At 71.3% G+C, this 45,655-nt stretch carries 49 protein-coding genes; 24 read left to right on the top strand and 25 right to left on the bottom strand.

From position 1 onward, the window contains the following. The first annotated feature begins 87 nt into the window (after nucleotides 1–87). Together AB0C36_RS25615 and AB0C36_RS25610 are read left to right on the top strand one after the other, a co-directional pair. Nucleotides 88–1,947 (top strand): FtsX-like permease family protein, encoded by a 1,860-nt coding sequence (locus AB0C36_RS25615; RefSeq protein WP_358357929.1) that lies wholly within the window; start codon nucleotides 88–90, stop codon nucleotides 1,945–1,947. Between the two features lie 10 nt (nucleotides 1,948–1,957). Then, the gene (locus AB0C36_RS25610; protein ID WP_358357928.1) at nucleotides 1,958–2,191 is read left to right on the top strand and encodes a hypothetical protein; all 234 of its coding nucleotides are present in this window, start codon (nucleotides 1,958–1,960) and stop codon (nucleotides 2,189–2,191) included. 15 nt (nucleotides 2,192–2,206) lie between these two features. Here the strand turns inward: AB0C36_RS25610 and AB0C36_RS25605 are convergent, their stop codons facing one another. Beyond that, nucleotides 2,207–2,611: a hypothetical protein gene (locus AB0C36_RS25605; RefSeq protein ID WP_358357926.1), complete on the bottom strand. Its 405-nt coding sequence runs from the start codon at nucleotides 2,609–2,611 to the stop codon at nucleotides 2,207–2,209. A 191-nt stretch (nucleotides 2,612–2,802) separates the two neighbouring features. Here AB0C36_RS25605 and AB0C36_RS25600 point away from each other — a divergent pair, with 191 nt between their 5' ends. Then, nucleotides 2,803–3,240, top strand: a complete 438-nt coding sequence (locus tag AB0C36_RS25600) for a nuclear transport factor 2 family protein (RefSeq protein WP_358357924.1) — start codon at nucleotides 2,803–2,805, stop codon at nucleotides 3,238–3,240. 32 nt (nucleotides 3,241–3,272) lie between these two features. On the opposite strand, the gene AB0C36_RS25595 is transcribed toward AB0C36_RS25600, so the two are convergent. From AB0C36_RS25595 to AB0C36_RS25585, 3 genes are all read right to left on the bottom strand, one after another. Further along, nucleotides 3,273–4,451: an FAS1-like dehydratase domain-containing protein gene (locus AB0C36_RS25595; RefSeq protein WP_358357922.1), complete on the bottom strand. Its 1,179-nt coding sequence runs from the start codon at nucleotides 4,449–4,451 to the stop codon at nucleotides 3,273–3,275. Nucleotides 4,452–4,929: 478 nt separating this feature from the next. After that, nucleotides 4,930–5,976, bottom strand: a complete 1,047-nt coding sequence (locus AB0C36_RS25590; RefSeq protein ID WP_358357919.1) for an acyl-CoA dehydrogenase family protein — start codon at nucleotides 5,974–5,976, stop codon at nucleotides 4,930–4,932. Between the two features lie 35 nt (nucleotides 5,977–6,011). Next, on the bottom strand, nucleotides 6,012–7,178 hold the full coding sequence (locus AB0C36_RS25585; RefSeq protein WP_358357916.1) for an acyl-CoA dehydrogenase family protein: 1,167 nt from the start codon (nucleotides 7,176–7,178) through the stop codon (nucleotides 6,012–6,014). Nucleotides 7,179–7,321: 143 nt separating this feature from the next. Here AB0C36_RS25585 and AB0C36_RS25580 point away from each other — a divergent pair, with 143 nt between their 5' ends. Both AB0C36_RS25580 and AB0C36_RS25575 read left to right on the top strand, forming a co-directional pair. After that, entirely contained in the window at nucleotides 7,322–8,488 is a 1,167-nt protein-coding gene (locus tag AB0C36_RS25580) for an acetyl-CoA C-acetyltransferase (protein WP_358357913.1), read from the top strand. A gap of 453 nt (nucleotides 8,489–8,941) precedes the next feature. After that, the gene (locus AB0C36_RS25575; RefSeq protein ID WP_358357910.1) at nucleotides 8,942–9,133 is read left to right on the top strand and encodes a hypothetical protein; all 192 of its coding nucleotides are present in this window, start codon (nucleotides 8,942–8,944) and stop codon (nucleotides 9,131–9,133) included. Nucleotides 9,134–9,192: 59 nt separating this feature from the next. Here AB0C36_RS25575 and AB0C36_RS25570 read toward each other — a convergent pair whose 3' ends face one another. After that, nucleotides 9,193–10,107 (bottom strand): hypothetical protein, encoded by a 915-nt coding sequence (locus AB0C36_RS25570; RefSeq protein WP_358357908.1) that lies wholly within the window; start codon nucleotides 10,105–10,107, stop codon nucleotides 9,193–9,195. 383 nt (nucleotides 10,108–10,490) lie between these two features. On the opposite strand from AB0C36_RS25570, the gene AB0C36_RS25565 reads away from it, so the two are divergent. From AB0C36_RS25565 to AB0C36_RS25550, 4 genes are all read left to right on the top strand, one after another. Then, a complete protein-coding gene (locus tag AB0C36_RS25565) occupies nucleotides 10,491–10,886 on the top strand; it encodes a hypothetical protein (RefSeq protein WP_358357905.1) in 396 nt (131 codons plus the stop codon). Continuing rightward, nucleotides 10,883–11,701, top strand: coding sequence for a transcriptional regulator (locus tag AB0C36_RS25560; protein ID WP_358357902.1), 819 nt, complete (start codon nucleotides 10,883–10,885; stop codon nucleotides 11,699–11,701). The genes AB0C36_RS25565 and AB0C36_RS25560 overlap by 4 nt, the downstream gene beginning before the upstream one ends. Nucleotides 11,702–11,768: 67 nt before the next feature. Beyond that, complete coding sequence (locus AB0C36_RS25555; RefSeq protein ID WP_435839115.1) at nucleotides 11,769–12,167, top strand: roadblock/LC7 domain-containing protein; 399 nt, start codon at nucleotides 11,769–11,771, stop codon at nucleotides 12,165–12,167. A 107-nt stretch (nucleotides 12,168–12,274) separates the two neighbouring features. Further along, nucleotides 12,275–12,658, top strand: coding sequence for a hypothetical protein (locus tag AB0C36_RS25550; protein WP_358357897.1), 384 nt, complete (start codon nucleotides 12,275–12,277; stop codon nucleotides 12,656–12,658). A 191-nt stretch (nucleotides 12,659–12,849) separates the two neighbouring features. On the opposite strand, the gene AB0C36_RS25545 is transcribed toward AB0C36_RS25550, so the two are convergent. The 3 genes from AB0C36_RS25545 to AB0C36_RS25535 form a co-directional block, all read right to left on the bottom strand. Beyond that, nucleotides 12,850–13,605 (bottom strand): hypothetical protein, encoded by a 756-nt coding sequence (locus AB0C36_RS25545; protein ID WP_358357894.1) that lies wholly within the window; start codon nucleotides 13,603–13,605, stop codon nucleotides 12,850–12,852. Then, the gene (locus AB0C36_RS25540; RefSeq protein WP_358357892.1) at nucleotides 13,602–14,123 is read right to left on the bottom strand and encodes a SigE family RNA polymerase sigma factor; all 522 of its coding nucleotides are present in this window, start codon (nucleotides 14,121–14,123) and stop codon (nucleotides 13,602–13,604) included. The genes AB0C36_RS25545 and AB0C36_RS25540 overlap by 4 nt, the downstream gene beginning before the upstream one ends. Nucleotides 14,124–14,205: 82 nt before the next feature. After that, on the bottom strand, nucleotides 14,206–15,207 hold the full coding sequence (locus tag AB0C36_RS25535) for an oxidoreductase (protein WP_358357889.1): 1,002 nt from the start codon (nucleotides 15,205–15,207) through the stop codon (nucleotides 14,206–14,208). Nucleotides 15,208–15,263: 56 nt separating this feature from the next. On the opposite strand from AB0C36_RS25535, the gene AB0C36_RS25530 reads away from it, so the two are divergent. The 3 genes from AB0C36_RS25530 (at nucleotide 15,264) to AB0C36_RS25520 (ending at nucleotide 18,001) form a co-directional block, all read left to right on the top strand. After that, nucleotides 15,264–15,893 (top strand): TetR family transcriptional regulator, encoded by a 630-nt coding sequence (locus AB0C36_RS25530; protein ID WP_358357886.1) that lies wholly within the window; start codon nucleotides 15,264–15,266, stop codon nucleotides 15,891–15,893. Between the two features lie 154 nt (nucleotides 15,894–16,047). After that, entirely contained in the window at nucleotides 16,048–16,899 is an 852-nt protein-coding gene (locus tag AB0C36_RS25525; RefSeq protein WP_358357884.1) for a restriction endonuclease, read from the top strand. A 43-nt stretch (nucleotides 16,900–16,942) separates the two neighbouring features. Continuing rightward, on the top strand, nucleotides 16,943–18,001 hold the full coding sequence (locus AB0C36_RS25520; protein ID WP_358357881.1) for a Gfo/Idh/MocA family protein: 1,059 nt from the start codon (nucleotides 16,943–16,945) through the stop codon (nucleotides 17,999–18,001). A gap of 81 nt (nucleotides 18,002–18,082) precedes the next feature. Here the strand turns inward: AB0C36_RS25520 and AB0C36_RS25515 are convergent, their stop codons facing one another. The 5 genes from AB0C36_RS25515 to AB0C36_RS25495 all read right to left on the bottom strand — a co-directional run bounded on the left by AB0C36_RS25515 (nucleotide 18,083) and on the right by AB0C36_RS25495 (nucleotide 21,511). Then, entirely contained in the window at nucleotides 18,083–18,832 is a 750-nt protein-coding gene (locus tag AB0C36_RS25515; RefSeq protein ID WP_358357879.1) for a hypothetical protein, read from the bottom strand. Between the two features lie 71 nt (nucleotides 18,833–18,903). Next, nucleotides 18,904–19,587: a hypothetical protein gene (locus AB0C36_RS25510; protein ID WP_358357878.1), complete on the bottom strand. Its 684-nt coding sequence runs from the start codon at nucleotides 19,585–19,587 to the stop codon at nucleotides 18,904–18,906. 147 nt (nucleotides 19,588–19,734) lie between these two features. Then, on the bottom strand, nucleotides 19,735–20,499 hold the full coding sequence (locus AB0C36_RS25505) for an SDR family oxidoreductase (RefSeq protein WP_358357876.1): 765 nt from the start codon (nucleotides 20,497–20,499) through the stop codon (nucleotides 19,735–19,737). Then, nucleotides 20,496–20,696, bottom strand: a complete 201-nt coding sequence (locus AB0C36_RS25500) for a DUF397 domain-containing protein (protein ID WP_358357873.1) — start codon at nucleotides 20,694–20,696, stop codon at nucleotides 20,496–20,498. Before AB0C36_RS25500 ends, AB0C36_RS25505 begins: the two co-directional genes overlap by 4 nt. Beyond that, nucleotides 20,693–21,511, bottom strand: coding sequence for a helix-turn-helix domain-containing protein (locus tag AB0C36_RS25495; protein ID WP_358357872.1), 819 nt, complete (start codon nucleotides 21,509–21,511; stop codon nucleotides 20,693–20,695). Before AB0C36_RS25495 ends, AB0C36_RS25500 begins: the two co-directional genes overlap by 4 nt. A gap of 121 nt (nucleotides 21,512–21,632) precedes the next feature. Here AB0C36_RS25495 and AB0C36_RS25490 point away from each other — a divergent pair, with 121 nt between their 5' ends. From AB0C36_RS25490 to AB0C36_RS25475, 4 genes are all read left to right on the top strand, one after another. Beyond that, complete coding sequence (locus AB0C36_RS25490; protein WP_358357869.1) at nucleotides 21,633–22,046, top strand: ATP-binding protein; 414 nt, start codon at nucleotides 21,633–21,635, stop codon at nucleotides 22,044–22,046. A gap of 74 nt (nucleotides 22,047–22,120) precedes the next feature. Then, complete coding sequence (locus tag AB0C36_RS25485) at nucleotides 22,121–22,747, top strand: hypothetical protein (RefSeq protein WP_358357866.1); 627 nt, start codon at nucleotides 22,121–22,123, stop codon at nucleotides 22,745–22,747. A gap of 79 nt (nucleotides 22,748–22,826) precedes the next feature. Then, the gene (locus AB0C36_RS25480) at nucleotides 22,827–23,717 is read left to right on the top strand and encodes a hypothetical protein (RefSeq protein WP_358357863.1); all 891 of its coding nucleotides are present in this window, start codon (nucleotides 22,827–22,829) and stop codon (nucleotides 23,715–23,717) included. A 149-nt stretch (nucleotides 23,718–23,866) separates the two neighbouring features. Next, the gene (locus tag AB0C36_RS25475; RefSeq protein ID WP_358357860.1) at nucleotides 23,867–24,265 is read left to right on the top strand and encodes a RidA family protein; all 399 of its coding nucleotides are present in this window, start codon (nucleotides 23,867–23,869) and stop codon (nucleotides 24,263–24,265) included. 25 nt (nucleotides 24,266–24,290) lie between these two features. Here the strand turns inward: AB0C36_RS25475 and AB0C36_RS25470 are convergent, their stop codons facing one another. Then, nucleotides 24,291–24,698, bottom strand: a complete 408-nt coding sequence (locus tag AB0C36_RS25470) for a RidA family protein (RefSeq protein ID WP_358357858.1) — start codon at nucleotides 24,696–24,698, stop codon at nucleotides 24,291–24,293. A 336-nt stretch (nucleotides 24,699–25,034) separates the two neighbouring features. Between AB0C36_RS25470 and AB0C36_RS25465 the strand changes: the two genes are divergently transcribed. Next, nucleotides 25,035–25,763 carry an HhH-GPD-type base excision DNA repair protein gene (locus tag AB0C36_RS25465; protein WP_435839114.1) on the top strand — a complete coding sequence of 243 codons (729 nt, stop codon included), beginning with the start codon at nucleotides 25,035–25,037 and terminating at the stop codon, nucleotides 25,761–25,763. A 73-nt stretch (nucleotides 25,764–25,836) separates the two neighbouring features. On the opposite strand, the gene AB0C36_RS25460 is transcribed toward AB0C36_RS25465, so the two are convergent. The 4 genes from AB0C36_RS25460 to AB0C36_RS25445 are packed head-to-tail and all read right to left on the bottom strand — an operon-like array spanning nucleotide 25,837 to nucleotide 29,349. Then, entirely contained in the window at nucleotides 25,837–26,910 is a 1,074-nt protein-coding gene (locus tag AB0C36_RS25460) for an NAD(P)H-dependent flavin oxidoreductase (protein WP_358357856.1), read from the bottom strand. Next, nucleotides 26,907–27,686 (bottom strand): CoA-transferase subunit beta, encoded by a 780-nt coding sequence (locus AB0C36_RS25455; protein ID WP_358357853.1) that lies wholly within the window; start codon nucleotides 27,684–27,686, stop codon nucleotides 26,907–26,909. Before AB0C36_RS25455 ends, AB0C36_RS25460 begins: the two co-directional genes overlap by 4 nt. Further along, entirely contained in the window at nucleotides 27,683–28,573 is an 891-nt protein-coding gene (locus AB0C36_RS25450) for a CoA transferase subunit A (protein WP_358357851.1), read from the bottom strand. Before AB0C36_RS25450 ends, AB0C36_RS25455 begins: the two co-directional genes overlap by 4 nt. A 17-nt stretch (nucleotides 28,574–28,590) precedes the next feature. After that, entirely contained in the window at nucleotides 28,591–29,349 is a 759-nt protein-coding gene (locus AB0C36_RS25445) for an enoyl-CoA hydratase family protein (protein ID WP_358357848.1), read from the bottom strand. Nucleotides 29,350–29,616: 267 nt separating this feature from the next. Here AB0C36_RS25445 and AB0C36_RS25440 point away from each other — a divergent pair, with 267 nt between their 5' ends. Together AB0C36_RS25440 and AB0C36_RS25435 are read left to right on the top strand one after the other, a co-directional pair. Next, the gene (locus AB0C36_RS25440; RefSeq protein WP_358357845.1) at nucleotides 29,617–30,438 is read left to right on the top strand and encodes an SDR family oxidoreductase; all 822 of its coding nucleotides are present in this window, start codon (nucleotides 29,617–29,619) and stop codon (nucleotides 30,436–30,438) included. A 4-nt stretch (nucleotides 30,439–30,442) separates the two neighbouring features. After that, nucleotides 30,443–31,090, top strand: a complete 648-nt coding sequence (locus AB0C36_RS25435) for a TetR/AcrR family transcriptional regulator (RefSeq protein ID WP_358357842.1) — start codon at nucleotides 30,443–30,445, stop codon at nucleotides 31,088–31,090. 207 nt (nucleotides 31,091–31,297) lie between these two features. Here the strand turns inward: AB0C36_RS25435 and AB0C36_RS25430 are convergent, their stop codons facing one another. The 4 genes from AB0C36_RS25430 to AB0C36_RS25415 form a co-directional block, all read right to left on the bottom strand. After that, nucleotides 31,298–32,515, bottom strand: coding sequence for a hypothetical protein (locus tag AB0C36_RS25430; protein ID WP_358357841.1), 1,218 nt, complete (start codon nucleotides 32,513–32,515; stop codon nucleotides 31,298–31,300). Nucleotides 32,516–32,596: 81 nt separating this feature from the next. Continuing rightward, complete coding sequence (locus tag AB0C36_RS25425) at nucleotides 32,597–32,779, bottom strand: hypothetical protein (protein ID WP_358357839.1); 183 nt, start codon at nucleotides 32,777–32,779, stop codon at nucleotides 32,597–32,599. 16 nt (nucleotides 32,780–32,795) lie between these two features. Beyond that, nucleotides 32,796–34,433, bottom strand: a complete 1,638-nt coding sequence (locus tag AB0C36_RS25420) for a sigma-70 family RNA polymerase sigma factor (protein WP_358357837.1) — start codon at nucleotides 34,431–34,433, stop codon at nucleotides 32,796–32,798. A 141-nt stretch (nucleotides 34,434–34,574) separates the two neighbouring features. Then, entirely contained in the window at nucleotides 34,575–35,501 is a 927-nt protein-coding gene (locus tag AB0C36_RS25415; protein ID WP_358357836.1) for a CAP domain-containing protein, read from the bottom strand. Between the two features lie 415 nt (nucleotides 35,502–35,916). Between AB0C36_RS25415 and AB0C36_RS25410 the strand changes: the two genes are divergently transcribed. Beyond that, nucleotides 35,917–36,465, top strand: a complete 549-nt coding sequence (locus tag AB0C36_RS25410) for a Uma2 family endonuclease (protein WP_358357833.1) — start codon at nucleotides 35,917–35,919, stop codon at nucleotides 36,463–36,465. On the opposite strand, the gene AB0C36_RS25405 is transcribed toward AB0C36_RS25410, so the two are convergent. After that, entirely contained in the window at nucleotides 36,378–37,535 is a 1,158-nt protein-coding gene (locus AB0C36_RS25405) for an acyl-CoA dehydrogenase family protein (RefSeq protein ID WP_358357830.1), read from the bottom strand. The two genes, AB0C36_RS25410 and AB0C36_RS25405, sit on opposite strands and share 88 nt — an antisense overlap. A gap of 189 nt (nucleotides 37,536–37,724) precedes the next feature. On the opposite strand from AB0C36_RS25405, the gene AB0C36_RS25400 reads away from it, so the two are divergent. From AB0C36_RS25400 to AB0C36_RS25385, 4 genes are all read left to right on the top strand, one after another. After that, nucleotides 37,725–39,266, top strand: coding sequence for a class I adenylate-forming enzyme family protein (locus AB0C36_RS25400; RefSeq protein ID WP_358357828.1), 1,542 nt, complete (start codon nucleotides 37,725–37,727; stop codon nucleotides 39,264–39,266). A 266-nt stretch (nucleotides 39,267–39,532) separates the two neighbouring features. Beyond that, a complete protein-coding gene (locus tag AB0C36_RS25395) occupies nucleotides 39,533–41,734 on the top strand; it encodes an acetate--CoA ligase family protein (protein ID WP_435839113.1) in 2,202 nt (733 codons plus the stop codon). Nucleotides 41,735–41,916: 182 nt separating this feature from the next. Next, a complete protein-coding gene (locus AB0C36_RS25390; protein ID WP_358357824.1) occupies nucleotides 41,917–42,777 on the top strand; it encodes an enoyl-CoA hydratase/isomerase family protein in 861 nt (286 codons plus the stop codon). Nucleotides 42,778–43,012: 235 nt separating this feature from the next. Further along, the gene (locus AB0C36_RS25385; protein WP_358357822.1) at nucleotides 43,013–43,519 is read left to right on the top strand and encodes a flavin reductase family protein; all 507 of its coding nucleotides are present in this window, start codon (nucleotides 43,013–43,015) and stop codon (nucleotides 43,517–43,519) included. A 317-nt stretch (nucleotides 43,520–43,836) separates the two neighbouring features. Here the strand turns inward: AB0C36_RS25385 and AB0C36_RS25380 are convergent, their stop codons facing one another. Both AB0C36_RS25380 and AB0C36_RS25375 read right to left on the bottom strand, forming a co-directional pair. Next, nucleotides 43,837–44,904 carry a Zn-dependent alcohol dehydrogenase gene (locus AB0C36_RS25380; RefSeq protein ID WP_358357820.1) on the bottom strand — a complete coding sequence of 356 codons (1,068 nt, stop codon included), beginning with the start codon at nucleotides 44,902–44,904 and terminating at the stop codon, nucleotides 43,837–43,839. Between the two features lie 162 nt (nucleotides 44,905–45,066). Next, nucleotides 45,067–45,655: hypothetical protein (locus AB0C36_RS25375; protein ID WP_358357819.1), on the bottom strand; the 589-nt coding region annotated here is incomplete at its 5' end.

The raw sequence follows: 45,655 nt of genomic DNA, 5'->3' as shown, positions 1-45,655 counted from the left end.
CGGATGCCTGCGGGTGGGGCTAGCCCCACCCGCATTCGGGCGTCGGCACCATCCCGCCCAAGGGCCCTCCGCCGGTTGACTCGTAGCATGCCAAGCCGCCGGTACGCCGACCTCGCAGGCAGCTTCGCGACCCTGGCCCTGGGGGTCGGGATCGTCACGTCGATGCTGCTCACCCTCGCGTCGTCGGCGACCGCCGACGGGGTCGGTGACGACAACGACGCGCTCGTCACCACGAACGCGCTGACCGGGACGGCGGTCGGAACGGCCGTTTTCGCCACGGCCTTCGTCGTGTCCTCGACCTTCGCCTTCGCGGTCGCCCGGCGCCGCCGCGAACTGGCGCTGCTGCGCAGCGTCGGGGCCACGCCCGGCCAGGTGCGGGGCATGGTCCTGCGCGAGGCCCTGGTGCTGTCGATCCCGGCGGGCCTGCTCGGCTGCCTTCTCGGCCGCCTGGCCACACCGGGGTTGATCCGGTGGCTCGGCGAACACGAGCTTGCCCCGGCGTGGCTGACGATGCGTCACGTCACCTGGCCGTACTACACCGCTTTCGCCACCGGTGTCGTGGTCGCGTTGGCCGGTGCGACGGTCGCGGCCCGGCAGGCGGCGCGCGTACGCCCGGTCGAGGCACTGCGGACGGCGGCGGTCGACGACGCGCGGTCGTCCCGCACCCGGATCGTGGTGGGGGCGGTGATGCTCGTGAGCGCCGTCGCCTACCTCGGCTTCACCGCGGTGGTCACCCCCGACGAGGCGATCCACCGCAAGCACCGCACACTCGCCCCGATGCTGGTCATCCCCGGCATCGCCCTGCTGGCTCCCGTCCTGGTCGGGCCGCCGTTGCGCGCGCTGGGACGGGTCACGCGCGGCCGCGAGCCCGTCGCCCTCGAACTCGCGCGCTCGGGTGTGCTCGCGTCGCCGCGCCGTACCGCCGCCACCGTCGCGCCGGTGCTCATGACCGTCGCGCTGTCGGTGTCGCTGTTGGGCGCCACGGACACCGTCGACGCGGCAAAAGTACGCGACGCCGAGCAGCGCATCACCGCCGAACTCGTGGTCGAGGGACCGGTGTCCGCCGACGAGCTGCGCGCCGCGGCCCCGGGGTCGACCGTGGTGGCCCCCGTCGCCACGCACGTCTCGCTCAACGCGGCCGCCTCGGTGTGGGTGGAACTCGACGCACTCGCGGTCGATCCCGTCGCGGTCGGAGACGTCATGGACCTGAAGGTCACCGCCGGTTCGCTCGCCGATCTGACGGACGACGCGATCGTGGTGCCCGACGACTGGGCGCAGACGACCGTCGGGGCCGTGGTCCCGGTGCGAATGGCCGACGGCACGCAGCGGTCGTTGCGCATCGCCGCGGTGGTCGAGGCGGGCACCGGCGGAACGCCCGTCCTGCTGACGCCACGTCATGCGCCCTCCGCCGCCGCGCCGTTGACGTTCGTGGACGTGCCGGACGGGGAGGCGGGCGCCACGGCGGCCGCGGCCGTACGCGCGGTCGCCGCACGTACCGGCGCCGTGGTGCGTACCGACGCCGAGTGGGCGCGCGCGGACGTACACGGCGATTCGGAGGACCGCAGGCGCCTGGCGGTCTACTTCGTGCTCGGCGTCGCGGTGCTGTACGCGGGCGTCGCGATCGCCAACACCACGGCCATGTCGACGGCCGACCAGGCCCCGGTGTGGCGGGCGTTGCGGATGGCGGGCGCAACGCGTGCGCAAGTGGCGCGCATCGCGGCGCTCGAAGCGGCGCTGATGGTCGGACTCGGCGTGCTGCTGGGCGTGGTGGCCGCGGCGGCGACGCTCGTACCGCTGTGGACCGCCGTCACCTTGTTGATCGGCCCGGGCACGGTGGCACTCCCCTGGGGCCCGGCAAGCCTGGTCGTTGCCGCATGCGCGGCGATCGCGGTCCCGGCGGCGCTGCTGTCGGTGTCCGCGGGTCGCGGCGTACGCGCGGAAATGTGAGCGGAGGGACGTGGAACTCATGGACGAGCTCGGCAACCTGATCGGCCAGGCCGGCGTGTGGCACGTCGTCGTGGTGCTGGTCGCGCTGTGGGCGCTGGAAATGCGGGCCTCGGTACGCGCCGCACGCAAGCGGTCGCGTCGTCCGAAGCCGGGCCCGATGCCGATTCCGCGACACCTGTCGGCCCCGACGTCCGCCCGACTGACCGCCGCCGGCGCACGCAAGAGCGCGGCACGCGGTCACTGACCGCCGACCCGGACGCTACGCGCCCGCGCCGCGCAGGAACGCGTCGGCGTCCGGCCAGATGCGGCCGGGGTCCGCGTGGTCGACGGCCCAGGTGCCGGTACGCGTCGTACCCCGCGTCCGGTAGTGCCGCATGATCGCCACGTGCTCGGGCAGGCCGACGAAGCCGCGCATGGCGTCGGCGTCGCGCCACACCGCGACGGATCCCGCGCGGCGCCGTGTCGGGATCGTCCAAAGCCAGACCCCCACGGCCCCGTCCAGCGTGGGCCACGCACGCCGCAGCCGGAACCCCGCCCGGGCGATGCCCGGCAGGTCCGTCGCCCGGTCGGCGGTGAAATCGGTGACGCTCACCAGCAGCCCGCCGACGGGCACGGCCTCTCCCGCGGCGGCCCCGGCACACCACCCCGACTTCACGATCTTCATGCGTACGACCCTACGGGCCGGTGCCGCGGGGTGTGCCGACCGGCACCGGCCGGCACCGCCCGGGAGCCCGTCGCCGGAACCGGCGACGACTTATGGGTGACTGATTCGCCCCTGCTGCCCCGGCCCGTACGTTCCCGCACAACCGCGTTCGGCCGACAGGCGGTCGCGCACATCACGGAGAGTACGTGGACATGGACCGGAACGACCCCACAGCCGCAACCACCCGCATCGTCGTCGACGACCTCCTGCGGCGCATCGCCGCCGGAGACCCCGACCACATCGCCGGGCTGTACGCTGACGGTGCCGACTGGAAACTCGACTGGCCCGAGAGCGAGCACGGTCGGCCCGCCACCCCATGGATCCGGCACCGTTCGTCGCGTGCGGACGCCGCCGAACACTTCCGCCGGCTCGGCGAGTACCACGTACCCGAGGAAGCGGCCACCGTCGTCGAGCGCGTCCTCGTCGACGGTGCGCACGCCGTCGTGTTCGGCGAGATCCGGCAGACGGCGCGGCCGACACGTCGGGCGTACCGCTCCCGCTTCGCGCTGCACCTCACGGTCGAGGACGGGCTGATCACCCGTCACCACGTCTACGAGGACAGCCTCGCGGTTGCGCAGGCCTTCGAGTAGCCGGCGACGCGGGACGAAGGCCGCGCAACCTGCTACGCAGGGATCTGGGCCCGTACGGTGGCCAGTACGTGCGGGCCCAGGGAGTTCCATCCGGCCACCCGCAGCAGCACCTCGCCGCCGCTGTCGCCGTCCTCCCCGCCAACTTCGGTGACCTCGCCGTCGAGCTTCAGCGTGTCGCCGGTGTGGTTCGGGGCGAGGAGCTTGAGGTCCACCTCCAGGAGCCGGGTGGCGGGTCCGCCCCAGTCGGTCACGACTCCGCCGACGAGGCCCGTGGTGGCGAGGATGTTGGTGAAGATGCCCGGCCTGCGCAGCGATTCGCGCGTCCAGTCCGTGTCGTGGTGCGCGGCGTAGAAGTCCTGCGTGGCGAACGCGGTCGCGATCACGAAGGTGGGGGTGATCGGGATGACGGTGGTGGGAAGGGTGTCCCCGACACTCGGAACGGCCTTGAGCGGCAGGCAGCTACGGCCGGTCGCCACGGCGGGTGCGACGGGCTCCGCAGCGGCTTCGGCGGTAGCTTCGGCGGCGGCCTCGGCGGGTGCGGCGGTCTCGGCGGCGGGCTCCGCGGCAGGTCCAGCCGATGATGTGTCAGGGGCGTCCGGCGTACGGAAGCACAGCACCGTCCAGTCGACCGTCGCGACGTCCGCGTCGTCCTGGTCGCGGAAGCTCATCCGCGTGGTGACGAAGTACCCCGCGCCGATGGCGGTGTTCTTGCGCTCGGAGACCGTGGTGAGCACCGACTCGCACGAGAGGTGGTCGCCGACCTGCGCCTCCCGGTGGTACACCTGCCGGCAGCGCGTCGCCGCACGTGCGGTGTACCCGTGCGCGGTGAGGAGCCGGTGCACGGCCGCGGCCGGGTTGTCCCCCGCGTCGGAGGCCGCCTTGTCGGCCGCGACGTCGGCCGCCGAACGGCCGCCCAGGTACGGCGCGTACCCGGGAACCTGAGGCAACGTGCCTGCCAGCGCCGACAGTTGCGGCATCGTCCAGGCCTGGATCATGGTCGGCGGGGCGATGATCCCGGTCCGTCCGGTCGCGGCGGCCGCCGCCACGTCGCGGTAGACGGGATTGGGGTCGCCGAGGGCGTCGGCCCAGATGTCGAGCATGGGCGCGTTGACCGCGTGCCGCGCGCGTACGACGGACTTCGTGCCCCGCGCGACGCACTCCTGGAGCTGTGCTTCCAGCGCTGTGGTGTCGGTGTCGGTGTCGATCGTCATGCCCGCCCCCTCGCCCTCCTGGCGATCACCGGTAGTCGGCTGCCGCCCGCACACCCTACCGATTTGCTTGACGAAGACAAGCTAAATCGACCATCGAGCCGTCGGGGTGGAGTGTCGAGGTACGCGACAGGCGCGTCGCACCGGAGTACCGGTACGACGCGCCTCCCGACACGAATCGGCCTCGTGACCTCGTACGGCCCTCGGCCGACCTCCCAAGTTGGGGCCGCGTCACCTCGGACGCTGCCAACCCGGCACGGCACGGCAAAGAGCGGCTCACGGACCCGGGTGCGTGTCCGGGTCGGTGAGCCGCTCTTCGGGCCGTGGCGGGGCGCTGCCCTGCGGTTCCCCGCTACGGAGCCGGGTGGTGACGGTGCGTCAGTTGCCGGCGTGCGGCGGCCGCGTGACGGTGTCAGCACGTGATTGCGGACCGACGGTGACCGTCAGTCAGAAATGACCGTCAGTCAGAAGTGATTGCCCCTCAGAAACCGGGCGTGAGCGGGGCCGGAGCCTCCGAGAGCAGGTCGGCCGCCACGCGCGCGCGGTGGTGGCCCGAGTCGCCCCAGGCCGCCCCCAGCGCCCACGCGCGCTTCATGAAGAGCTGGAGGTCGTGCTCCTCTGTGTACCCGATCGCCCCGTGCACCTGGAGCGAGTTGCGGGCCGCGAGGTCGGCCGCCTCCGCCGCGTAGATCTTGGCCATCGACACATCGCGGGCGGCCGACGGCAGGTCGCGGGCCAGCGAGTACGCGGCGCGCATCACCACGGGACGGGCGAACTCGATCTTGATGAGGACGTTCGCCAGGTGGTGCTGCACCGACTGGTGCGTGCCGATCAGGACGCCGCGCTGCACGCGCTGCTTGGCGTACTCGACACCCATGTCCAGCATGCGCTTCGCGAGCCCGAGCAGCAGCGCCGAGGCACCCAGCGCGCCCCGGTCCGCCGCGCGGGCGAGCGCCGCGGCGGCGGCCGAGCCGGACGCCACGAGGCTTTCCGGCTCCGGCGCGAAGCCGACGCGGAAGAGCTTGCGGCTGCGGTCGACCGAGCGCTGCGCGACCAGGTCGTAGTCGGCCGGGTTGGCGACGTGCACCTCGGCCTCGCCTGACGCGTTGACCAAACCCACCACCAGCACGTCCGCGGTCGCGGCCTCGATCGCGAACGGCTGCCCGGGCAGCAGCACCGACGCCGTCGCCTCACCCGCCGAGATCTTCTCCAGCCACCCGGCGTCGGGGGCGAACTCGGCCAGCAGCCCGGCGGCGACCGCGGATTCGAGCAGGGGTTCGGGCAGCGCCGCGTACCCCGCCTGCTCCAGGACCGCCGACAGTTCCTCGTCGGTCAGGCCCAGGCCGTCCTGCTCCTCGGGGACGACCAGCCCGGTCACGCCGATCTTGGCCAGCTCGGCCCAACGCGACGACACGGCGGTGTCCGCCGCCCACGCGGCGCGCAGGTGCTCGGTGGTGCAGCTCGCGGCCAGGAAGTCCCGCACGGTCTCCCGGAACAGCTGCTGGTCCTCAGTGAATGCCAGACGCATCGTCAGATTCCTTTGCTCGCTTGGCCCGGGACTGCCTACTTGGCCCGAGGGAGGCCGAGGATGCGTTCCGCGATCGTGTTGCGCTGGATCTCGTTGGTGCCCGCGTAGATCGGGCCGCCGAGGGCGAAGAGGAAGCCGTCCAGCCAGCGCGAGCCGTCGACGGCGTCGGGCGAGCCCTCGTCGAGTTCGCCGTACCCGCCGAGCAGCCGCAGGGCGGTGGCGTGCAGTTCGACGTCCATCTGGGACCAGAAGACCTTGTTGATCGACGAGTCGGCGCCGATCTGGCCGCCGTCCAGCAGCTTGGTGACGGTGCCGAAGGTGAACAGGCGGTACGCCTCCGCGTCCATCCACGCCTGCACCGCCGCGTCGCGCAGCACCTGGTCGCCGCCGCCGCGCTCCTTGTAGAGGTCCAGGAGGCGGTTCGCGGGGGCCAGGAAGCGGCCCGGGCTGCGCAGGTTGAGGCCGCGCTCGCTGCCGGTCGTGGCGATCATGATCTTCCAGCCTTCGCCCGCGCCGCCGAGCACGTCGGCGTCCGGGACGAAGACGTCGTCGAGGAAGACCTCGGCGAAGCCGGGCTCGCCGTCGAGCTGCGGGATCGGGCGTACCGTCACACCGGGCGAGGCGAGGTCGACCATGAAGTAGGTCAGGCCGTGGTGCCGCCGGGACTCCGGGTCGGTGCGGAAGAGCCCGAAGAGGCGGTGCCCGTACGTACCGCGCGAGCTCCAGATCTTCTGCCCGTTCAGCACCCACCCGCCGCGCTCCTCGTCGCGGTCGGCGCGCGAGCGTACGTTGGCGAGGTCGGACCCGGCCTCGGGCTCGGACCAGCCCTGCACCCAGATCTCCTCGCCGGAGGCCATCTTGGGCAGGTAGCGGTCCTGCTGCTCCTTGGACCCGAACTCGAACACCGTCGGGGCGAAGAGGAAGATGCCGTTCTGGCTCACCCGGCCGGGCGCGCCCGCGCGGTAGTACTCCTCCTCGAAGATCAGCCACTCGGTGAGGCCGGCCTCGCGGCCGCCGTACTCCTGGGGCCACGAGACGACCGCCCAGCGGGCGTCGAAGAGCTTCTTCTCCCACTCCTGGTGGAGCCGGAAGCCCTCCTCCGTGTCCATCGAAGGCAGGGGGGTGGCCGGAACGTTGGCCTCCAGCCAGGAGCGGACCTCCTGCCGGAACTCCTGCTCCTTCGGTGAGAACTCGAGATCCACCGGGACACTCCTCACACTGCTCGCGTCTTCGGCGTTTCGCCGGGCGCGGGTAGCATATAACTGACGGACCGTCAGGTCAGTCGTTCAGGCGGTGTCCGTTACGTCACTCCGGTACATCACTCCGGGAGAGCTTGGGAGAGCCGATGCCCGAGGCATACATCGTCGAGGCGGTCCGTACGCCGGTCGGCCGCAAGAAGGGCTCCCTCGCGGGCGTCCACCCGGCGGACCTGGGGGCGCACACCCTCAAGGCCGTCGTGGAGCGCAGCGGCATCGACCCGGACACGGTCGAGGACGTCATGCTCGGCTGCGTCGACGCCATCGGCCCGCAGGCGGGCAACATAGCCCGTACCGCGTGGCTCGCGGCCGGCTACTCCGAGGACGTGCCGGGCGTCACGATCGACCGCCAGTGCGGCTCGTCGCAGCAGGCCATCCACTTCGCCGCGCAGGCGGTCATGTCGGGCACGAACGACGTGGTCATCGCCGGCGGCGTGCAGAACATGAACCAGATCCCGATCTCGGCGGCCATGACCTCGGCGGCGCAGTTCGGCTTCACCGACCCGTTCTCGGGCTCGAAGGGCTGGGTCGACCGCTACGGCGACGAGCCGGTCGACCAGTTCTACGGCGCGGAGCTGATCGCCAAGCGCTGGGGCATCACGCGCCGCGAGATGGAGGAATTCGCCCTCGCCTCGCACGAGCGCGCACTGCACGCGATCGACAACGGCCACTTCACCAAGGAGATCGCCCCGATCGACGTCGACGGCACCCTCGTCGACACCGACGAGCCGCCGCGCCGGGGCACCACCCTGGAGAAGATGGCCGAGCTCAAGGTGCTCATGGAAGACGGCAGCATGACCGCCGCCGTCGCCTCGCAGATCTCGGACGGCTCGGCCGCCCTCCTGATCGTCTCCGAGCGCGCGCTCGAGCGGTACGGCCTGACCCCGCGCGCCCGCATCCACCACATCAGCGTCCGCGGCGGCTCCCCGATCGAGATGCTCTCCGCACCGATCCCGGCCACCCAATACGCCTTCGCCAAGACCGGCCTGACCATCGACGACATCGACAGCGTCGAGATCAACGAGGCGTTCGCCCCGGTCGTCCTGTCCTGGATGAAGGACATCAAGGCCGATCACGCCAAGGTCAACCCCGACGGCGGCGCGATCGCCCTCGGCCACCCCCTCGGCGCCACCGGCGCGCGCCTGATGACCACGCTCCTGCACCGCCTGGAGCGCACCGGCGGCCGCTACGGCCTCCAGACCATGTGCGAAGGCGGCGGCCTCGCCAACGTCACCATCATCGAACGCCTCGGCTGACCGAGGCCCCAAGAGAGGGCGGCCCTCCCCACCGGGGGACGGCCGCCCCTCAGGCGAGGTCACGTCGTGGACAAGCCCCGGTCGAGCCCCATCTCGGCAGACCCTCGACGTCGAAGGAACTCAATCGGTCGGGCGCAATCTGCGCCAGTACCGCCCTCAAAGCCTCGGGTCTGGCCGGCGACTGCGGAGGCGCTCCGGCATCAGTCATGGCAGGTCTCCCTCACGCGGTCTTTTCAGACCGACGCCCCGGTGCGTGTCACCACCTCTGCGACGACTCCCGATTACCCGGCGGTCTCTGCGGAAGTCCCGACGAGGACGAGCGTCGCGGCGACCCGGTCCAGGGACGAACGGGCCGTCGAACGCGCGGTGTTCGCGGCGCTCAGCCGGTTTCTCACGGGGCAGATGCACATCGCAGTACGTGCCCTTCCCTGGCCGGTCACACCGCCCGCTCCCGTGGATACGGCCCTGATCGCCTTGCAGGGCCTGATCCTCGGCAGAGCGCGGGTGATCCGGCACGGCTTCGCCCAGGGACTGGACGTCACCGCCGACCTGGATCTCCTGGTCCACCTGGCGCGCAACTGGTCGGCCCACCCGGACTACCCCGCCGACGCGGTGGCCGCCTACCTGGCGCGACTCGGCGATTGACGCGGCTTCGGACGACGGGGACTTGCAGTTCGGCGCCGTCGTCGAACTGCCGCGCGGTGCTAGAAGAGTTCTGAGGACTTTTCCAGGGACATCGACGGCTGCGGGGCCGGCGGGAGTTCGGGAGGGTGCTGGGAGGCCGAGGCGCCCGCGGGGAGTTGGTGCGGCTGCCCGGACTGCCGGTCGGCGGACGCGGATCGGCCCGCTTCGACCCAGGGGTTCGTGCTCTGTTCGGCGGCGGCCTTCACGCCGTGCCAGGAGGGGCCCTTGTCGAGTCCCTTTCCCGCCACCGCCAACACGGCCTCGACCTCGGAGTCCTGTGCGGGTGCTGGGGCCGGGTTGGTGACGCCCCCGGCTTCGGCCGTGAGCTTGGCGGCCGCGGTCGGTGAGGACCGGTCGGGGCCCTTGTCGACGGGGCCGGCCGCCGGGACGACCACGTCGACGGGACGCGCCCTGGTGAAGAAGCGCCGAACGCCCGTGGCCCGGGCACGCACCGTGGCCATGACCGTGCCGGTCTCGCGCAGGGCCGGGGTACGCGCCTCGTTCTGCGCGCGGGCGTCCAGCATCCCCCGCTTGAACTCCCATCGCCGGGCCCAGTCCTGGGCCAGGTTGTGGCGCCTGTCCTCCGCGGTCTGGCGCTGCGACTCCGCGAGCCCGTGCCACAGCTCGCGGGCCTGGTCGTCCCGTTCCGCCTGCACCGTCTCGGTACGTCGGTCCTGCCAGCGCTCGGCCATGGTCCGGCGGCGGGGGGCCGGCGGCGCAGCCTCGGTGGGCTTGGCCATGTCACGCGACGCGGCCGGAATGACGACCTGCTCGGGCTTGGGTGCCCCGCCGAAAGCCTCGCGGGCGAGCGTCTCGCCCTGGGAGAGCGCCTGTGCATTGCGGCGGAACACCCGCCCCGCGAGGCGGGCACCCGAGAGCAGGGTGTCGACGGCCCAGTCCTTGACGGACCTGCGCGACCCCTCACTCTCGGCCATCGGCCCTCCCAGACATCCTTTTGCGCCACATTACGGGCGCGGATGATCAAGGTCATTGATCATCCGTTTCGCGTGGGCATGGAACCTGGCCGCGTCGGCAAGTGGGCGCACGTTAGGGCCCGTCAACGGCGGGCGAGCCTGCTCGCGGTCGCCGCGTTCGGGGGATAGGGCGTCGGCCGAAGGAGGCGTGGCCGGGCTGCCGCGACGGGCGGCGTCGTCGGCCTCGCGGTCGTCGCGTCGCCGCGCTGCCGTACTCCGACGAACCGGGAACTGTACCTCGCCGGGGGTGGGGGGCCGCTGGGTTATGGAGGAATTCACTCGTTCGCGCGGGGACTCTGCGTAGCGTCACGGCCACTGTTGTCACGCAGGAAGGGGAGCCCGGCGTGCCAGGGATCGACGAATGCCTGCATGAGGCGATGGAGTTGCCCGGTGCCCTCGGCGCCTCGGTGGTGGAGTGGGTGAGCGGGCTCGCGCTGGGCACGGTGGGCCAGTCGCCCAATGGGGACCACGAGGCGACGGCCGCGGAGACCGCCGAGCTGGCGCGGCTGGCCGCGGAGTACGCGGCGTTCTCGACGCCGGAGGCGCGGTACATCACGGCGGAAACGCCGGTGGAGGACATCATCGTCACCACGCGTACCGGGTTCCACCTGCTGCGGTTCGTCGAGACGCAGTTCGACAGCAGCGTGTTCGTGCACCTGTGGCTCGACCGGTCGACGGCGAACCTCGCGTTGTCCCGGCTGCGCCTCCAGGACCTCGCGGAACGGCTGGCCCTGTCATGACAGTTGCGGTCGGATCGGCGGTTGGATCGACGCTCGGTGGCGGCGGTTCGGCGACGCTGCCCCGCGAGGGCGCTCTCGCGCACCTGGCGGAGCAGCACGCGACCGGGGTGCTCTTCGGCGGCTCCGGGGCGGTCTATCTGCTGGACGGCGACGTGGTGCACGCGGAGAGCCCCGAGGCGCCGACGCTCGACGTACTGCTCGCCGCCACCGGGCGCCTGTCGGAGGGCGCCTGGCGGGACGCGATGGACCATGCCGGGAGCCACCACCGGGTCGGCCGCTACCTGGTCGACCAAGGGCGGCTCGCGGAGGGCGAGTTGGAGATCTGCCACCTCGGCGCGCTGTTCGACGCGGCGTACTTCGCGCTCGCGCCGGACTCGGGGCCGGTGCGGTTCCGGCCCGGCGCGTCGCACTGGCTGGGCCCGATACGGCCGGTGCCCGCGCGCGTGGTGGAACGGGAGTCGCGGCGGCGGCGCCAACTGCTCGACGACGTGTGCCCCGACCCGCGGCTCGACACCGCGCCGGTGACGCCGCACCGGGCCACCCGGCATGTGACGCGCCGTCAACAGGCCCTGCTGGACCTGGCCGACGGCGTACGCACCCCGTGCGCCATCGCCCGCCTGCTGGGCCGTCCCGCGTTCCACGTGCTGGTCGACGTACGGCGGCTGGCGGCCGCCGGACTGGTGGATCCGCCGCGTCCCGAGCCGTCGGTCGAGGCCTGCGTCCCGCCGTCCTGGCTCGACCACGCCGCCGCGGCCCGGGAACCGGACGTCGAGCTGCTGCGCAGGCTCCGCGACGCGCTGGAGGCCCGACTGTGAACTCGGCCCCCACCACACCGTCATGAGGCGCGCGCTGTGGCAGCGCGCCGGGAGGAGGAAGACGAAAGTGCCGGCGGCGGAAGCCGAAGTCCTCGAAGAGATCCGGCGGTTGCGCGCCCGACTGCCCCAGGTGACCGGGGCGGTGGCAGCCAGCACGGACGGGTTCGTCATCGCCCAGGACGCGGCGGGCCCCGAGGCGGAGGGGGTCGCCGCGCTCACCGCGGCGTCGCTGGCGGTGGCGATCCGTCTGGCCGACGCCACCGGGCGCGGCGGTTTCCGCGAACTGCTGGTGCGCGGCGAGGACGGCTACGTCGCGACGTACGCGGCGGGTCCGTCCGCGGTGCTGACCGTGCTGGCGGAGCCGCGTACCAACGTGGGCCGCCTGCACCTCGAATCCCGGATCTCCGGAGCCCGGATCGCCGAACTCGTCGCGGAGGCGTGGGCCGCCCGGGAACCCGGCGGATGACTCCCCCGCCGCGGCCCCGCCCGAGACGGCGGTACCGGCAAAACCAGGAGCCACCACACATGACGACACCACGATCGACACCGTCCAGGAGAGGGAAGCCGAACACGATGGCTGCGAACGCGAACACCGAAAGCGCACTCAAGGAAGCGATGACCACGATCGAGGGCACCATCGGCGTCGCCCTCGTCGACTACAACAGCGGCATGGCACTGGGCACGCTGGGCGGCGGCAAGGACCTCGACCTGTCGGTCGCCGCGGCCGGCAACACCGACGTCGTACGGGCCAAGGCCAGGACCATGGAAATGCTGGGCCTGAAGGACGAGATCGAGGACATCCTGATCACCCTCGGCACCCAGTACCACCTGATCCGCCTTCTCAAGGGCCGCGGCAAGGTCGGGCTGTTCCTCTACCTCGCGCTCGACAAGAACCGCGCGAACCTCGCGATGGCACGCCACCAACTGCGCTCCATCGAGAACGACTTGGAGGTCTGAGCCGCAGCTCGCGGGGGCGGGGGAACGGGGGACGAGACCGGGGGAAACGAGACCGGGGGGAAGGGGAAGCGCCGGGGCGGACAGGGCCACACGCCCACCGCCCCGGCACGCCTCCCCACGCGGCCGCGACCACCCGCGCGTACGGGCCCGGACTCGAGATTCGGGCCTGTGCCGGTTGCCGTCGCGCTCGTTCAGTAGGGCTGCACCGGCGCGCCCTGCACTGCGGTGAAGGTCACGCCTTCCCGGCGGATCCCGTTGGCGGGGTCGTCGAAGTACGCCTGCGCGGCCCGCACGTCGCTGACCCCCACCTCGACGGTCGAGCACTCGATCGTGGCGGACGCGCTGTACACCTGGAACGGCAGGCCGCCACGGGCCATCAGGTCGTTCGACATCGCGGTGACCAAGTCACGACACTCCTGTCGGAGCATGACGCCCTGCTTGAACAGCACATGGGACGCGTCGATCCGCGGTTCGCGCGCCGTCATGGCGGCGAGGAAGGCGTCCTTCTGCCCCAGGTCGGTAAGGAACACGGTCACCGAGCAACGGCAGTCGTCGGTACGCAGGTTGGTGAAGACGCCGGCAAACGGCCCGAGCCCGACGTCTCCCGCGGTGCTCGACATGAGCGACAGGTCACCCTCGCCGAGGCGCCCAAGCGCAGGGGCGGGCGCCGACGCAAACGCCGGAGCGGTGCTCGAAGCCAACCCGGGAACGGTGGTTGACGCGGCCGTGTCCGGCACCCGGTCGCCCGTCCTGCCGCCCAGAAGTCCGGCGAGGACGACCGCCGCCGCCACAACAGCTGCCGACAGGCCGACCGTGAACGCGGAGCGTCGCCTCCGGCGGCGGTCGGCGGCACCCAGGAGCCGGTCAGGGTCCAAGAACAGTTCCGGCGCGTCCTCCGCCGCCGTGTCCAGTTCCGCGGCCAGCCGCCGGTCGTCGACGTCCCTCATGCCGGATCTCCTGTTGCCTCGACGGACTTTGGCCGCGCGTCTCCCCATGTCTCGGCCAAGGCCCGGCGGGCGTCGTGCAGTTGGCTCTTGACCGTCCCGATCCCGCATCCGAGGCGCTCGGCGATCTCGACGAGCGGCAGATCCTCGTAGTAGTGCATGACGACGCAGGCCCGCTGCCGAGGTGGCAGCAGCGCAAGTGACGCGGCGAGGGTCACGCGCTCACACACCTCACCCGAGGCGTCGCGTACGTCGGACGCCGTCACCAGCCGCGGCAACGCCCGGTGCCAGCGCGCCGCCCGGCGGGAGCGGTCGATGACCAGGTTGACCATGATCCGCCGCACGTACACCTCCAGCTTCCGCGGATCCTCGGGTACCTGTCTTCGTCGGGCCAGCGCCCGCACCAGCGCCTCTTGGACCAGGTCCTCGGCCGCGTCACCGCTCAGCAGGTACGCGTACCGCATCAGCGCCCGCCCACGAACAGCGACGAACTCGGCCACCGACTCCCGCCGATCCCCCATCCAGAACCGCCCCGTCTGTCACGTACGCCGATGTCGCCTCTTAACGACGAACAACCCCGCCCACAGGTTGGGTCGCGCGGCGCTAAGAGGCGCCGGGCTGTCCCATGAGGCGACGGGCGGTGCCGAGACCCGGCGGGCAAGCGCTACGGGGCGACGGGAGTGGGAGGGCGAAGCGTACGCCGGTGGCCTGCTCGGACAGCTCCCACAGGCGCCGCGCGGTGTCGGGGTCGGCCGCGTCGCGGGACAGTTCCACCCGCTTCGGCGCGCCGCGCAGTTCGGCCGGGCCGTCGGGTCCGATGAAGTCACCGCTCGCCACGTCCGGTTCGGTGGCCGCGTAGAGCTGCGGCAGGGCACCTCGGGCAGGGCTCTGGGCCAGCAGCGGATTGCCGATGCGGCCGAGGAGCACGCGCCACAGACCGACCGTGCCGTTCATCTGGAGGTTCGTGGCGGTGTAGCCCGGGTGGGCGAGGACGCTCCGCACCGGGCTCCCGGCCGCGGCCAGCCGTAGATGAAGCGCCCGTCCGAATACGGCGTTGGCCAGCTTCGACTGGTTGTAGAACCCCATGGGCGAGTAGCTCCGCTCGCCGGCTATGTCGTCGAAGTACATGCGGGCCTTGCGGTGGTTGACCGAACTCACCGTCACCACGCGCGGATCCGCCGCACCGGCCATGAGTCCGAGCAGCAGACCGGTCAGCGCGAAGTGCCCGAGGTGGTTTGCGGCGAACTGGAGTTCGTGGCCCTGGGCGCTGAGCGTACGCGGCGGCGCCATGACACCCGCGTTGTTGAGGAGCACGTCTACCGCCCGGCGCTCGGCGCGGAGCCGGTCGGCGAAGGCGCGGACCGAGTCGAGGTCGGCGAGGTCGAGGGGGCGGACCTCGACGGAGGCGTGCGGGTGTTCCGCGGTGATGTCGGCTGCCGCGGCACGGCCCCTGGCCTCGTCCCGGACGGCAAGGACGACGTGCCCGCCCTTGCGGGCCAACGCCCTGGCACTCGCGAGCCCCAGGCCGCTGTTGGCCCCGGTGACGACGAACACCCGGCCGGTCTGGTCCGGGATGTGATCGGAGGTCCAGCGTTCATTCGGCATGCGACACAAGATGCCTCGCATGTCACTCGGTGTCAATCTGCATCTGAGTGCCACCCATGGCATTGCGGTACCATGCCGGAGTGAGTTCCCGTCCCGAAGTGACCATGGCCGAACGCAAGCGCCGACTCGTCTCCGACGAACTGACCGAGGCCGCACTGCAACTACTGGCGGGCAAGGGGTTCGACGCGGTCACGGTCGACGAGATCGTGGCAGCGGCGGGCGTGTCGAAGCGGACGTTCTTCCGCTACTTCGCGTCGAAGGAGGACGTGGTCGTACAGTTCCTCGCCGACCTGGGCGCCGGGATCCGCGACGAACTGGCGGCGCGGCCGGCCGACGAGCCGCCGTCGGTCGCGCTGCGGCACGCGGTGCTGGTTCCCGTCGCGGCCTGCGGCGAGCAGTCCGACCGGGCGCTGGCCGTGGTGCAGTTGATTCTGCGTACGCCCGCACTGCACGCACGGTTCCTGGAACGCCAGGCGCAGTGGCGCGAGGAACTGACCGCCGAACTGGCCCACCGCCTGGGCCTCGACGCGGACACCGACCTCTACCCGCGCCTGGCCGCGGGCATGGCCGTCACCGCCTTCGACGCCGTTCTGCACCGCTGGAGCGACAGCGACGGCGCGGACGACGCCCGCGCGTTGACCGACCGGGCGTTCGCCGTCATCGCCCCCGCGCTCGACGCCGTCTGAGCCGGGCGTCGCCGCCCGACAACGACATCCCTGACGTCCATCACGCCCGTCACTCCGCCCACTTCCACCACTCCCGCGCTTGAAGTCGATCATGCCGGGCAATGTGCGCAACAGCGCCAGGTGGCGGCGGATCGCGTGCAGGGGGTGGGTGGGCATGAGCGACACACATCATGTGCAGGGTGATTCGGCGGGTTGGCGGCGCGCCAGGCGGACGAGGCGGTCAGGGCAGGCGAGCCACACGCGACAAGCAAGGCAGGCGAGGCGGGCGCGCGGATCGTCGCTGCCGAGCCCCCGACTCGCCCGGCTGTACGGGCAACTCACCGTCGCCTTCCTCATCGCGGCAAGTGCCGCCACCTACTTCCGCGCCTGGCGGGTGCTGGCCGGAGTCGCCGCCATCACGGGTGCGGTGGTCGTGCTGGCGGTGGGCGTCTCGTCGATACGTCGCACCGTACGCCGGGGCCTGCTCTCCGACCCCGCCCTGGACCCCGCGCTGGACCCGGAGCTGGACCCGGCACTGGACCCGGCGCTGGACCCCATCCTGGAAGCGGCGCCGGAACCAGCCGTCGTGCCCCCTTCGCTGACGGACGTGGACCTCATGGACGGCCCCGAGTTCGAGCGCCACGTCGGGGCACTGTGCCTGCGCGACGGCTGCATCGAGGTACGCATCGACGGGGGCGCCGGCGATCTCGGCGCCGACGTCACCGCCCACCTGCCCGACGGCCGGCTGCTCGTGGTCCAGTGCAAGCGCTACGCGGCCGACCGCGGCGTCGGCAGCCCCGACATGCAGCGCTTCGTCGGCACCGCACGCCCCGTCCACGGGGCGGACGTCGCCCTCTTCGCCGCGTCCACCCGCTTCACCGAACCGGCGCTCGAACTCGCGCTCTCGCAGGGCATCGTGGTCGTCGACCGCGACCTCCTCGCGCAGTGGATGGACGGTACGCCGCTGACCGCGATCATCGACGGGGCCGAAGCGGACTTCGCCGCCGAGGGCTGGGTCCCGGCCTGAATTCCGTTTGGCCCACGCCGCCGCCGTGGTGCAGCCTGAGGCGATGCGCATCGGGATCATCGGCTTGCGAATGGGTCTCCACCTCGGCGAATGGTGCCGAAGGCTCGGAATGGACGTGGCCGCGGCATGCGACCGCGACCCGACGGCCCTCGCGGCGGCGGCCGACGCGCTCCCGGCCGCGGCACTGACCACCGACTGGCGCGACCTGCTCGGCCAAGGGCTCGACGGCGTGGTGCTGGCCAACGACTTCGACGCGCACGCGCCGCTCGCCGTCGAATTCCTGGCGCGCGGCGTGCACGTGCTGTCCGAGTCGGCCGCGTGCACGAGCGCCCAGGAGGCCAAGGACCTCGTCGAAGCGGCCGAACAGTCCTCCGCCACCTACTCGTTCGCCGAGAACTACGTGCTGCACCCGCACGTCCGCCTGCTGCACGAGACGATCCGCGCGGGGCACCTCGGCCGCGTCAGCCTCATCGAGGCCGACTACCTGCATGCCATGGCTCCGGAGACAGTCGCCGCGCTGATCGGCGACCCCGGGCACTGGCGCGGCCGGATCGCGCCGACCGCGTACTGCACGCACACCCTGTCGCCGGTCCTCGCGCTCACCGAGGCGTGGCCGGTCGAGGTGACCGCCTTCCATGCGGACGACGCGGACCCGCGCGCGGCCGTGGTGATGGCCGTACGCCTGTCCACCGGCGCCCTCGCGATCACCCGGCACGGCTTCCTGCAAGGCGAACCCGACAGCCACTGGAGCTGGGTGTCGGTACGCGGCACCCGCGCACTCGCCGAGTCGGTCCGCGCCGGGGGCGACCGTGCCTGGTCGGTACGCGTCCGCCGCGAGCCCTGGGCCTCCCCCGACGCCGCGGTCCACGACGCCGAACTCGTCCCGCCGCGCCTGCTGGTGGGCGGTGCCGAGATCGAACGCAAGGCCGAGGGGACCGTACGCCTGCTCCAGGGGTTCCGCGCCACCGTCGAGGACGGCGCTGCGCCGCTGGTGCCGGTACGCCCGGCCGTCGCCGCGTCGCTCGTCGGCGTCGCGGGCGCCGAGTCCCTGGCGGCCGGTTCGCGGCCGGTGGCGGTGCCGGACTTCTCGGGGCAGGGCTGAGCGCAACGCACCCGGCCCCGCCCCGAGCCTCCGTCAGGTGCCGGATCAGATGCGGAAGGAAGCGCGGCAGGTGGGCTGCGGTCAGGCCCAGAGCCAGTTGGCCGCGAGGGCGGCGTAGGCGGCTTCCTCGCCCGCCGCCCGCAGCCGACGCATCTCCTTGTGGAAGTTGAAGGTCACACCGGTGACGGGTATTGGCGGCTGGTCCGGGACGGCCATCAGCGTTCCCGGAGGCATCGTGAAACGCCCGATTCCCCAGGCACTCCCCCAGGACGAAGTCTCCGTCTCCTCGTGCCAGGCGAGTTCGGCGCACAAGCCGGGGAACGTGGCGATCGGATTCTGTCGGCTGTCGAGGAACACCGCGCTGTGGCTGCCGTCGTGGATGGCCTGCCACTGCCCCTCATCGAGGACGGGAGCGTCAGGCATCTGCCCGAACTCCTGTCGGGACACGATGGCCACGTTGTGCCCCCAACTGTCCGCACCGGCGGAACGAACGTTCAGGATACGGATGTTCCGCAGGTACGCCGCCTGAACGGCGGCTCCGGCGGGCTTGCGGCGTGAGCAGAGGAACGCCGCGGGCTGCCCGTCGTCGGCGGTCGCTCCCACCCGGGCGGCCAGGGACGCCGTCCGCTCGACGTCCTCGACCGTGACCGTCGCGTCCAGCGATCCCGCGTCGACGAGGGCCACCACCGAACTGCGCCCGTCGTCGGCGCGGCCCACCAGCGAGCGCCCGTCCGCCGACGTCCGGACCTGCCAGATGTCGTCCTCCGCGATCAGCGCTCGGGCGAATCCGCCGAGGAACTTCCGATATCCGCCGTGCTCAGCCTGTGCCATGGCCGGTGATCGTACGGCCCGGTCCGGACACGCCGAATTGCCTCGCACGGCGTTCAACGCGGGCGCCGCCGTCAGGACGAGGAGCGCTCCAGGCCAGAGGGCTCCTCGTCCTCGGTGCGGCGTACGACCACCGCGACGGTCACGGCCATGACCGCCATGCCGCCCGCGCCGAGGCCCATCGCGGCACCGGGGTCGAGTGCCGCGACGGTGCCCAGGCTCGGCGCCACGCGGTTGGCGGGGTCGTAGACGGCGAGGAAGCGCTCACCCGGCGGGCCGGGGCACGGGTCGGAGCCGCGAAGCTCCTCGCGTTCCCCGTCCGGGAGTTCGACCAGGCAGGTGGTCTTGGGGTCGGCCCCGCGCGTCACTTCGCGCGTGCGCTCCTCGACGACGGTCACGGTGCCGTCCTTGCCGAAGGCGTACATGTAGAGGTCGTACGCCTGGAGTGCCGACGCAAGCAGGAGCACGCCGCCGAGCGCCCCGGGCACCAAAACGCGCCACGGGCGCGGGTGCAGGTGCCGCAGGACGTAGTAGCGCAGCAGCGCGAGTTGGAACAGCAGCGGCGCGGCGACGAGGACTCCCTCGGCCATCCCGCCTTCGAGGAACGTGCTGTTGAGGCCGTACGCCTGCACCGGCCAGCACAGCACGCACACGCCGAGGAAAAACACGGCGCGCAAGGCGAGAGTGTGGTGGTCGACGGCGGGCAGCCGCCAGCGGGGCAGGATTCGTGCGGTGAGGTGACGTACGGGGGCGGGCATGATCCACCGTCCATGGCCAACGCTGTGCGAACAACGTTCTACCGGCAAGCCTATGCCGCCGCATCGTAGGCGAGCGAGTAGCAGATGTGGACAGGTTCAGGCCGAAGTTCACGCAAGCGTGTCTTGCGGCGTGGGCCCTGCCGGGCGCTACCGGGACAGGTGGGAACCGCCGTCGACCGCGAGGGTGGCGCCGGTGATGTAGGAGGCGGCGTCGGAGGCGAGGAAGAGGACCGCGTCGGCGACTTCGTGTCGGGTGCCGGGCCGGCCGAGGGGGCTGTGGGTCCGGGTGCCGGTCACGGCGGTGACGCGGCTGTAGCCCTCGGTCCCGGTCATGCTGCCGGGGGCGACGACGTTGACGCGTACGCCGTCCTTGCCCCACTCGATGGCGCAGGTACGGGAGAGGGCGTCGACGCCGGCCTTCGCGGAGGCGACATGGGCCTGCATCGCCATGCCGGTGTACTGGATGGTGGCGGAAATGTTGACGATGGTGCCGCCGTGGTCGGCGAGGTACGCGTCGTAGCACGCGCGCGAGACGTTGAAGGTGCCGAGCAGGTCGATGTCGACGACTGCCTTGAAGCCGTTGGGGCTGAGGCCGGTGAGCGGGGCCGGGAAGTTGCCCGCGGCGTTGTTGACGACGATGTCCAGGCGGCCGTAGGCGTCGAGGGTTTCGGCGACGACGCGCTGCACCTGGGTCATGTCGCGGACGTCGCAGACGCCGTAGCGCGCGTCGATGCCCTGGGAGAGCAGTTCCTTGACGGCCGGGCGGAGGTTGTCCTCCTTGCGGGAGCAGATGGCGACCTTGGCTCCGTGGCGGCCGAGCGTACGGGCGATTTCGAGGCCGAGCCCGGTGGCCCCACCGGTGACGAGGGCGACGCGGTCGGCGAGGAGGTCTTCGCGGAAGAACGTCGTCATCGGCTGCTCGCGGAAACGAACGCGGCCCACCGCGCCGCCGGGAATTCGAGGTGCGGCGAGTCGGGGACCTTGCTGTCCCGGACACCCGCGAGGGTGTCGGAATCGCTGTGGCTCGACTTGCGCCAGCTAGCGACCTCGACACACATGCCGCCCTCGTTGTTGCTGTAGCTCGACTTGCGCCAGTTCTTCGTGCTCACAGCTGCTCCATCAGTTCTCGGATGTGTTCGCCGGACAGGCGCGGCGAAAGGGCCGCGGCCTTCAAGTGTTCGAACCTGCGCGAACACTTTGCCACCGCTACAGGATCAATGAAGGCGTGACCGCCCGCCAGACCCTCGACGTACGCGAAGTCAGGTCCCTCCTCGAAGGACAGAATGCCTCCGCTCCCGTCGACCGCAACGCAAGGACCGCAGTCCAACGGCAGGACCTGGAGGCAGATCCTCGGACGGCTCGCGAGGTCGAGCAGCCTGGCCATCTGCGCCTTCATCACGACACGCGGGGCGAACGTGCGCCGCAGCGCGCTCTCGTCAAGCACGAACGACATCCGCGGCCGTTCGGGCCGGTCCAAGATCACCTGACGTCCCATGCGTCCGATGACGAGTTCCTCGGCCAACTCCTCTTCGTCGTCCGGCCGCCCTGCGTGGATGATCCGCCGCATGTAGTCCTCGGTCTGCAACAGGCCCGGGATCGTTGTTGCGTCGTAGCAACGGATCTCGGTCGCGAGCAGTTCGAGGCGCGCATACTGCTCGAAATACTCCGCAAAACCGCTGCGCTGCAGCAGCGGCATCATGCGCGTGAACTCTCCGCCGGTTCCCAGCACATCGTCGCTGCGCTCGGCGAACTCGTGGCTGGGTGTGCGCATCGCCTGCTCGATGTAAGCCACCAGCGACGGTGAGCAGAACAGCTCCTCTCCCAGTTTCTCCTGCGACATCCCTCTCAGGCCCCGCCAATAGCGGATCTCCGAGCCGAAGAACGCCAACACCGAAGCGGACCCGTCCAGTTCCTTAGGTGGCATGTCCGACCACCCCTCCCCACTAACCAGGTGTCAAGGGCAGCCCCCTGCCCGAGCCTAGGTCGGCCCCTCCAACCTTGGTAGCGATTCGGACACATTCAGTGATCGCACCGGAGGACCCGTCGTGCCCCAGCGCCAGCCCACGCCACCCCTGCTCGACCGGGCCCACTTCCTCCCCGTGGCCGAATCCGTACCCGCCGCACGGAAGTTCGTCGCACGCACGCTCGACACCTGGGCACTCCCCCACCTCCGCGAGGACGCCTGCCTCTGCGTCAGCGAACTCGTCACCAATGCGGTCACCCACGCGTACGCCGTCCTCGTCAACGTCACCCTCACGCTCCACGGGGACCGCCTCCGCATCGAGGTCACCGACGACGAGCCGGCAAACCCGCCGCCCAACCGCATTCCCTCCCCCGCCCCCGACGACGAAGGCGGCCGCGGACTCCTGCTCATCGCGGCGCTCGGCGTCGCCTCCGGCTGGACCACGACCCTGCGCACGAAGACGGCATGGGTCGAGTTTCCGCTCGCCACCACTTGACCGCTAACGGCGTTAGCCCCATGCTTGTGACATCGAGCTAACGCCGTTAGCCACCAAGCCGCAGAGGATCGACCATGGCCACCAACACCGCCGCCATCAGCCGTCGTTCGCGCATCGCCCTGCCGACCGTCACGGCCGGGTACACCCACGCCGCTGCCTGGGTCGCCGCCCTCGCCGTCAGCTGGGGCAAGACCCCCGAGTTGGGCGACGACAACGCCGCGGTCGCCGCCGCATACGCCGACAACGGCCCCGTCGCAATCGCGCAGTCCGTCCTCACGCACGGCATCGCCGCCGCCGCTGTCGCCGTCGTCGCGATGGCCCTTCTTGCCCACGGCCGCCGCCTCGCCGGGTGGACCGCCGCGACCGCCGCCGCCCTCGCGTTCGGTCAACTCGTCCTTGAGCAGGCCGCGACAGCCGCGAGCGACCCCGAGCGCGCGGGCGGCCTGTTCAACCTCGCGCTCCGCGTCGACGGCGTGAAGATGTTCGCGTTCGCCGCCGTCGCGACGCTGACCGCGCCGCTCCTGGCCAAGACCTGGCAGCGCTGGGTCGCGTACGCCACTGCCGCGACCATCACGGCCTCCGGCGTCGGCTACCTGCTGCTCGCCCCGTCGCTCGGCGCGGCCGCCATGCTCTCCCTGCCGCTGCTGCTCGTCTGGGTCGCCGTCCTCGCCGTCCGCCTGGGTCGAGGGACCTCCCTCTGACGAGGAGCAAGCCCCTTGGGATCCTTGGCTTCAGAGACAAAGAAGCGTGCGGCAAGGACGACCGCAAGGGAGGGGCGCCATGCCCTGGTGGACCGAGCAGATCCTCATCGGAACGGCTGCGTGGACGGCGGTCACGGTCGCCGTCGCCGCCGCGCTGTTCCACACCCGGCGCAAGCGCGACGCACGCGATTCCGAGATCGTCGACCGGGTGCTCACCCACGACATCTCGCTGTACCAGGCCACGGAGTTCACGCGGACCAACGGCACCGAGGTCGCGGTGTGGCTGCTGCTCGAAGCCGGCTACGTGGACGTCGCGCGCGACGGACGCATCCGCGCGACGGTGGCGTCGATCACCCGGCAGCGCCCTGAAGTCGACGATCCCGCGCAGGCCGCGATCCTCGACTTCCTGCGGCGGCACCCGTCAGGCCGGAAACTGCACGAGATCATGGACGACCCGACGTGCAGCGGCGTCCGCGAACTGCGCCCGGACCTCAGGGAGTCGTTCCCGGAACTGAAGGCGGTCACCCGCGGCGGCGTGCGCCGCCCGGCGATGACCGCCGCGTACCTGATCCCGATCACGGCGGCCGTCAGCGCCGTCGTCCACGCGACCGGCACCGCCGCCGACTACCGGGCCGAGGCGGTCTTCTACTGGACGGCCGCGACGATCGCCGGCCTGATCGCCCTGCCGATCACCGCCTCCCGACTGTTCCCCCGCTACCGGCGACTCGGCATCCACCGCCGACTCGACGAGCACTGCGAGCGTTTGCTCGCAACCCGGTTCGCGACGCTCGGGTTCGAGGAGGAGCGCAGGTCGGCAGGCGTATACCGGACGAAGGCCCCGGCGTACTCCCCCACCCGATCGAGCGGTTCCGGCAGCTCGTGCAGCTCCACCGCCGTCGACGTAGGCAGTTCCAGCTGCGGAAGCTCATGCAGCAGTAGTAGCTGCGGTGGCGGAAGCAGTTGCAGCTGAACACCGTCGCCACCCCGAACAACACGTCACGCCCCCGCCCCGGCGGGGGCTTTTGCGTGCTTGCACTTTCCTATTCTGGATGTCTAATATCCAGAATAGAAAAGTGATCAAGTCCCCCGAACCGCGGATCCCGAACCCAGGAGCCCGAAGTGACCCACACCATCAGCAACCCGAGCAGCCTCCACAACCCGGTCGGCTACGGCTACAGCCACGTCGCGAGCGCCCCCGCCGCGGACCTGGTCTTCGTCGCCGGGCAGTACGCGTCCGACGTCGAAGGGCACGTCGTGTCGGACGACTTCGCCGCGCAGGTCGCCCAGTCCTTCGACAACATCGGGCGCGCGCTCGCATCGGAAGGGCTCGACTTCAGCCATGTCGTGCAGTTGCGGACGTACATCGTCGGCCACGACGAGTCCAAGCTGACCGCGCTCCTGGAGGTCATCTCCCGCATCTGGGGCGACACTCCCCCGACGCAGACCCTTCTCGGCGTCGCCGCCCTCGCCCTCCCCGACATGCTCTTCGAGGTCGACGCAGTCGCCGTACGACCCTGACGACCCTGACGACCCGCGGCGACGGTCAGTCGAGCACGGCGGCCACGGCCTCGACCTCCACCAACTGGTCCTGATAGCCGAGCACGGTGACGCCCATGAGCGTGCTCGGTACGTCGTGGTCGCCGAAGGCGTCCCGGACGACCTCCCAGGCCGCCACCAAGTCCTCCTGGCGTGAAGAGGCCACCAGTACGCGCGTGCTGATGACGTCTTCGAGCACCGCCGCCGCGTCGCCCAGCGCGGTGTGCAGGTTCTCGATGCACTTGGCGGTCTGCCCGGCGAAATCGCCGACCGCCGCCGTCGACCCGTCCTCGTTCAGCGGACACGAGCCGGCCAGGAAGATCAGGCGGGCCCCGGCGGGGGCGGTGGCGGCGTAGGCGTACTCGGCGACTCCGGACAGGGACGCGGAACGGATCAAGGTCACGGCACGGGGCACGGGGTTCCCTTCGCAGCGTTCGACGGACTCGTGTGATCCTTGCGACCCTCTCAAAGCTCTCGCCACATCTTCGACCGGTTTGCTCCCGACACGGCCGGAGCCCGCCGATCGCCCCGAAGTTGGTGCGTGCCGAAACTCAGCACATCACCGCCGGACCGCGTTCTTCTTGCAGAGGCCACCTGGGTCCGTCCGATCTCCTGAGTCTCCCGGCCCCTGACGACGGTCGCCCCGCGGCGAGGGCGACCGCCGTCAGGGCTCACCGCCGCGGTGCCGGCCGCGAGCCGGGAGGCAGCGCGTCGCGTGGCGGGGAACAGGGGGTGTCGGGAAAATGGGGGGATGACCACGACGATCCGTCTTGCCCAGGAGCCCGAGGCCGACGCGTTGCTGGCGCGCAGTCCGCTGGCCGCGTTGGTGGGGATGCTGCTCGACCAGCAGATCCCGATGGAGTGGGCCTTCGCCGGGCCGTACACGCTCGCGCGGCGGATGAATGCGGACGACCTGGACGCGCACGACATCGCGGCGTACGAGCCGGAGGCGTTCGCGGCGCTGATGTCGGAGAAGCCGGCCGTGCACCGCTATCCCGGGTCGATGGCCAAGCGCGTGCAGCAGCTCTGCCAATACCTGGTGGACCACTACGACGGCGACGCGGCGGCGGTGTGGAAGGACGTCAAGAGCGGTGCCGAGCTGTTCACGCGGCTGAGCGAACTGCCGGGCTACGGAAAGCAGAAGGCGCAGATCTTCACGGCGCTGCTCGGCAAGCAGTACGGCGTGGCGCCGAAGGGCTGGCGCGAGGCGGCCGGCGCCTACGGAGAACAGGGCTCCTTCCGCTCGGTCGCGGACATCACCGGGCCCGAGTCGCTGGAGAAGGTACGCGCGACCAAGCAGGAGGCGAAGAAAGCCGCCAAGGAGGCCGCGGGGGCCAAGGGGGCGGCGGCCCCGAAGAAGACGGGGACCAAGACGGCCGCGACGAAGAAGACCGCGACCGAGAAGGCGTCGGCGAAGAAGACCGCGACCGCCAAAACCGCGGCCAAGACTGCGACCAAGACCGCGGCCAAGAAGAAGTGACGTAGCGCGCAGCGGCGAGGGCCCGTACCGGGATCGGTACGGGCCCTCGTCATGCGCGCAAAGTTGTGCGCGTTCAGCCCTCCAGCTCGCGCAGGATCTCGCTCGCCTGCACGGTGATGCGCTCGATGAGCTCCTGGCAGCTCGGCAGGTCCTCGATGACGCCGACGACCTGGCCGGAGGCCATGACGCCGAGGTCGGGACGCCCGTCCACCATCGCCGCCTTGAGCAGCATCGGGGTGTTGGCGGCCATGAGCACCTGCGGCCACGACAGGCCCTGGGACTTCTTCATGGCCAGGCCCTCGCGGACCATGTCCTTCAGCGGCGTGCGCGAAAGCTTCTGGAACTTCAGCGCGTTGGAGATCGCCCGCGGGTAGCGGGCGACGACCGAGCGCTGTTCCAGCCGCTTCACGAAGTCGGTCGCCAGCACGCGGTGCGGTACGCCGTCGACCTCCTTCGACACGACCGTCCCGTTGACGTCCGTCGCGAGGTAGACCTCCTTGACCGCGAGGCCCACCGGGCTGTCGCTGGTCAGCAGGAAGCGCGTACCCATGGCGATGGCGTCCGCGCCGTAGGCCAGGGCCGCGACCAGGCCCCGTCCGTCGAAGAAGCCGCCGGCCGCGATGACGGTGACGTCGGTGCCCTTGAGCACGTCGGTGACCTGCGGCAGCAGCAGCGTGGTCGGGATGGAGCCGGTGTGGCCGCCACCCTCGCCGCCCTGCACGATGACGCCGTCGACGCCCCACTCGGCGACCTTCTGCGCGTGCCGCTTGGCACCGATCGACGGCACCACCAGCATGCCGAGGTCGTGCGCGCGCTTGATGAGGTCCTTCTTGGGCGCCTGCGCGAACGACGCGACCTTGATGCCCTCGCGGCCCATCAGTTCGATGCGGTCGGCGGCGTCCGGCGAGTCGGCCCGCAGGTTGACCGCGAACGGCTTGTCCGTGGCCTTCTTGACCTGCGCGATGGCGGCGACGAGTTCGTCGTACGTCATCGTCGCCGACGCCAGGATGCCCAGTCCGCCCGCCTCGGCGGTGGCCGCGACGAGCTTGGGGTACGACACGTACCCCATGCCCGTCTGCACGATCGGGTAGCGGACGCCGAACTTCTCGGTGAACCCGTTTTTCAGCGCGGGGTGCAGCGCGGTCATGCCGGGACCTCGCGCAGGCGCATGCCGCGCGGGTCGATGACCTCGCGGATCAGGCGCAGTTCGTCGTCGCTCGGCAGGCGCGTCTCGGGGACGTCGGCCGGGACGATCAGCTCGAAGCCGGTGTTGGCGACGATCTCGTCGACTGTGGCCCCCGGGTGCACCGACGCGAGGCGCATGGTGGCCGGGGCGCCGTCCACCGACTCGAAGTCGAGGACGCCGAGGTTGGTGACGACGCGCCGCACCTCGTGGAAGCGCGCGGCCTTGCCGACCTGGGCGGCCCGGTCGTACCCGATGCACGACACCATGTCGACGGCCGCCGTCAGCACGCGTGCGGAGTGCTTGGGGATCCAGTAGCTCGTGGTGTGGTTGATCGTGTTGCCCGGCCCGCCGCGCGAACCCAGCACCTGGCGCTTGGGCTTGGCCCAGTCGCCGATCGCCGAGATGTTGGCGTTGCCGTGCGCGTCGATCTGCACCGGGCCCATCATGACGTGGCGGCGCCCGGAGGCGAGCACGTCGAGGACCTGGCGGTACGGGATCCAGCCGACGGCCGCGAACTCGTCGGGCCTGGCGCCGAGTCGGTGGGTGCCCTCGAAGAACAGCGACTCGCCGTTGGAGAGCACGAGGTCGGGCTCGAAGGTCGCGCGGGCGAGGCGGGCGCCGATCGTCGGGACGGTGCCCATCGGCGAGCCGATGATCTCGCCGTCGCCGCGGAAGCACTCGGCGACCGCGACGACACAGATGTCCGCGCGCGTGATGTCGGTCAGCGTGTCCGTCACTTCGCACCCTCTTTCGCAATCAACGCAGCCTCACGGAACTTCGCGACCTCGGCCTGGTACGCGGCCTCGTCGGCGACCTTGAGGAAGCGCTCCTCGAACGCGGCCCACTGCTCGGGGTCGCCCGCCGCGGTGACGTACGCCTTCTGGAACGCCTCGTCGCGGCCGTACTCCGGCGGGCACTCGGTGAAGTGCGCGCCGTTGGGGGTCTCGACGACGCCGGCGGTCATGTAGCGGTGCAGGACCAGCGTGTGGAAGCAGCCGGCCTCCTTGAGCAGGTCCTCGCTGGGGACGACGCGCTCGGCGGAGACGTACGCCTTCTCGGCGGCCAGGCAGAACAGGTCGTCCATGAACTGGTCCGGCCCGGTCAGCGCGGCGTTGCCCTTCTCGTCCGCGACGTTGGCGTGCACGAGCGCGACGTCGAGGTTCAGGGCGGGCATCGCGACCAGTTCCTCGCCGTCCTCGTAGGGGGACGCGACCGTCTTCAGGTGCGGCGAGACCTTGAGGATGTCCGAGCCCAGGCCCGCGCGGGTGGGCAGGAACGGCAGGCGGTACGCGGCGGCGCGCAGGCCGCTGAGGAACATGCCCTCGTCGTACTCGACGGCCTCCACGAGCCCGTTCTCGCGCACGTGGCGGAAGTTGGGCTCCAGCGGGATCGAGTCGAGCGACACGAACGCGTACACGAGCTTCTTGGCCTTGCCGGCGCGCGCGAGCAGGCCGACGTCCGGACCGCCGTACGAGACGATCGTGAGGTCCTTGAGGTCGGACCGCAGGATGGCGCGGACCAGGGCCATCGGCTTGCGCCGCGAGCCCCAGCCGCCGATGCCGACGGTCATGCCGTCGGAGAGCTGGGCGACGACCTCGTCGGGCGTCATGCGCTTGTCAGCCACGTGGGTTTCCCTCTCCCCTACTTCGTGGTGTCCGCGTCGCGGCCCTCGACGAACGCGTCGCGCAGTTCGTCGGAGACGCCGGTCAGGTTCAGTTCGAAGGTGAAGCCCTGCTCGTAGCGGTACGAGCGCTTCACGTCGACCGGGTCGATGCCGTTGAGCGAGGCCTTCGCGGCGCGGATGACCGTCGGGGACTTCGCGGCGATGTTGCGCGCCACCTCGAAGGCGGTCTCGACGAGCTTGTCGCGGTCGACCAGCTTGTAGACCGAGCCGTACGCGTGCAGCTCGGACGCCGGGGCGTTCTCGCTCGTGTACACCATCTGCCGCATGCGGTGCTGCGGCACCAGGCGGGCCAGGTGGGTGGCCGCACCGAGCGCGCCGCGGTCGACCTCGGGGAGGCCGAAGAACGCGTCGTGGCTCGCGACGATGATGTCCGCGTTGCCGACCAGGCCGATGCCGCCGCCGACGCAGAAGCCGTGCACGGCCGCGATGACCGGGACCTCGCAGTCGTAGACCGCGGCGAACGCCTCGTAGCAGCCCTTGTTGGCGCCGACGAGCGCGTCGTGGCCGGTGGTGTTCTGCATCTCCTTGATGTCGACGCCGGCGTTGAAGCCGCGTCCTTCGGCGCGGAGCACGACGGCCCGCACCTGCGGGTCGCGGCTCGCGGCGCGCATCTTGTCGGCGAGCTCGAACCAGCCGGCGACGTCGAGGGCGTTGACCGGGGGTGCGTCGAGCACCACCTCGGCGATGCCTTCGCGCACCTCGTAGCGGATAGCCATGGCAATCGGATCCATTCGGCCGCGTTGTCCGACCGGAGGTGACGGCACCTGTACCGGCTGCCTCTGACGAGGCATCATGTCCGGTCTGTCCTGATTCGCCGGGGAGCCCGACTACCCAGAGTGTGGTACATCACCATCCGATCTGACTGATCGTCAGATTTCTGCCACCATAGTTGACTCTCGACGGACCGCGCCAGACGGGGCGGCCGTGGCCGACGACACCCCGCTCCACCTTCATTCCGCCTCATTCCGTTGTGGGAGACCGCCATGACATCAGCCGCCAACCCCCTGGACCTCACCGGTCGTGTCGTCCTCGTGACCGGGGGCGGCAAAGGCATCGGGAAGGCCATCACCGAGCGCTTCCTGACGGCGGGCGCCGACGTGGTGGTCTGCTCGCGGTCCGAGCCGGAGGAACTGCCGAGCGCGGGCGGGCGTACCGCGGTGTACCACCCGGCCGACGTACGCGACCCCGACACCGCGTTCGCGACCGTCGCGTTCATCGAGGAGCGGTTCGGCCGCCTCGACGTGCTCGTCAACAACGCGGGCGGCGCGCCCTTCACGGACGCCGCCACCGCCTCGCCGCGCTTCTCGAAGGCGATCATCGAGCTGAACCTGCTCGGCCCGCTCTATTTCGCCCAGGCGGCACACCGCCTGATGGTGTCTCAGGCCGGATTGGACGGTGCGCCGGGCGGCGGCTCGATCGTCAATATCAGCAGTGTGAGCGGCGTGCGCCCCTCCCCCGGAACCGCCGCCTATGGCGCGGCCAAAGCGGGCATGAACTCGCTGACCAAAACGCTCGCGGTCGAATGGGCCCCGAAGATCCGGATGAACTCGATCATCGTCGGCCTGGTCAGGACCGAGCAGGCCCACCTGCACTACGGCGACGACGAGGGCATCGCGGCGGTCGGTGCGACGATTCCGCTCGGCCGAATGGCTGAACCTGACGACGTGGCAGATGCCTGTCTTTTCCTCGCGTCGCCGATGGCCGGATACGTCAGCGGAGCAGAAATCCTGCTGCACGGCGGCGGAGAAATGCCCGCCTACCTCCGCGCCGCGAACAGCGAGTCCGATCATGCGCCCGTAAACTGACGGCATGACAGGACAAGTTCGCACCGTCGACGGCCGCGTCGCCGGGCGACGCGGCCAGGCGACCCGGCAGAAATTGCTGGACTGCCTGCGCGAGATGCTCGACACGTCGCCGTACCGGGACGTCAAGGTCATCGACGTCGCCCGGATGGCAGGCACCTCGCCGGCCACCTTCTACCAGTACTTCCAGGACGTCGAGAGCGCGATCCTCGAGATCGCGAACGACATGGCCAAGGACGGCCAGCGCCTCAAGGCGCTGACCGAGGATCAGGGCTGGACCGGCAAGGGCGGGTACGCCGCCGCCGAGGCCCTGGTCGACGGCTTCCTGGAGTTCTGGCGGGAGTACGAGCCGATCCTCCGCGTCGTGGACCTGGCGTCCGCCGAGGGCGACAAGCGGTTCTACAAGGTCCGGCAGTCCATCCTCACCGCGGTGACCACCGGCCTCACCGAGGCCATCGAAGAGGTCCAGGCCAAGGGCAAGACGGGCGACGAGGTCGCTCCGAACGCCATGGCCGGCACGCTCGTCGCCATGCTGGCGGCCGTCTCCGGCCACCAGAAGGGCTTCGAGACCTGGAAGATCAAGATGAAGGACGTGCGTCCCGCACTGTCCACCCTCGTCTTCATGGGTATCACCGGCAAGAAGCCGCCGCGCTGACGCCCCGCCCCGGTCGGCTCCCCTCCAAAGGGAGCACCCTCCGACCGGGGCGAAGCCACAGCCCCCGGCCCGAGAGTTCGGCGCAGCGGTTCGGCAGAGTTCTTCGAGCGGACGTACGCACAGGTACGTCCGCTACTTGCGCGCGCCCGCGAACCGGTGGCGGGCACAGCGGTGCCGGGTCACGCGCCCCGGCTCGCTCCCCCGGGGTCACGCCGCGACCGCCGACGCCGTGCGTACGAGTTCCGGCAGGGTGCCCGCGAAGTCGCCGAGCAGGTTGAGTGCGACCACCCACGCGTCGGCGCTGCCGCCGAGTGCGGGCCGGGTCAGCTCCGCGACCGCGAGCACCACGCCGCGGTCGAGTCCGATGTCGGGCTCGTCGTCGTAGGCCCGAGCCTCAAGGAGGCTGAGCGCGACCGCCACGGGGTCGCCTTCGCGCAGGAGCGTGCGTACGTCCAGCCGGCCCGCCGTGTAGTCGCGGCCCACCCGGGCGGCGGCGGAGTCGTCGGCCAGGCGGTCGAGCCCGTCCGGCCCTCCCTTGCGCACCGCGAGTGCGGGCCCCGCGGTGGACGTGAGAGCGCCGGCCGATCCGAGCGGAGGGAGCACCTCCGGGCACCCGATCTGGCGGGCGAGCGCGGCCCGGACGAAATCCGGCAGCGGTTCGCGGCGCTGGACATCGAGGACGAACTCCCAGTCGACCGGGTCGCGCGGGGCGTGCAGTTGGGCGACCGCCTCGTCCACCGACCGGCACCGGCGCAGGCGTTCCAGGAGCACCGGAAGACTGCTCTCGTACGCCAGTGCGCGGCCCAGACTCGCCGGGGCGAACGGGTCGGCCAGCGCGTCGCGCACCGGCGCCGACAGGTCGCCGCGCACCAGGTCGCGGACGTCGCGCAGCGCCCGCCACGCCGGTTCGCGCCCGACGGTCCACAGCAGACCCAGGCACCCGCGCAGCACGACCGCCGGGCAGAGCGGCAGGAACTCGCTGTCGACCATGCGCAACACCGCGGAGAGGATCTTCGGGTCCTCCGACTCGACCGCGACCGAAGCACGCCGGACCATGTCCAGCCGCATGGCGTCGTTGCGGGCGAAGCCGCCGGGCAGGACGTCGGCGTCCGGGACGAACGGCAGGACGCGCAGCATCGCCTCGCGGGGTGCGGACGGGTTGCCGAACAGCCCGGCGGCCAACTGGGGTTCGTCCGGCGTCGCGGCGAGCGCCGCGAGGTCGTCCGGGGAGACGGCGGGGTTCTCGGCCAGCACCGCGCGGTCCTCGGCGGTGCCGTGCGCGAGGGCGTACGCGACGAGCCCGGGGGCGGCTCCGTCGTCGAGCAGGTCGTCGCGTACCTCGGCGGTCAGCCGCGTGAGGATCGGCAGGTGCAGCTCGGCCGGGGCCGAAGCCAGCAGCAGCGCATGCGGGTTCGTGAGGCTCACGGCATCGCCCCGCCATCGGGGGCCGCGTCGCGCGGGAGGCCGAAGGAGGTCACGCCCTTATGGAACCACCGGTTCGCCCGGTCAGGGAGAAGTGATCGTACGGGCGGAGGCGAGGAGTTCGGGAACGATGCCGGTGAAGTCGCGGAGGAGGGACAGCGCGACGGGCCACGCCCCAGTGTCGGTGCCGGTGCCGGTGCCGAGCGACCGAGCCGGCGGCTGGACGTCGGCGGGGGCGGAGTCGACGAGCAGCGCGTACGGGTTCACGGCTCCCTTGGCTTGATCACATGGGGGCGGCGAGAACCTGGGTCCAGAGCATGCCGCGCGGTCCGGTGGCGGTGCCCACACCCATCTGGGTCAGATCGCAGTCGAGCATGTTCTTCCGGTGGACGCTGCTGTCCATCCAGGTCGTGACGGCCGAAGGGGCGGCGGTCGGGCCTTGGTTCAGGTTCTCCGCCCACGCCGACCAGCGGTATCCGGCGGCGGTGATGCGGTCGCCCGGGCCCGTGCCGTCGGGTGCCTGATGGTCGAAGTAGCGGCGGGCGGCCATGTCCTGGGCGTGCTTCTGGGCCGCGCTGTGCAGCTTGGGGTCGAGCCGCACCGCACCGCAACCGGCCTTCGCGCGCTCGACGTTCACCAGGTCGAGGACCTGCTGTTCGAGGCTGGGCACGGTACGCGTCGGACTCGGCGGCGGCGGGGCGGACGTCGTCGGCGGCGGCGCGGCCGCACTCGGCTCCGCCGACGGCGGCGGTGTGGGGGCCGGTGCGGGGACGGAGGCGGGCGGAGCCGGGACGGACGCCGGGGCGACGGCGTCGGGTGACCCTCCGTCAGGACGCAGCAACAGCACGGCGAGGACGGCCAGCACCGCGACGACCGCGGTGCCGAGGGTCAGCGGCCCGAGGTGGGAAGTGAGGGCGGAGGGACCGGAGGCATCCGGCGGCGTTGTCCCGGTGGGCTCGCTCCCGGCCCCCGGGACATGCGTCTGCGCCTGCGCCGCGTCACCGGCTGCGGACGGATCCGCCGCCGGGTCGACCGCTGCCGAGCCCGGATCGTTCTGCGGGACGCCGGTGCCGTCCACGGCGTTCGCACTCTGATTCGCACTCGCACTCGCACTCGCGGGGTCGAGGGGCGGCGCGTCCCCCGCGGCGGCGTGCCCGTACGGCATCGGCACCACCAACGGCACGCCGGCCAGCAGGCGTTCGGCGGGCACCAGGCCCTTCCCGTACGCGGCGCAGGTGTCGCACTCGCGCACATGCCGGGCGATCCGCTTGCGCCACAGGCCGGACGGCTTGCCGTCCCAGGCCGTCAGCACATCCTCCAGTTCGGCGCAGCGCGGGTCCGCCGCGAGCGCGCGTACGACCCCACGCGCGATCTCCAGCTGCGCCTTCATCCGCTGCACGCGTACGGCCGCGTGCTGCGCGCTCAGGCCCAGGGACTCGGCGAGTTCGGCGCGGGTGAGGTCGCCCGCCGCCTCCAGCCACCACAGCGCCAGGAGCGACCGGTCGTCCTCGTCAAGCCACCGGGTCGCCTCCGCGACCTCGCGCCGCTGCCCGGACAGACCGAGGCGCAGGATGGTCACGCCCACGAAGTCGGCGTGCGGGTCCGGGACCTCGCGGGCCGCGTCCAGATCCGCGACGGCCTGCTTCTCGCGCGCGGCGGCGCGGTCGCGCACCTGGTTCATCGCGATGGCCACGAGCCAGGAGCGGAAGCGCGCGGGGTCGCGCAGGTCGCCGAGCCCGTCGACGACGCGCAGCAGCGTCTCCTGCACGACGTCGTCGACGTCGGCGTGGCCGTCGAGTGCGCGTCCGACCACGTTGTAGACGAGGGGAAGGCACGCGGTGATCAGTGCGTCGCGGGCTTCGACGTCGCCCGCCCGGGCGGCGGCGGCCAGCGCCGTCACGTCGGGTATCTGAGCGCGCATCTGCCTTCCTACCTGTCCTTTCCGGCGCCGCCGCGGCTCCGGGGTCCCCGGAGGCAGCCCAGCCAACAGCAATTCGGGAGCCCCGTCACCTCGCGCGGCCGCCGGTCTCCCGTAGGGGACGCCCGGCGACCCGGGCCGGGGTCAACGCGATGCCGCGAAGTTCTGCGTCCACCACGGACCGCCCGACGCGATGTGCACGCCGACGCCGAGGTCCTTGAAGCTGCAGTTCAGGATGTTCGCGCGGTGGCCGGGGCTGTTCATCCACGCTTCCATGACCGACTCGGGGGTCTGCTGGCCGCGGGCGATGTTCTCGCCCCAGGTGCTCCACGAGTACCCGGCGGCCGTGATGCGGTCGCCGGCGCTGCGGCCGTCCTGCCCGGTGTGCGAGAAGTAGTCGCGCGCCGCCATGTCCTGGCTGTGGCCGAGGGCGGCGGCCTTGAGCTCCGGGTCCTCGGACAGCGGGCCGCAGCCGTTCTTCGCACGCTCGACGTTGGCGAGGCGTACGACCTCGCTCGCGTACTGGTCGGCCTTGCTGCCGCTCGGCGCCGCGGTGCTCGGCGGACGCGTCGACGACGGCGGACGCGAGGGCGCGGTGGTCGAGGGCTTCGCACTCGTCGGCGGCTTCGACGTCGAGGGGGACGGACTCGGCGGGGCGGAGGACGGCGGCGGGGACGCCGCCGGGGGCCCGGACGAGGAAGTGGACGCGGGGCCCGGCCCGGCGGAGCCGGACCCCGCGTCTGGACCGGGGACCGGGCGTGCGCCGTCCTCACCGGCGGCGAACCTGCCGGGATCGGCGGCCGGGTCCCCGGAAGCGTCGGTCGCGGATATTCGCGGAGAGGTCGGGGTGTCGCCCGCGGTGTCGCGCCCGGCTCCCCCGCCGCCGCCCAACCCGTTCAGCACGCCGACGACCACGGCGGCGGCCACCACGAGCGCGGCGACGAGCGCGAAAGGTCCGCTGCGGCGTGGCTTGCGGCGGTGTCCCCCGGCCCGCCGCCGACTGTGCCGCGAGCCACCGGCCTTGTGCCGCCCTCCCCGCGAAGACCCCGCAGCCCCAGACCTGTTGCCCACGCGCCGCCCTCTCCCGATCCGTACACCCCGCAGCGGGGCCGACACTAAAGGAGACGCATTCAAGCCACCGGGATAACAGGAATCTGACCGGCCCCATCCACCCCCGGCAACCCGGTCCCCCGGACCGGCGCGCACCCCCGCGGCCGAAGGCCGTCGGTAGGCGACGGAACGCCCCGGTGATCGACGAACGGAGCGAAGGGCAGCCGAAGGCCGCCGGGAGTGGCGGTACACCCCGTGTGATCGACGAGCACAGCGAGGAGAGCGGCCGGAGGCCGCCAAGCAGACTTTCCCGCGCCGGAGAGAGCGCGGGGGGCACCTCCCGGCCGAAGCCTGGAGGGAGATGGGAGGTGAAGACACGTCTGCGGTCGAAGTACGAATTGCATGGTGGCGCGAGGAACGAGCGCAGCAACGTCGGGTGCGACGGTCCGGACTACTTGACCTCTACGAGGCTTTCCTGCGCGAGAACCGGCCGCAGGACACCCGGGTGCCGTTCTCGCCGGTGACCATCCTCCTGCCGAACGCACCGGACAAGGAAAGCTACGTGCCGGACATGTGCGTAATCGACCGTGCGGCTGTGGACACCCACTCGGAGTGGAAGTTCCCAGCCGATGCGGTGCACCTCGTGGTCGAGGTGGTCTCCGCCGGCCGGGAGAGCCAGGTCAACGACCGTCTCGTCAAGCCGGGTGGCTACGCTTCGGGGCCCGTCCCGCTGTACCTGCTCATCGACCCGCTCCGCCGGGAGGTCACGTTGTTCTCCGATCCGAAGAACAACGCGTACCAGACGTCGACCAAGGTCAAATACGGTGACGAGATCTCGTTTCCCGAGCCGTTCAAGGGCGTCCTCGACACCGCGATCTTCGACTGGTGGTCCTGCGGTCAGATCCCCGCGAGGGCGGCGATGCGTTCCCGCTGGTGGGTGCGGTCGCCGAAGAGCAGGGCGGACGTGGTGGCGCGCTTGAGGTAGAGGTGCGCGTCGTGCTCCCACGTGAACCCGACGCCGCCGTGGAGCTGGATGGTCTCCTCCGCGATCGCGCGGTACGCGGCCGTGGCCGTGGTCATGGCGAGCGGTGCCATCACCGGGAGTTCGCCCGCGCCGGGGGCGTCGGGGTCGACGTCCAGGCCCGCGGCCTCCGCCTCGGTGGCGGCCCACGCGGCGTAGTACAGCGCCGAACGGGACGTCTCCAGCTGCACGTACATGTCCGCGCAGCGGTGCTTCAGGGCCTGGAAGGATCCGATCGCGCGGCCGAACTGCACGCGGATCTTGGAGTATTCGACGGTCATGTCGAGGCACCGGGCCGCCCCGCCGACCGACTCCGCGGCGACCGCGATCTCGGTGAGCTGGCGTACCCGCTCCAGGACGGCCGCGGTGTCGGCGCCCGGGGTGCCGAGCAGGCGCGCGGGGGTGTTGTCGAAGTCCAGGCGGGCCTGGTGGCGGGTCTGGTCGAGCACCGGGAGCTGAGTGCGCGTCAGGCCGGCCGCGTCGCCGGCCACGGCGAACAGGGCCACCTGGCCGTCGAGCCGGGCCGCGACCAGGACGAGGTCGGCGGCCACGCCGTCGAGGACATGGGTCTTGACGCCGTCGAGGCGGTGTTCGCCGGACGGGGTCGCGGTCGCGGTGAGGGAGACCTCGGAGACGTCGCGGCTGCCCGGCTCGGCCAGGGCGAGGGTCGCCAGGGTCGTGCCCTCGGCGATGCCCGGCAGGATTTCGGCGCACGCGGCCTCGTCGCCGCTGTGCAGTACGGCCGACGCGGCCATGACGCTCGACGCCAGGAACGGCGACGGGAAGAGCGTGCGGCCCATCTCCTCCAGGGCGATGACGACCTCGGCGAAGGTGAGCCCGACGCCGCCGTACTCCTCGGGGATGCCGAGGCCGGCCAAGCCGGTCTGCCCGCAAAGGCGGCGCCACACCTTGGGGTCGAAGCCGTGTTCGGTGACCATCGCGGCACGGACCGCCGGGGAGTCGCTCTGCTTGTCGAGTGCGTCTCGGAGAGCCCTGCGGATCTCCTGCTGCTCCTCGCTGAACTCGACGTCCATTGCCCTGCTCCCTGACGATTCCGGACTACGTGATGCGACCGGCCCCATTGCCGGTGCTGCGGCCCGCCCTCCAGTATCTGACACACCGTCATATCATGCGAACATCGCCTTCATCACACCTCGGACCCGTGGTGCGCGAACCCATTTCCATGCTGTCCTCGAAGGGGAAGCCTGGCAGGAGGAGTCCTGATGACCGTTGTCGCCGCAGTGCTGCGGGACGCCGCCCGACGCTTTCCCGAGCGCAGGGCCCTGGTCCAGGGCGATATCGCCTTCACTTATGCGGGCCTGGACGCGCTGACCGATCAGGTCGCGGCCGGGCTCGCCGAGCGCGGCGTTCGGTCGGGGGACCTCGCCGCGTTGGTGCTGCCCTCGGGACCGGAGTACGTGGTGGCATACCTGGCTCTGGCGCGCCTCGGCGCGGTGACGACGGGGGTCGGCCCCCGCTACACCGCCGACGAACGGGCCCGCGTGCTCGCGCAGGCGAAGCCGGAGCTGGTCATCGCGACCGAAGAACTGGCCGAAGGCGTCCCGTCGGGGCCCGAGGTGCTGCTCTGCGAGCCCGCCAAGCGCGCGTACGACGTGCTCGCGGACCTGCGCGTCGACGCGATCCCGCCGACGCCGCGCGTCAGCGGCGCCGACGACCCGGACCTGCCCGAGACGGTCGTCTTCACGTCGGGCACCACCGGCACGCCCAAGGGCGCGCTGTTCACGTCGCGGCAGATCGCCGCGATCACCGAGATGGACACCGGCGGCCGGTGGGGCGAGGGCGGACCGCAGCTCGTCGCGACCGGTCTGCCGCACGTCGGGTTCATGGCGAAGCTCGCCGGATACCTCAAGCTCGGCGCGACCATGCACGTGCTCGGCCGCTGGCGGGCCGAGGACGCGCTGCGCATCGTCGCGCGCGAGCGGATCCCCTACATCGGCGGCGTCGCGGCGCAGGTGTCGCTGCTGCTGCGCCGCCCGGAGTTCGACTCGTACGACTTCTCCTGCGTCAAGGGCCTGATCGTCGGGGCGGGGCCGTCCCCCGCGCCCGTCGTGCGCGAGGCGCGCGAGCGCTTCGGGGCCGGCTACTCGATCCGGTACTCCATGACCGAGTCGGGCGGCCTGGGCACGCTGACCTCGTTCGACGCACCGGACGAGGAGGCCCTGCACACGGTCGGGAGGCCGCGGCCCGGTACCGAGCTGGAGATCCGCGATCCGGAGACCGGCAAGGCGCTGGAGCGGGGCGAGGCCGGCCAGATCTGCCTGCGGGCGGCGTCCGTGATGGCCGGGTACTGGCGGAACCCCGAGGACACCGCGAAGGCGCTGGACGCCCAGGGCTGGCTGCGCACCGGTGACCTGGGCCTGATCGACGACCGGGGATGCCTCCGGATCACCGGCCGCATCTCGGACATGTACATCCGCGGCGGCTACAACGTCTTCCCCCTGGAAGTCGAGTCCGTCCTGCTCGCCCATCCCGGCGTCGCCTCCGTCGCGGTCACCCCGCGGCCGAGCGACGTGATGGGCGAGATCGGGGTGGCGGTCGTGGTGCCGAGGGCGGACGCCCCGACCCCGACGCTCGAGGAGCTCCGCGCGTTCGCGGCGCCGAGACTGGCGGCGTACAAGCTCCCCGAGGCGCTGCGGATCGTGGACGAGCTGCCGCTCACCGGAATGGACAAAGTGGACCGCAAGGCGCTCGCCGACCGGGAGCGGTCGGACCGGGCCGGGGGGTCGGCGGTACTCCGTACCTGAAACAGCCGTTTGAGTGCCGTGGGGACGGCCGAACACGCTGCGTGACCGTTCGACGAAACAACCGCTACTCAGGGGAGACCCCCATTGACCGGCGGCTTCATCGAAAAATATTGACCAAGTCACCAGAAATCCCCATGATCGGACAGATATGCGCGACCACGGGGTGATGAGACGGTAGACAGTCCTGACGTCCCATCAGCAAGCTAACTGACTGACCGTCAGGTCAAGTGATTCACTGATGGATCGAAAGACGAGGGACGGGCCAGATGCTTCGTGACAGCAGGGAACAGCACGCTCCGGGACACGCCCGTACCGGTTCCGTGGGCTCCAGCTCAGTCGACCAGCCCCTCCCGGTCGACGTCACCGGCAGGCCGCTGCAACTGCGGCCCGCAGAACTCGACCGGTTCTTCCGGCCGCGCACCGTCGCCGTCATCGGCGCCTCGGACACCGAGGGACGGCCCGGAGCCCGCATCACCGCGCAACTGCGGGCGTGGTCCGACCGTGTGGGCGCGCGGATGTTCCCGGTCAACCCCAAGCACGCCGAGATCGGCGGACAGGTGTGCCACCCCGACATCGCGTCGGTCCCCGAGGTCGTCGACCTCGCGGTGATCCTGGTGGGCGATCCGCAGGAGGTGCTGGCCGACCTCGCCGCGGCCGGGGTCTCCTTCGCCGTCGTCTTCGCGGCCGGGTTCGCCGAGCAGGGCGAGGCCGGTGCCGAGGCGCAGCGCCGGCTCGCCGAACTCACCGACGGAGGCCCGCTGCGCCTCCTGGGACCGAACACCAACCTCAACGCCTTCGAGGAGTTCCGCGAGGACCTCGAAGGCCAGTCGATCGCCCTCATCACCCAGAGCGGGCACCAGGGCCGCCCGGTGTTCGCCGCGCAGGACATCGGCATCCGGGTCTCGCACTGGGCACCGGTGGGCAACGAAGCCGACCTGGAGACCGCCGACTTCATCCGGTACTTCGCCGATCAGCCCGAAGTCGGCGTGATCGCCGCCTACATCGAGGGCTTCAAGGACGGGCGCACCTTCGCGCTGGCCGCCGACTACGCGGCCCAGCAGCGCAAGCCGATCGTCATGGTCAAGGTCGGGCGTACGGAGACCGGCGCCAAGATGGCCGCGTCGCACACCGGCAAGCTGACCGGTCAGGACCGCGTCGCCTCCGCGGTGTTCCGCCAGTTCGGCGTCACCCGGGTCGACGGACTCGACGAACTCATCGACACCTCACAGCTGTTCGCACGGGCCTCGCGCCCCAAGGCGGACGGTGTGTGCGTGTACTCCATCTCGGGCGGCACCGGCGCGCACATGGCCGACCTGGCCTCCGCGCAGGGCCTGAACCTGCCGCAACTCACAGCCGGGACACAGCAGTCGCTGCGCGAGTGGATCCCCGGCTACCTCACCATCTCCAATCCCGTCGACAACGGCGGGCACCCTGCCGGCGACGAACGCGGCCGGAAGATCATCGACGCGATCCTCGCCGACCCCGACGTCGGCGTGCTCGTCTGTCCGATCACCGGCGCCTTCCCGCCCATGAGCGACAAGCTCGCGCAGGACCTGGTCGACGCGGCGGAGGCGACGGACAAGGTCGTGTGTGTGGTCTGGGGCTCGCCGGTGGGCGACGAGTCGGCGTACCGCGACATCCTGCTCAAATCCAACCGGATCGTCGTCTTCCGCACGTTCGGCAACTGCGTGACCGCCCTGCGTGCCTACTTCGACTACCACCGCTTCCGCGACAACTACGACTCGCCCTTCGAGGACGTCGCCCGGACCGCCTCCCCGGCGGCGGGCAAGGCGCGGCGCCTGCTGACCCCCGGCAAGCCGCTGTCGGAGCACTCCGCGAAGCAGCTGCTGCGCACGTACGGCATACGCGTGCCGCGCGAGCAGCTGGTCACGTCCGCCGCGGCGGCGGTACGCGCGGCCGGGCTCATCGGCTACCCCGTGGTGATGAAGGCGTGCGCGCCGCAACTGCCGCACAAGAGCGACCTCGGGCTGGTCAAGCTGGGACTGCGCTCGGCCAGCCAGGTGCGCGACGCGTACCGCGAGATCGTGGACGCCGCCCGCGACAACGGCGCCGGACGGCTCGAAGGCGTGCTGGTGTGCCAACAGGTCGACAAGGGCGTCGAGATGGTCGTGGGCATATCCCACGACGAGCTCTTCGGGCCCACCGTCACCGTCGGCCTCGGCGGCATCTTCGTCGAGGTGTTCGACGACATCGCCATCGGCGTACCGCCGTTCGGCCCGGTCGAGGTACGCCGCATGCTCGGCGAACTGCGGGGCCTCAAGTGCCTCCAGGGCATGCGCGGCCAACCGCCGGCCGACCTGGACGCCCTGGTCGACGTGGTCATGCGGGTCCAGCGCATGGCCCTCGAACTGGGCGACGACCTCGCCGAACTCGACATCAACCCGCTCATGGTGATGCCGCGCGGCGGTGGCACGGTGGCGCTCGACGCCCTCGCCATCCCGCGATGACATCCCCCGATGATCGTTCCCGGGACCGGCGTTCCGCCGGTCCCGCCGACCTGTCACCCGACCGACCGGGCCGACCCGACGGCGTCGGCCCGACCGAGCCGATCCGACCGCGCTGATCCGACCGCGCTGGTCCGCCCGCAGGACAGCGACCGCCGAAGTACCCGAGAGGAACCCCGCCAGGCATGAGCACCACTCCTGAGACCGAGCCCGAGCTGCTCCACCGCGTCGAGAACGGCGTCCTGTGGATCACGCTCAACCGCCCCAAGGCGAGCAACGCCATCACCTGGGACCAGCGCGAGCTGATCATCACGCTGCTGGGCGAGGCGTCGGCGAACGAGGCGGTACGCGCGGTCGTGCTCGGCGCGGCGGGCGAGAAGCACTTCTGCACCGGCATGGACCTGCGCAGCTCGCCCGGGACCAAGTCGCTGCTGGCCGAGGCGGCCCCGGCCGAGGACGGCGCGCCGAAGCCGCCCGCCCGACCGACCGGGTACGCCTCGCGCATGATGAAGAACGGCGTCCTGCGGCTGACCACGGCCGTCCTGGAGTGCGAGAAGCCGGTGATCGCGGCGATCAACGGCACGACCGCGGGCTACGGCATGAGCCTCGCGCTCGCGTGCGACCTGGTGATCGCGGCGGACACCGCGCGGTTCATCCAGATCTTCACGCGCCGCGGGCTGATCCCGGACGGCGGCAGCGCGTACCTGCTGCCGCGCCTGGTCGGCCCGCAGAAGGCCAAGGAGCTGATGTTCTTCGGGGACGACCTGCCGGCCGCCGAGGCGCTGCGCATCGGCGTGGTCAACAAGGTCGTCGCGGCCGACGAGCTGGAGGCCACCGTCCGGGAGTGGGCCGAGCGGCTCGCCACCGGTCCGACGCGGGCCCTGGCCATCACCAAGCGCCTGGTCAACCGCTCGCTGGACAGCGACCGGGCGACGTCGTTCGGGGAGGAGGCGGACTCCGTCGAGCTGAACATGACGACCCGGGACGCCAACGAAGGTGTGGCGAGCCTGATGGAGCGCCGCAAGCCCGAGTACTACGGCTGGTGACGGCCGACCGCGTCGCCGAGGTGCTGCCGGAAGCCCTGGCGGCCCTTCGGCGACGCGGTATTCCCTTGCTCGACAAGCCAACTGACTCTGCGTCAGATGTGACGCACGCCCTGTCTGCTTTTGATTGACGCAAGGTTTTTCGCTGCCATAGCGTCGCAGGCGCCGCCAGACAAAACCCGTCGGCAGACAAACCCCGTCGGCTTCTGCCGCACCCGACGACTTCTGCGAGGACCAAATGGGCCAGCTCGACGCTCCCGCCGTCGACCCCGCCGCATTCCGGCACGTGCTCGGCCACTTCTGCAGCGGCGTCACCATCATCACCGCGCTGGACGGCGAGACGCCGGTCGGGTTCGCCTGCCAGTCCTTCGCGTCCCTGTCGATCGACCCGCCGCTGGTGACCTTCTTCGTCGCGAAGACGTCGACCACCTGGCCGCGCATCCAGCCGGGCGCGAAGTTCTGCGTCAACGTGCTGGCCGACGACCAGGAGCAACTGTGCCGCGGGTTCGCGGTGAGCGGCGCCGACAAATTCGCGGGTGTCGACCACAAGCCCGCTCCGGTGACCGGGTCGCCGCTGCTGGAGGGCACGCTGGCGTACATCGACTGCACGCTGGAGCAGGTTGTGGACGGCGGCGACCACGAGATCGTGATCGGCCGCGTGCAGGCCCTCGACGTGGCCCGCGAGGACGCCGGGCCGCTGCTTTTCTACCGCGGCAAGTTCGGGCACCCCGCCCAGAACGCCTGAAAAGGGGCCGATAGGCTCTCCCCGAACCCGTAGGCCCCGGACGCGCACGACGCTCCGGGGCCTATGCGTATTTGCGGCACGCCTGCCCGGGAGCCCGCGCACCCGACGACCTCGCGACACGGCGGCAGGCGACGGCGGCAGGCGCAACGGCGGATGCGGGCCGGACGACGGCGGGAAACATGCGGAGAGGCCGGTACGGGCGCCTGCGGGGCGCGTACCGGCCTCTCCGGGTGTCTCCGGGCTCAGGGGCGCGGGCTGGTCACCGCGGCTCCTGAAAGGGCGTCAGAACGCCCTGTGCGCTCGGAAGCCGAGGGCGCTCAGAAGACGAAGACGCCGCGGGCGACCTTGCCCGCCTCGGCGTCCTCCACCGCGTGGTGGAAGTCGTCGAGCGCGTACGTCTGGGTCACCAGCTCGTCGAGCTTGAGGGCACCGGTGCCGTACAGGTCCGCGTAGCGCGCGATGTCGTACTGCGGACGCGACGAGCCGTACCGGCAACCCATGATCGACTTGTCCAGGAACATCGACGACACATGGAACGACGCCTCCGCGTCGGACGGCGCGACGCCCAGGATGACCGCCTGGCCGGCGCGGCCCAGCATGTCGATGGCGTTCCGGATCACCGCGACGTGGCCCACGCACTCGAACGCGTGGTCGACGCCGTCGGGCACGATCTCCTTGACCGCGGCGACGGAGTTCTCGACGGCCTTGGCGTCCACGAAGTCGGTCGCGCCGAACTCGCGGGCGACGGCCTCCTTGGCCGGATTGGCGTCCACCGCGACGATGCGGACCGCGCCGGCGAGCTTGGCCGCCTGGATCACGTTCAGGCCGATGCCGCCGGTGCCGATGACCGCGACGGTGTCGCCCGGCTGCACCTTCGCCCGGTTGAGGACCGCGCCGACGCCGGTCAGCACGCCGCAGCCGATGAGCGCGGCCGAGGCCAGCGGGATCGACTCGGGGATCTTGACCGCCTGCACGCCCTTGACCACGATCTTCTCGGCGAAGACCGACAGGCCGGCGAAGTTGTAGACGGGCTTGCCGTCGCGCGTGAAGGGCTGGTTGAGCTGGCCGAAGCTCTTGGCGCACATGGTCGGGCGGCCGCGGTCGCACTCGCGGCAGGTGCCGCACGCGGCCAGCGTGGACAGCGCCACGTGGTCGCCGGGCTTGACGTGCGTGACGAGTTCGCCGACCGCCTCGACGGTGCCGGCGCCCTCGTGGCCCAGCACGACCGGCGGCGGGAACGGGATGGTGCCGTTGATGACACTGATGTCGCTGTGGCACAGACCGGCGGCGCCGATCTTCACCAGGACCTCGTTGGGCCCCGGGTCCCGGACCTCGAGGTCGTCGACCACCAGGGCCTCTTTGCCGTCGAACAGAACGCCTTTCACAGGCTTCTCCTCCGTGGGTGGCTGATCACCGTCGTGCGGACCGGTTTCGACGGCGGTCCGGCGAGTGTCGGTCTCAAACCTAGCGGTCATCTGACGATGAGTCAGCCTGTTGTGACAGTGCTCATGGTGCAGATCCGGGTGGTGCGGGACGGCGTCCGCACCTCAGGAGCGGCGGCCGGGCTCCGGGGGCAGGTGGTTCACCTCGTCGACGATGCCGCTGCCGAGGTCCGGGGCCATGCCGCGGGCCGGGCAGTCGGCGTACGTGACCTCGCGGCGCAGCAGCCGGAACTCGGTGGCACCGCCCAGGCTGCCGGACAGCACGAGCGAGCGCGGGCTGACCGCGATGTCGAGCGTGAAGGGCGGGTCGTCACGCCACTCCAGGTCGTCCCATTCGATCGCGTCGCGTTCGGCGGTGAGGCCGAACGCGCACCATATGTCCAGGACTTCGACGCCGCAGGGCCCCGTCGGGCGCCAGCGGAAGCCGACCACCTCGATGCCTCCGGCGGCGGTGGTCCACTCGGTCCACCCCATGCCGTTGGCCAGGAAGGCCAGTTGGGTCGTCGTCTCGGTGGCCCGCGCGTCGAGGGAGATGCCCCGCCACAGGGCCACGAGCGGGTCGACATGTGGGTCGGTCATGGCCACATCTTGGCGCAGGACGCGCGGCAAGGCGCCGAGTTGACCGAGGGCCGCCGGTGCCTCGAACGCCTGTGCCGTCTCCGGCGGGCCGCGCGGCCCGCCGGAGACGGGCGGG

The organism is Streptodolium elevatio (assembly GCF_040649515.1).
Lineage (GTDB): Bacteria > Actinomycetota > Actinomycetes > Streptomycetales > Streptomycetaceae > Yinghuangia > Yinghuangia elevatio.
This window is presented reverse-complemented; position numbering and strand designations above follow the sequence as displayed.

What these genes read in the sequence shown, in the direction of transcription:
- AB0C36_RS25440 (WP_358357845.1), top strand. Translation starts at nt 29,617, where the DNA reads ATGACATCAGCCGCCAACCCCCTGGACCTCACCGGTCGTGTCGTCCTC.
- AB0C36_RS25540 (WP_358357892.1), bottom strand. Translation starts at nt 14,123, where the DNA reads ATGGGGGATCGGCGGGAGTCGGTGGCCGAGTTCGTCGCTGTTCGTGGG.
- AB0C36_RS25435 (WP_358357842.1), top strand. Translation starts at nt 30,443, where the DNA reads ATGACAGGACAAGTTCGCACCGTCGACGGCCGCGTCGCCGGGCGACGC.
- AB0C36_RS25460 (WP_358357856.1), bottom strand. Translation starts at nt 26,910, where the DNA reads ATGACCGCGCTGCACCCCGCGCTGAAAAACGGGTTCACCGAGAAGTTC.
- AB0C36_RS25480 (WP_358357863.1), top strand. Translation starts at nt 22,827, where the DNA reads ATGCCCTGGTGGACCGAGCAGATCCTCATCGGAACGGCTGCGTGGACG.
- AB0C36_RS25535 (WP_358357889.1), bottom strand. Translation starts at nt 15,207, where the DNA reads ATGCCGAATGAACGCTGGACCTCCGATCACATCCCGGACCAGACCGGC.
- AB0C36_RS25530 (WP_358357886.1), top strand. Translation starts at nt 15,264, where the DNA reads ATGGCATTGCGGTACCATGCCGGAGTGAGTTCCCGTCCCGAAGTGACC.
- AB0C36_RS25605 (WP_358357926.1), bottom strand. Translation starts at nt 2,611, where the DNA reads ATGAAGATCGTGAAGTCGGGGTGGTGTGCCGGGGCCGCCGCGGGAGAG.
- AB0C36_RS25560 (WP_358357902.1), top strand. Translation starts at nt 10,883, where the DNA reads ATGACAGTTGCGGTCGGATCGGCGGTTGGATCGACGCTCGGTGGCGGC.
- AB0C36_RS25390 (WP_358357824.1), top strand. Translation starts at nt 41,917, where the DNA reads ATGAGCACCACTCCTGAGACCGAGCCCGAGCTGCTCCACCGCGTCGAG.
- AB0C36_RS25495 (WP_358357872.1), bottom strand. Translation starts at nt 21,511, where the DNA reads ATGCCACCTAAGGAACTGGACGGGTCCGCTTCGGTGTTGGCGTTCTTC.
- AB0C36_RS25550 (WP_358357897.1), top strand. Translation starts at nt 12,275, where the DNA reads ATGGCTGCGAACGCGAACACCGAAAGCGCACTCAAGGAAGCGATGACC.
- AB0C36_RS25405 (WP_358357830.1), bottom strand. Translation starts at nt 37,535, where the DNA reads ATGGACGTCGAGTTCAGCGAGGAGCAGCAGGAGATCCGCAGGGCTCTC.
- AB0C36_RS25485 (WP_358357866.1), top strand. Translation starts at nt 22,121, where the DNA reads ATGGCCACCAACACCGCCGCCATCAGCCGTCGTTCGCGCATCGCCCTG.
- AB0C36_RS25395 (WP_435839113.1), top strand. Translation starts at nt 39,533, where the DNA reads ATGCTTCGTGACAGCAGGGAACAGCACGCTCCGGGACACGCCCGTACC.
- AB0C36_RS25600 (WP_358357924.1), top strand. Translation starts at nt 2,803, where the DNA reads ATGGACCGGAACGACCCCACAGCCGCAACCACCCGCATCGTCGTCGAC.
- AB0C36_RS25465 (WP_435839114.1), top strand. Translation starts at nt 25,035, where the DNA reads ATGACCACGACGATCCGTCTTGCCCAGGAGCCCGAGGCCGACGCGTTG.
- AB0C36_RS25385 (WP_358357822.1), top strand. Translation starts at nt 43,013, where the DNA reads ATGGGCCAGCTCGACGCTCCCGCCGTCGACCCCGCCGCATTCCGGCAC.
- AB0C36_RS25445 (WP_358357848.1), bottom strand. Translation starts at nt 29,349, where the DNA reads ATGGCTATCCGCTACGAGGTGCGCGAAGGCATCGCCGAGGTGGTGCTC.
- AB0C36_RS25400 (WP_358357828.1), top strand. Translation starts at nt 37,725, where the DNA reads ATGACCGTTGTCGCCGCAGTGCTGCGGGACGCCGCCCGACGCTTTCCC.
- AB0C36_RS25570 (WP_358357908.1), bottom strand. Translation starts at nt 10,107, where the DNA reads ATGGCCGAGAGTGAGGGGTCGCGCAGGTCCGTCAAGGACTGGGCCGTC.
- AB0C36_RS25520 (WP_358357881.1), top strand. Translation starts at nt 16,943, where the DNA reads ATGCGCATCGGGATCATCGGCTTGCGAATGGGTCTCCACCTCGGCGAA.
- AB0C36_RS25515 (WP_358357879.1), bottom strand. Translation starts at nt 18,832, where the DNA reads ATGGCACAGGCTGAGCACGGCGGATATCGGAAGTTCCTCGGCGGATTC.
- AB0C36_RS25615 (WP_358357929.1), top strand. Translation starts at nt 88, where the DNA reads ATGCCAAGCCGCCGGTACGCCGACCTCGCAGGCAGCTTCGCGACCCTG.
- AB0C36_RS25580 (WP_358357913.1), top strand. Translation starts at nt 7,322, where the DNA reads ATGCCCGAGGCATACATCGTCGAGGCGGTCCGTACGCCGGTCGGCCGC.
- AB0C36_RS25590 (WP_358357919.1), bottom strand. Translation starts at nt 5,976, where the DNA reads ATGCGTCTGGCATTCACTGAGGACCAGCAGCTGTTCCGGGAGACCGTG.
- AB0C36_RS25595 (WP_358357922.1), bottom strand. Translation starts at nt 4,451, where the DNA reads ATGACGATCGACACCGACACCGACACCACAGCGCTGGAAGCACAGCTC.
- AB0C36_RS25505 (WP_358357876.1), bottom strand. Translation starts at nt 20,499, where the DNA reads ATGACGACGTTCTTCCGCGAAGACCTCCTCGCCGACCGCGTCGCCCTC.
- AB0C36_RS25545 (WP_358357894.1), bottom strand. Translation starts at nt 13,605, where the DNA reads ATGAGGGACGTCGACGACCGGCGGCTGGCCGCGGAACTGGACACGGCG.
- AB0C36_RS25510 (WP_358357878.1), bottom strand. Translation starts at nt 19,587, where the DNA reads ATGCCCGCCCCCGTACGTCACCTCACCGCACGAATCCTGCCCCGCTGG.
- AB0C36_RS25525 (WP_358357884.1), top strand. Translation starts at nt 16,048, where the DNA reads ATGAGCGACACACATCATGTGCAGGGTGATTCGGCGGGTTGGCGGCGC.
- AB0C36_RS25420 (WP_358357837.1), bottom strand. Translation starts at nt 34,433, where the DNA reads ATGCGCGCTCAGATACCCGACGTGACGGCGCTGGCCGCCGCCGCCCGG.